General features: G+C 51.9%; 54 protein-coding genes (1 of these 54 running past the window's edge). 22 read left to right on the top strand and 32 right to left on the bottom strand.

Annotated features, from left to right (window positions below):
• The 4 genes in view from BOC67_RS12155 to BOC67_RS12170 are tightly spaced (at most 49 nt apart) and all read right to left on the bottom strand, a layout consistent with a single transcriptional unit that may run on beyond the window.
• Positions 1–86, bottom strand: partial view of a phosphatase PAP2 family protein gene (locus tag BOC67_RS12155; RefSeq protein WP_291910597.1) — the 5' end (the start) only. It extends 574 nt beyond the left edge of the window; 86 of the gene's 660 nt are visible here — the first part of the coding sequence; its start codon is at positions 84–86; its stop codon lies beyond the left edge, outside the window.
• A 6-nt stretch (positions 87–92) separates the two neighbouring features.
• Positions 93–1,082 (bottom strand): MBL fold metallo-hydrolase, encoded by a 990-nt coding sequence (locus BOC67_RS12160; protein ID WP_291910598.1) that lies wholly within the window; start codon positions 1,080–1,082, stop codon positions 93–95.
• A 4-nt stretch (positions 1,083–1,086) separates the two neighbouring features.
• A complete protein-coding gene (locus BOC67_RS12165) occupies positions 1,087–1,530 on the bottom strand; it encodes a DinB family protein (protein WP_291910599.1) in 444 nt (147 codons plus the stop codon).
• A 49-nt stretch (positions 1,531–1,579) separates the two neighbouring features.
• Positions 1,580–1,936: a MarR family transcriptional regulator gene (locus BOC67_RS12170; RefSeq protein WP_291910600.1), complete on the bottom strand. Its 357-nt coding sequence runs from the start codon at positions 1,934–1,936 to the stop codon at positions 1,580–1,582.
• 200 nt (positions 1,937–2,136) lie between these two features.
• On the opposite strand from BOC67_RS12170, the gene BOC67_RS12175 reads away from it, so the two are divergent.
• Both BOC67_RS12175 and pncB read left to right on the top strand, forming a co-directional pair.
• On the top strand, positions 2,137–2,997 hold the full coding sequence (locus BOC67_RS12175; RefSeq protein WP_291910601.1) for an ion transporter: 861 nt from the start codon (positions 2,137–2,139) through the stop codon (positions 2,995–2,997).
• A 21-nt stretch (positions 2,998–3,018) separates the two neighbouring features.
• The gene (pncB, locus tag BOC67_RS12180; RefSeq protein WP_291910602.1) at positions 3,019–4,197 is read left to right on the top strand and encodes a nicotinate phosphoribosyltransferase; all 1,179 of its coding nucleotides are present in this window, start codon (positions 3,019–3,021) and stop codon (positions 4,195–4,197) included.
• On the opposite strand, the gene BOC67_RS12185 is transcribed toward pncB, so the two are convergent.
• Positions 4,194–5,060, bottom strand: coding sequence for a neutral zinc metallopeptidase (locus tag BOC67_RS12185; protein WP_291910603.1), 867 nt, complete (start codon positions 5,058–5,060; stop codon positions 4,194–4,196). The two genes, pncB and BOC67_RS12185, sit on opposite strands and share 4 nt — an antisense overlap.
• Positions 5,061–5,176: 116 nt before the next feature.
• Here BOC67_RS12185 and BOC67_RS12190 point away from each other — a divergent pair, with 116 nt between their 5' ends.
• The 4 genes from BOC67_RS12190 to BOC67_RS12205 are packed head-to-tail and all read left to right on the top strand — an operon-like array spanning position 5,177 to position 9,914.
• Positions 5,177–6,187 (top strand): NADP-dependent oxidoreductase, encoded by a 1,011-nt coding sequence (locus tag BOC67_RS12190; RefSeq protein WP_291910604.1) that lies wholly within the window; start codon positions 5,177–5,179, stop codon positions 6,185–6,187.
• A 34-nt stretch (positions 6,188–6,221) separates the two neighbouring features.
• Positions 6,222–7,046, top strand: a complete 825-nt coding sequence (fdhD, locus tag BOC67_RS12195) for a formate dehydrogenase accessory sulfurtransferase FdhD (RefSeq protein WP_291910605.1) — start codon at positions 6,222–6,224, stop codon at positions 7,044–7,046.
• A gap of 23 nt (positions 7,047–7,069) precedes the next feature.
• The gene (locus BOC67_RS12200) at positions 7,070–9,364 is read left to right on the top strand and encodes an FdhF/YdeP family oxidoreductase (protein ID WP_291910606.1); all 2,295 of its coding nucleotides are present in this window, start codon (positions 7,070–7,072) and stop codon (positions 9,362–9,364) included.
• A 1-nt stretch (position 9,365) separates the two neighbouring features.
• Entirely contained in the window at positions 9,366–9,914 is a 549-nt protein-coding gene (locus tag BOC67_RS12205; protein ID WP_291910607.1) for a putative glycolipid-binding domain-containing protein, read from the top strand.
• Between the two features lie 63 nt (positions 9,915–9,977).
• Here BOC67_RS12205 and BOC67_RS12210 read toward each other — a convergent pair whose 3' ends face one another.
• Both BOC67_RS12210 and BOC67_RS12215 read right to left on the bottom strand, forming a co-directional pair.
• Complete coding sequence (locus BOC67_RS12210) at positions 9,978–11,057, bottom strand: nitronate monooxygenase (RefSeq protein ID WP_291910608.1); 1,080 nt, start codon at positions 11,055–11,057, stop codon at positions 9,978–9,980.
• 28 nt (positions 11,058–11,085) lie between these two features.
• Positions 11,086–13,020: a hypothetical protein gene (locus BOC67_RS12215; protein ID WP_291910609.1), complete on the bottom strand. Its 1,935-nt coding sequence runs from the start codon at positions 13,018–13,020 to the stop codon at positions 11,086–11,088.
• Positions 13,021–13,191: 171 nt separating this feature from the next.
• Here BOC67_RS12215 and BOC67_RS12220 point away from each other — a divergent pair, with 171 nt between their 5' ends.
• Positions 13,192–13,353 carry a DUF1328 domain-containing protein gene (locus tag BOC67_RS12220; protein ID WP_073080264.1) on the top strand — a complete coding sequence of 54 codons (162 nt, stop codon included), beginning with the start codon at positions 13,192–13,194 and terminating at the stop codon, positions 13,351–13,353.
• Between the two features lie 51 nt (positions 13,354–13,404).
• Here BOC67_RS12220 and BOC67_RS12225 read toward each other — a convergent pair whose 3' ends face one another.
• Positions 13,405–14,166 carry a DUF695 domain-containing protein gene (locus tag BOC67_RS12225; protein WP_291910610.1) on the bottom strand — a complete coding sequence of 254 codons (762 nt, stop codon included), beginning with the start codon at positions 14,164–14,166 and terminating at the stop codon, positions 13,405–13,407.
• 416 nt (positions 14,167–14,582) lie between these two features.
• Here BOC67_RS12225 and BOC67_RS12230 point away from each other — a divergent pair, with 416 nt between their 5' ends.
• Both BOC67_RS12230 and BOC67_RS12235 read left to right on the top strand, forming a co-directional pair.
• On the top strand, positions 14,583–17,069 hold the full coding sequence (locus tag BOC67_RS12230) for an outer membrane beta-barrel family protein (protein WP_291910611.1): 2,487 nt from the start codon (positions 14,583–14,585) through the stop codon (positions 17,067–17,069).
• Between the two features lie 30 nt (positions 17,070–17,099).
• Positions 17,100–17,573 carry an acyl-CoA thioesterase gene (locus tag BOC67_RS12235; protein ID WP_291910612.1) on the top strand — a complete coding sequence of 158 codons (474 nt, stop codon included), beginning with the start codon at positions 17,100–17,102 and terminating at the stop codon, positions 17,571–17,573.
• Between the two features lie 63 nt (positions 17,574–17,636).
• Here BOC67_RS12235 and BOC67_RS12240 read toward each other — a convergent pair whose 3' ends face one another.
• Positions 17,637–19,415: an ABC transporter transmembrane domain-containing protein gene (locus tag BOC67_RS12240; RefSeq protein ID WP_291910613.1), complete on the bottom strand. Its 1,779-nt coding sequence runs from the start codon at positions 19,413–19,415 to the stop codon at positions 17,637–17,639.
• A 344-nt stretch (positions 19,416–19,759) separates the two neighbouring features.
• Between BOC67_RS12240 and BOC67_RS12245 the strand changes: the two genes are divergently transcribed.
• From BOC67_RS12245 to nfi, 3 genes are read left to right on the top strand one after another with little or no spacing between them, the layout of a single operon-like run.
• Positions 19,760–20,425: an MgtC/SapB family protein gene (locus BOC67_RS12245; RefSeq protein WP_291910614.1), complete on the top strand. Its 666-nt coding sequence runs from the start codon at positions 19,760–19,762 to the stop codon at positions 20,423–20,425.
• A gap of 1 nt (position 20,426) precedes the next feature.
• On the top strand, positions 20,427–21,626 hold the full coding sequence (locus BOC67_RS12250) for a DUF763 domain-containing protein (protein ID WP_291910615.1): 1,200 nt from the start codon (positions 20,427–20,429) through the stop codon (positions 21,624–21,626).
• Between the two features lie 15 nt (positions 21,627–21,641).
• Positions 21,642–22,340: a deoxyribonuclease V gene (gene nfi / locus BOC67_RS12255; RefSeq protein ID WP_291910616.1), complete on the top strand. Its 699-nt coding sequence runs from the start codon at positions 21,642–21,644 to the stop codon at positions 22,338–22,340.
• Between the two features lie 3 nt (positions 22,341–22,343).
• Here the strand turns inward: nfi and BOC67_RS12260 are convergent, their stop codons facing one another.
• The 6 genes from BOC67_RS12260 to BOC67_RS12285 all read right to left on the bottom strand — a co-directional run bounded on the left by BOC67_RS12260 (position 22,344) and on the right by BOC67_RS12285 (position 32,030).
• Positions 22,344–23,996 carry a hypothetical protein gene (locus BOC67_RS12260; protein ID WP_291910617.1) on the bottom strand — a complete coding sequence of 551 codons (1,653 nt, stop codon included), beginning with the start codon at positions 23,994–23,996 and terminating at the stop codon, positions 22,344–22,346.
• Positions 23,997–24,077: 81 nt separating this feature from the next.
• Complete coding sequence (locus tag BOC67_RS12265; protein WP_291910618.1) at positions 24,078–26,045, bottom strand: heavy metal translocating P-type ATPase; 1,968 nt, start codon at positions 26,043–26,045, stop codon at positions 24,078–24,080.
• A 26-nt stretch (positions 26,046–26,071) separates the two neighbouring features.
• Positions 26,072–27,247 (bottom strand): efflux RND transporter periplasmic adaptor subunit, encoded by a 1,176-nt coding sequence (locus BOC67_RS12270; RefSeq protein WP_291910619.1) that lies wholly within the window; start codon positions 27,245–27,247, stop codon positions 26,072–26,074.
• A gap of 12 nt (positions 27,248–27,259) precedes the next feature.
• Entirely contained in the window at positions 27,260–28,498 is a 1,239-nt protein-coding gene (locus BOC67_RS12275; RefSeq protein WP_291910620.1) for a TolC family protein, read from the bottom strand.
• On the bottom strand, positions 28,482–31,634 hold the full coding sequence (locus BOC67_RS12280) for a CusA/CzcA family heavy metal efflux RND transporter (RefSeq protein WP_291910621.1): 3,153 nt from the start codon (positions 31,632–31,634) through the stop codon (positions 28,482–28,484). The genes BOC67_RS12275 and BOC67_RS12280 overlap by 17 nt, the downstream gene beginning before the upstream one ends.
• Before the next feature lie 75 nt (positions 31,635–31,709).
• A complete protein-coding gene (locus BOC67_RS12285) occupies positions 31,710–32,030 on the bottom strand; it encodes a DUF6660 family protein (RefSeq protein WP_291910622.1) in 321 nt (106 codons plus the stop codon).
• 90 nt (positions 32,031–32,120) lie between these two features.
• Between BOC67_RS12285 and BOC67_RS12290 the strand changes: the two genes are divergently transcribed.
• From BOC67_RS12290 to BOC67_RS12305, 4 genes are all read left to right on the top strand, one after another.
• A complete protein-coding gene (locus BOC67_RS12290; protein WP_291910623.1) occupies positions 32,121–32,816 on the top strand; it encodes a LytTR family DNA-binding domain-containing protein in 696 nt (231 codons plus the stop codon).
• A 147-nt stretch (positions 32,817–32,963) separates the two neighbouring features.
• A complete protein-coding gene (locus tag BOC67_RS12295; protein WP_291910624.1) occupies positions 32,964–33,161 on the top strand; it encodes a hypothetical protein in 198 nt (65 codons plus the stop codon).
• Positions 33,162–33,314: 153 nt separating this feature from the next.
• Entirely contained in the window at positions 33,315–35,513 is a 2,199-nt protein-coding gene (locus BOC67_RS12300) for a hybrid sensor histidine kinase/response regulator (protein ID WP_291910625.1), read from the top strand.
• Positions 35,514–35,672: 159 nt separating this feature from the next.
• Positions 35,673–35,873, top strand: a complete 201-nt coding sequence (locus BOC67_RS12305) for a hypothetical protein (RefSeq protein ID WP_291910626.1) — start codon at positions 35,673–35,675, stop codon at positions 35,871–35,873.
• A gap of 130 nt (positions 35,874–36,003) precedes the next feature.
• Here the strand turns inward: BOC67_RS12305 and BOC67_RS12310 are convergent, their stop codons facing one another.
• Positions 36,004–37,260 carry a hypothetical protein gene (locus tag BOC67_RS12310; RefSeq protein ID WP_291910627.1) on the bottom strand — a complete coding sequence of 419 codons (1,257 nt, stop codon included), beginning with the start codon at positions 37,258–37,260 and terminating at the stop codon, positions 36,004–36,006.
• Between the two features lie 233 nt (positions 37,261–37,493).
• A complete protein-coding gene (gene gyrA, locus BOC67_RS12315; RefSeq protein ID WP_291910628.1) occupies positions 37,494–40,073 on the bottom strand; it encodes a DNA gyrase subunit A in 2,580 nt (859 codons plus the stop codon).
• A gap of 429 nt (positions 40,074–40,502) precedes the next feature.
• On the opposite strand from gyrA, the gene BOC67_RS12320 reads away from it, so the two are divergent.
• The gene (locus BOC67_RS12320) at positions 40,503–41,831 is read left to right on the top strand and encodes a saccharopine dehydrogenase C-terminal domain-containing protein (RefSeq protein ID WP_291910629.1); all 1,329 of its coding nucleotides are present in this window, start codon (positions 40,503–40,505) and stop codon (positions 41,829–41,831) included.
• Positions 41,832–41,956: 125 nt separating this feature from the next.
• On the opposite strand, the gene BOC67_RS12325 is transcribed toward BOC67_RS12320, so the two are convergent.
• The 6 genes from BOC67_RS12325 to pdhA form a co-directional block, all read right to left on the bottom strand.
• Positions 41,957–42,667: an NAD-dependent deacylase gene (locus BOC67_RS12325; protein WP_291910630.1), complete on the bottom strand. Its 711-nt coding sequence runs from the start codon at positions 42,665–42,667 to the stop codon at positions 41,957–41,959.
• A gap of 47 nt (positions 42,668–42,714) precedes the next feature.
• Positions 42,715–43,125 carry an EVE domain-containing protein gene (locus tag BOC67_RS12330; protein WP_291910631.1) on the bottom strand — a complete coding sequence of 137 codons (411 nt, stop codon included), beginning with the start codon at positions 43,123–43,125 and terminating at the stop codon, positions 42,715–42,717.
• Between the two features lie 32 nt (positions 43,126–43,157).
• Positions 43,158–43,877: a (Fe-S)-binding protein gene (locus BOC67_RS12335; protein WP_291910632.1), complete on the bottom strand. Its 720-nt coding sequence runs from the start codon at positions 43,875–43,877 to the stop codon at positions 43,158–43,160.
• 9 nt (positions 43,878–43,886) lie between these two features.
• Positions 43,887–44,387, bottom strand: coding sequence for a 6,7-dimethyl-8-ribityllumazine synthase (ribH, locus tag BOC67_RS12340; protein ID WP_291910633.1), 501 nt, complete (start codon positions 44,385–44,387; stop codon positions 43,887–43,889).
• Positions 44,388–44,476: 89 nt separating this feature from the next.
• Positions 44,477–45,178, bottom strand: coding sequence for a tetratricopeptide repeat protein (locus BOC67_RS12345; RefSeq protein WP_291910634.1), 702 nt, complete (start codon positions 45,176–45,178; stop codon positions 44,477–44,479).
• A 101-nt stretch (positions 45,179–45,279) separates the two neighbouring features.
• Positions 45,280–46,290, bottom strand: a complete 1,011-nt coding sequence (pdhA, locus tag BOC67_RS12350) for a pyruvate dehydrogenase (acetyl-transferring) E1 component subunit alpha (RefSeq protein ID WP_291910635.1) — start codon at positions 46,288–46,290, stop codon at positions 45,280–45,282.
• Positions 46,291–46,500: 210 nt separating this feature from the next.
• Here pdhA and BOC67_RS12355 point away from each other — a divergent pair, with 210 nt between their 5' ends.
• The gene (locus BOC67_RS12355) at positions 46,501–47,580 is read left to right on the top strand and encodes a DNA replication/repair protein RecF (protein WP_291910636.1); all 1,080 of its coding nucleotides are present in this window, start codon (positions 46,501–46,503) and stop codon (positions 47,578–47,580) included.
• 33 nt (positions 47,581–47,613) lie between these two features.
• Complete coding sequence (locus BOC67_RS12360; RefSeq protein WP_073080293.1) at positions 47,614–47,901, top strand: DUF721 domain-containing protein; 288 nt, start codon at positions 47,614–47,616, stop codon at positions 47,899–47,901.
• Here the strand turns inward: BOC67_RS12360 and BOC67_RS12365 are convergent.
• The 7 genes from BOC67_RS12365 to BOC67_RS12395 form a co-directional block, all read right to left on the bottom strand.
• Positions 47,898–48,410, bottom strand: a complete 513-nt coding sequence (locus BOC67_RS12365) for a DUF4252 domain-containing protein (protein WP_291910637.1) — start codon at positions 48,408–48,410, stop codon at positions 47,898–47,900. The two genes, BOC67_RS12360 and BOC67_RS12365, sit on opposite strands and share 4 nt — an antisense overlap.
• Positions 48,411–48,433: 23 nt before the next feature.
• The gene (locus BOC67_RS12370) at positions 48,434–48,958 is read right to left on the bottom strand and encodes a DUF4252 domain-containing protein (RefSeq protein WP_291910638.1); all 525 of its coding nucleotides are present in this window, start codon (positions 48,956–48,958) and stop codon (positions 48,434–48,436) included.
• Positions 48,959–48,988: 30 nt separating this feature from the next.
• Positions 48,989–49,486 (bottom strand): hypothetical protein, encoded by a 498-nt coding sequence (locus BOC67_RS12375; protein ID WP_291910639.1) that lies wholly within the window; start codon positions 49,484–49,486, stop codon positions 48,989–48,991.
• A complete protein-coding gene (locus tag BOC67_RS12380) occupies positions 49,476–49,991 on the bottom strand; it encodes a sigma-70 family RNA polymerase sigma factor (RefSeq protein ID WP_291910640.1) in 516 nt (171 codons plus the stop codon). Before BOC67_RS12380 ends, BOC67_RS12375 begins: the two co-directional genes overlap by 11 nt.
• An 81-nt stretch (positions 49,992–50,072) precedes the next feature.
• On the bottom strand, positions 50,073–51,128 hold the full coding sequence (locus BOC67_RS12385; protein ID WP_291910641.1) for an ABC transporter permease: 1,056 nt from the start codon (positions 51,126–51,128) through the stop codon (positions 50,073–50,075).
• Between the two features lie 18 nt (positions 51,129–51,146).
• The gene (locus BOC67_RS12390; protein WP_291910642.1) at positions 51,147–52,229 is read right to left on the bottom strand and encodes a BT_3928 family protein; all 1,083 of its coding nucleotides are present in this window, start codon (positions 52,227–52,229) and stop codon (positions 51,147–51,149) included.
• Between the two features lie 20 nt (positions 52,230–52,249).
• Entirely contained in the window at positions 52,250–52,795 is a 546-nt protein-coding gene (locus BOC67_RS12395) for a DUF1599 domain-containing protein (RefSeq protein WP_291910643.1), read from the bottom strand.
• 125 nt (positions 52,796–52,920) lie between these two features.
• Between BOC67_RS12395 and folP the strand changes: the two genes are divergently transcribed.
• From folP to BOC67_RS12410, 3 genes are read left to right on the top strand one after another with little or no spacing between them, the layout of a single operon-like run.
• Positions 52,921–53,781, top strand: a complete 861-nt coding sequence (gene folP, locus BOC67_RS12400; RefSeq protein ID WP_291910644.1) for a dihydropteroate synthase — start codon at positions 52,921–52,923, stop codon at positions 53,779–53,781.
• 30 nt (positions 53,782–53,811) lie between these two features.
• The gene (locus tag BOC67_RS12405) at positions 53,812–54,624 is read left to right on the top strand and encodes a diadenylate cyclase (RefSeq protein WP_291910645.1); all 813 of its coding nucleotides are present in this window, start codon (positions 53,812–53,814) and stop codon (positions 54,622–54,624) included.
• Positions 54,625–54,651: 27 nt separating this feature from the next.
• On the top strand, positions 54,652–55,050 hold the full coding sequence (locus BOC67_RS12410) for a thiol-disulfide oxidoreductase DCC family protein (protein WP_291910646.1): 399 nt from the start codon (positions 54,652–54,654) through the stop codon (positions 55,048–55,050).
• A 105-nt stretch (positions 55,051–55,155) separates the two neighbouring features.
• On the opposite strand, the gene BOC67_RS12415 is transcribed toward BOC67_RS12410, so the two are convergent.
• Together BOC67_RS12415 and BOC67_RS12420 are read right to left on the bottom strand one after the other, a co-directional pair.
• The gene (locus tag BOC67_RS12415) at positions 55,156–56,034 is read right to left on the bottom strand and encodes an FKBP-type peptidyl-prolyl cis-trans isomerase (RefSeq protein WP_291910647.1); all 879 of its coding nucleotides are present in this window, start codon (positions 56,032–56,034) and stop codon (positions 55,156–55,158) included.
• Between the two features lie 34 nt (positions 56,035–56,068).
• Positions 56,069–57,073, bottom strand: a complete 1,005-nt coding sequence (locus BOC67_RS12420; RefSeq protein WP_291910648.1) for a bifunctional oligoribonuclease/PAP phosphatase NrnA — start codon at positions 57,071–57,073, stop codon at positions 56,069–56,071.
• Positions 57,074–57,116: the final 43 nt, after the last annotated feature.

Consider the following 57,116-nt stretch of genomic DNA (forward strand, 5'->3'; position numbering starts at 1 on the left):
TTTATCAGCATCAGTCCTGCAAAAAATGGCAGGTAACACCAGAGGTATAATTTAAGGCCGTTGTAGACCTTTGCGATTTTTTCCATGCGTTGTTATTTATACGCCCGCCACCAATAACTAATCCTGCTCTCCTCCGGCAATCCCCCGCGCTCCCCGGGCGCCGGCATCCAAAGCGTAATATGCCGCTCCTCCGCCAGCTGCACGATCTTCTCCCCGGGCTCATTCCAGTCGTGAAACGCCAGGTTGAACGTACCCCAGTGCACCGGCAGCATCACCTTCCCTTTCAAAGCCTGATGCGCCTGCGTCGCCTTCTCCGGCCCCATGTGTATGTCCGGCCAATGCACGTCATAAGCCCCGATTTCCAGGATAGTCAGATCAAACGGACCATAGGTAGTACCGATTTCCGCAAATCCGTCAAAGTAACCGGAATCCCCGCCGATGAAAACCTTCTTATCTCTCCCCTTCAACACATAAGAGGACCAGAGGGTTTCATTGCGGTCAAACCAACGGCCTGAAAAATGCCGTGCAGGCGTTGCCGTTAGTGTCAGCGTATCGCTGATCCGGAACGTCTCCGTCCAGTCCAGCACCGCGATATGCGCCGCAGGAATCCCCCAGCGCAGCAAATGCTTCTCCACCCCTTTCGGACATACGAACTGCTTTACCCTGTGATTGAGGAAACGCATCATATGCCGGTCCAGGTGATCGTAATGATCGTGCGACAATACCACCACATCTATAGACGGCAGCTCCGAAGGCTGCACAGGCGCCGCAAAAAAGCGCCTGGGCCCCAAAAACGGAAATGGCGAAGCCCTGTCCGCAAACACAGGGTCAATGATCAGCCGCTTCCCGTCCAGCTCCAGCAGGTAGCTGGAATGCCCCAGCCAGGTGAGCTGCAGCTCTTCCGATGCCACCGGCTGCAAAGCGGCCGGACTAATATGAAACGGCCCCATCGGGGTAAGCGGACTTCGTTTACCCTTATACGTGAGATACCGCCACATCAGCGTCGCCATGTTCGTAATGGCCGTACTGGTAGGCACCGGGTTCTGGTACCGCTTTCCCTGGATATGTGATTGTAACGCCACGGTATTAACTGCTGATTCGTCTGTGATAATTGATCTGTCCGAGATGGTAACGGAGGTGCCCATAGAGGTACACCACAAATGCGCCGTAGGTCATATCCGTCTTCAACGGGTTGTCCGCATACGGCAGCTCCATTTTTGCAGGGTCCAGCGTTGGCACAACAGCCGCCAGCGTCTTACGGGTGTCCGCAATCGCATCCAGCAACACCTCCCGCTTAAGATCGCGGGCGCTGAATTCGTACGGCCGGTCCCGTTCATACCCCGTATTCCCCAGTAATGCACCTATGAAATGCCGCAGGTTGCCGCAAACGTGCAAACAGAGATTGCCGCCGGAATTGGACGTACCGGGCAGCACTTTCCACAGGTCTTCGTCCGACTTATATAACCTGATCTCTTCTTCCAGTTTGTTGATTTCCGCTTCAAATAAACCGGGCAGGATGTTGCTAATCATGATGATAGTTTATTACCCGCAAAGTACGAATAATAACAACAAGTATCCGCTATCCCCTTCTCAGGTTGCTGACCAGCTGGTCCAGCGTTTCCTTTACACGGAGTATATCTTCCTTATTCACGCCGGCTTCCGCCGTTTCCACCACCTGTAACGCCAGGGGATATACGATTTGCTTCAGGTTTTTCCCATCGTTGGTAAGCCATACCCTTTTGCTGCGGCGGTCCTCCCCGTCCACGGAGCGGCGCACGAGGACGCGCTTCTCCAGGTTGTCGATCAGTTTGGTCAAACTGGCCTTATCTTTGTCAGTCTTGTCCGCCAACTCCTGCTGCCGGCAACCATCCTGCTCCCCCCAGAGGTGACGGAGGATAAAATACATATCGGGGGTCAGGTCAATTCCTTTCTCCATGAAAACAGCCAGTAGTTTTAATCGGTAAGCTGTGTGGGCGCGCGTTATATTGCGGCTGACTGCAGATCGCAGGATATCCGCTATTTCAGGTTCACTCATTGTTTCATCGGGTTTAATCAGGTGTTTCGGTAAACTAAAATACTAAAAGAATAATTGCTAAATCTGTTAACCACATAATTTAAACATATACCAATACCTATTTGTTTGACAAACAGTATTTCATCAGCATGACCAACGAAGCACATACCAGCCGGCCGACGTTGCGGGAAAAATTGTACCGGGTTATCTTTTTATCGGATACGCCGGCAGGAAAATTATTTGACATATGCCTGCTGTTAGTGATCCTCGCCAGCGTGGCCATCGTCATGATGGAAAGCGTTCAATCCCTGCAAGTCCGCTATAGCCGACTGTTTAACTGCCTGGAATGGATTTTCACCATTCTCTTCACACTGGAATACATCCTGCGGATATGGTGCACGCCTAAGCCTAAACGATATATCACCAGCTTTTACGGCATCGTGGACCTGCTCTGCGTCATCCCCAGCTATGTGGAATTCCTGCTGGGCGGCGGCCATTTCCTTATCTCCATCCGCATACTGCGACTGATGCGTATCTTCCGTATCTTTAAGCTCGTGCCTTTCCTCCACGAGGGCAGGCAGCTGATGCTGGCGCTGCAACGCAGCCGGCGCAAAATTGCGGTGTTCTTTTTCTTTATTATGTTGCTTACCGTGGTGCTGGGCTCCATCATGTACGTGATCGAATCCGGCCACAACTCCGGCTTCACCAGCATTCCCGTCAGCATATACTGGGCAGTGGTAACTTTAACCACCGTGGGTTATGGCGATATTGCGCCCGTTACGCCCGTAGGCCAGGCCTTCTCGGCCATCATCATGATCATGGGTTACGCCATCATCGCGGTACCAACCGGGATTGTAACAGCGGAAATGAGCCGCATCCACCGCGCGGCGGATACGCTGAAAGCCAGGGAATGCCCCGGCTGCCATTCGAAAATTGAAGAGGAAGACGCGCTGTTCTGCAAATACTGCGGCACGCATCTCTGATGATAACGTTAAAACCTATTCATGCAAACTGGTATCCTTACGTCTATACTGGACAACGACTTCTACAAATTCACCATGCAACACTGCGTGGTGAAACTCTTCCCAAAGGCAAGAGCCCGATATAAGTTCATCAACCGCGGCCAGCACGCCTTTCCGCCCGGCTTCGACAAAGTGCTGCGGGAGGCCGTCAACGCCATGGAACACCTCAGCCTTACCAAAGAGGAAAAAGGCTACCTTGCCGTGACCTGCCCCTACCTGGACCCCACTTACCTGGACTTCCTGCAGGGCTATCGCTATAATCCGGACGAAGTCCACATCTCCCAGCACGGGGAAGACCTGGAAGTTGTGGTAGACGGTTATTGGTACCGTGCCATCCTCTGGGAAGTACCCCTCATGTCCCTCATCTGTGAACTGTACTACGAACAAACAGGCCAGCAACGCCTGCCCGATGAAGAGGTGATCCGCATCACCCGGGAGAAAATCGAAAACTACAAAAAGCTCCATATCACCATCGCGGAATTCGGCACCCGCCGCAGGCACTCCCTCGCGGTGCATAAACTCGTGGTGCAAACCCTCCGCAAATACGGGGAAGGTACCTTCATCGGCACCAGCAACGTACACCTGGCCATGCGCAACGGCGTCAAACCGGTAGGCACGCATGCGCACGAATGGTTCATGTTCCACGCGGCGAAATACGGCTTCAAAATGGCCAACATGATGGGATTGGAACAATGGGTACAGGTCTACCGGGGCGACCTCGGCATCGCCCTGTCCGACACCTATACCACCGATGTTTTCTTTGAACAGTTCGATAAGAAATTTGCCAAGCTGTTTGACGGTGTGAGGCACGACAGTGGCGATCCGCTCCTGTTTGCGGATAAAACCATTGCGCATTACATCAGTAAAAACGTAGACCCGCTGAGCAAAACCATTATATTCTCCGACGGACTGGATTATGAAAAGGTGGCCGCTATCGCGGATTATTGCAGGGGAAGAATCGGGATGTCGTTCGGCATTGGCACCAACTTCACCAACGATGTAGGCCTCAAGGCCCTCAACATCGTGATCAAAATGTACGAAGCCCATCCCGAAGATGCTCCGAGATGGGCGCCGGTAGTAAAATTATCTGACGTAAATGGTAAATACACCGGGGATGAACAAACCATTGCCCTGGCGAAAACCATCCTGGGTATTGCTTAGTTGCCGGCCCGGCCCAGGCCTATGCCGGTATCGCCCTGGCTAAGGTCCCCGGTTTCGTAACCTTTCTTAAACCAGGCCATGCGTTGCGCGGAAGTGCCGTGTGTGAAAGCATCCGGCACAATGCGCCCGGTGCCTGCTTCCTGCAGCTTGTCGTCCCCCACCGCACTGGCGGCAGATAAGCCGGATTCAATATCCCCGGCTTCCAGTATGCTCTTCATTTTATCGGCATGGTTAGCCCAGAGGCCGGCGAGGAAATCCGCCTGCAGTTCCAGCATCACGGATAATTTGTTGTATTCTTTTTCGCTCAGCTGGCTGCGCATGGATTGTACCTTGCGACTGATGCCGAGCAGGTTCTGCACATGATGCCCTACCTCGTGGGCAATGACATAGGCCTTCGCAAAATCTCCCTGTACGCGGAAACGTTGTTCCAGCTCGTTGAAGAAAGAAACGTCCAGGTACACTTTCTGGTCCGCCGGGCAGTAGAACGGCCCCATGGCTGATTCCGCAGCGCCGCAGCCCGATACAGTCGCATCGGTAAACAGGCGCATTTTAGGCTCTTCATAGGTCATGCCCAACTTTGCAAACTGGTCAGTCCACACCTCTTCAGTACTGTGCAGCACTTTCGCGGAAAACTGTTCAATAGCACTGCTGTTCTCCTTGGTGAGTTGCTCGGTAGCGCCGCCGTCGCCAGGGCCTTGCACCTGTTCTACGGCCTGCATCACCGTTTGCGGGTCCTGCTTGAGGAACAACGCAATTACAAAAATGATGATCGCGCCAACACCGCCGCCAATCACGCCTTTGCGCATACCGCCGCCGGTTTGTTTCTCGACGTTGTCGCTCATTTGTTCATCGTCTAAACGCATAGTTGTAGTAGGGTTTAAGAAGTTTCTGTGTCCCGAAATTACAATTTGTCTGCCGATAAACATGCAAAAAGTAGTAAATTAGAAGTACACCAAAACAGGAATTTAAAACGGATCGCATGAAAGCTCAACAGATCATATTCGCCGCCAGGCCGCAAGGGCTGCCGGACAATAAAACATTCAAGACCGTTACCGTCGATTTACCGGAATTACAGGAGGGCGAAGTACTGATCAAACCCGTCTACTATTCTGTGGATCCCTACATGCGCGGCAGGATGAACGATGCCAAATCCTATATCCCGCCGTTTGAAGTAGGCCAGCCCATCGAAAGCGGCGGCGTGGCCACCGTAGCGGAAAGCCGCGATAGTAATTTCCAACCGGGGGACCTCGTGATGCTCACCTCTTCCCGCCCGCTCCTGCCCTGGGCTACGGCTAGTATTTACCACGCCTCCCACCTCAAGAAAATAGATAACAGCGTACCGCCCAGCTATTACCTGGGCATATTGGGCATGCCGGGCCTCACCGCCTACTTTGGCCTGCTGGATATCGGCAAACCCCAAAAGGGCGAAACCATTGTCGTATCCGGGGCCGCAGGCGCCGTAGGCATTGTGGTTGGCCAGATCGGTAAGATACACGGCTGCCGCGTAGTGGGCATCGCCGGCGGCGCTGAAAAAGTAAAGCTGCTCACAGATGCGTTTAACTTCGATGCCGCCATCGACTATAAAGGCAACCAGGACATCAAAGCCAGCGTTGCAGCCGCCTGCCCCAATGGCGTGGATATCTATTTCGATAATGTGGGCGGGGAGATATCAGATGGCGTAATAGCCAATATGAACACCTTCGGCCGCATTCCGCTCTGCGGGCAGATCGCCTTGTACAATAGTACGGAAGTGCCCGTGGGCCCCAGAGTGCAGCCCATCATGATCACCAGGAGTTTACTTATGCAGGGCTTTACCATCGGCAACTACGCCGCCCGTTTCGGCGAGGGTTTCAAAGCATTGGTGGAATGGGTAAAGCAAGGCAAACTAAAATACACGGAAACCACCATGGAAGGTTTCGATAAATTACCGGAAGCATTCCTGGCCCTGTTTGCAGGCAAAAACCAGGGAAAGCTGATCGTAAAAGTTTAAACCAAAATTGCAGTGGGATTCCCTATTTTTAAGCATGACAAAACCAGTAGTACATACCCGCGTAAAAAAAGTGCTCAACAGCGGCATGCTGGATTCCGATGATGTGCTGGCAACGGAAGAACCGCTGGAAATACGCATTATCTCAGGCCCTACCCATAACCGGCGGCAGCAGCAGGTTTCCGTCACCATGCGCACCCCGGGTAATGATGAAGACCTGGCGGCAGGCTTCCTGTTCTCCGAAGGCATCATCCAATCCTATGACGCCATCGCCCACACCAGGATGGTCACTACCAAAGAAGGCAGTATTATCACCGTTACCCTGCGGGAGAACGTAACGCCCCAGCTGGGCAACGCCCAGCGTAACTTCGCCGCCACCGCCGCCTGCGGCATGTGCGGTAAAGCTGATATTTCCAATATTCATACAGGCGCCGGCGTTAGTCACGCGCAAACCGCCACTTCCGCGGAAGTTATTTTCCGGCTGCCGGAAACCCTGCGCCTCCGGCAATCCCTCTTCGAAAGCACCGGCGGCATCCACGCCGCGGCATTGTTTGACAACAAGGGTACCCTGCTGATATTACAGGAAGATATTGGCCGCCACAATGCAGTCGATAAAGTGATAGGAACCGCCATGCGGGAAGCGCTGTTCCCGCTGGACCAGCACCTGCTCCTGCTCAGCGGCCGCGCCGGATTTGAATTAATCCAGAAGGCAGCCATGGCCGGCATCCCCGTGGTGGCGGCCGTAGGCGCTCCATCCAGCATGGCAGTACGAATGGCGGAACAGTGGAATATCACCCTCATCGGTTTTTTGAGGGATCAACGTTTTAATATTTATTCCGGCGCTTACCGGGTAGAGATATAGTCATTACTTAATTTTTTTCGAGCATGCAGGGAGATCAGAACCCGGTCCGTTTCACCGGGTTAAAACTCAGCAAACCTAAAACAGTAGCCGCCGGCATCCCCGCGGTCCTATCCAGCATGAAGCATATCCTGGAAGAAATGAACGCCTTCAGAGGCATGCAGGCCCTGCTGAAACTTAACCAGAAAAAGGGATTCGATTGCCCGGGCTGCGCCTGGCCCGACCCGGACGACGAACGCTCGCCCATCGCCGAGTACTGTGAAAACGGCGCTAAGGCCATCGCGGAAGAAGCCACCACCAAAAAGCTGACAGCGGATTTCTTTGCAGCCAACAGCATTGCCGACCTGGGCAACCTGACGGACTACGAGATCGGCAAAAAAGGCAGGGTGGCGCAGCCTATGTACCTCGCCCCCGGCGATACGCACTACCGGCCCATCTCCTGGGAAAACGCTTTTGAACGGATAGCAAATAAATTACAGTCGCTCCAATCTCCGGACGAAGCCGTGTTTTACACCAGCGGCCGCACCAGCAACGAAGCAGCCTTCCTCTACCAGCTGCTCGTAAGGGAATACGGCACCAACAACCTCCCCGACTGCTCCAATATGTGCCACGAATCCAGCGGCGTCGCCCTCGGCGAAGCCCTGGGCATCGGCAAAGGCTCCGTAAAGCTGGAAGATTTCTACGAAGCGGAAGTTATCATCATCCTCGGGCAAAACCCCGGCACCAACCACCCGCGCATGCTCTCCGCCCTGCAAAAGGCTAAAGCCAACGGGACTACCATCATCGCAGTGAACCCCTTGCGGGAAACCGGTCTGCTCGGCTTTCTCAACCCGCAAACGTTCAAAGGTATCGTGGATATCCAAACCCGCCTGACTGATATCTACCTGCAGGTAAAAATAAATGGCGACATGGCGCTGCTGAAAGCCATTACGCTCCTTCTTTCGGAAGCAGAAGATAAAAACCCCGGCATCGTGTTTGACCGGGAATTTATCGCCGCAAAAACCGCCGGCGCAGACGCCTACCTGGCGCACCTCCGCCAGCAGGACTTTCACCGCCTGGTGCAGGAATCAGGCGTGGCGGAAGAAAAAATCCGCGAGGCCGCAGCCGCGCTGCTCCATAAAAATAAGATCATCGCCTGCTGGGCCATGGGCCTCACCCAGCACAAAAATGCAGTGGACACCATCCGGGAAGTGGTCAACCTCCTGCTGCTGAAAGGCAGCATAGGCAAGCCCGGCGCAGGTACCTGCCCCGTACGCGGACACAGTAACGTCCAGGGCGACCGCACCATGGGCATCTTCGAAAAGCCCCCGGCCATCCTGCTCAAAAACATCCGGGACGTTTACGGGTTTGACCCGCCCGAAAAACACGGCTACGACGTCGTAAACGCCATCCATGCCATGCACCACGGGGAAGCAAAAGTATTTATCGCCATGGGAGGTAATTTCCTCTCCGCTACACCAGATACGGAATACACCGCCCAAGCGCTCCGCCATTGCGAGCTGACGGTGCACGTATCCACCAAACTAAACAGGAGCCATATCGTACACGGCCGGGAAGCGATTATCCTCCCCACCCTCGGCCGCAGCGATAAAGACATCCTCCACGGCGAGCAGCAGTTTGTCTCCTGCGAAAACTCCATGGGCGTTGTCCAGCAGTCAAAAGGCAACCTGCAACCCGTATCCCGGGACCTGAAAAGCGAACCGGTGATCATCTGCGAACTCGCGCAGGCCCTCTTTAAAGGCAATTCCAGGATACCCTGGGCCAAATACGCGACGCATTACGACCATATCCGCAACGACATCGAAAAGGTCATTCCCGGATTTGAACGGTATAATGAAAGGGTAAGACGCCCGGGAGGTTTCTATTTGCCCAACGGTTCCAGGATCGGCGAGTTCAACACCGCCACCGGCAAGGCGAATTTTAATATAGCCGACACCGTTACCACGCCTCTGCAGCCGGGAGAGTTCATGATGATGACCATCCGCAGCCACGATCAGTTCAACACCACTATCTATGGGCTGGACGACCGCTACCGCGGCATTTACCGGGAACGCCGGGTGATACTCATGAATGAAAAAGATATCGCCTCCATTGGTTTAAAAGCCGGAGATGTTGTAGATTTGTTCAATACTTTTGACGGCATTGAAAGGATAGCGCAAGGATTTATAGTTATTGCTTATGACATACCGGAGTCCTGTACGGCTACGTACTTCCCGGAAACAAATGTGCTGGTTCCTGTGAACAGTGTTGCCGATAAAAGTAATACGCCAACGTCAAAGCTTGTAGTTATAAGAATTAAACCCTCAAAGATTAAACGATAGTATGAAACCTGTTGTGTGGCAGGGCGTCCGCTGGACTTCCACTGAATTTTTCACGCTTGAAAGCAAGGGGCTGTATCAGCTTGCACAAGGCAATATCGCCGGTGTCGTCCGCGATATGCCGTTTTGCATTCATTACGAAATAGAACTGACCAACGACTGGAAAACCGATTCGTTCTACATCCGTTCCTTCGGGCCGGATGCGCGGGAGCTGCGGGTGACCAGTAACCTGCTCGGCCAGTGGTACGATAAGGAAGGCAACCAGATCGCCGCATTCGACGACTGCCTCGATATAGACATCTCCCTGACCCCGTTTACCAACAGCCTGCCGGTAAACAGGCTGCAAATGCTGCCTGGTCAAAGCGTAGAAATCAATGTGATCTACATCCTGCTGCCGGAATTTGAATTGCAGAAGGTGCGTCAGCGTTATACCATGCTGCGGGAAAACTATTGGCTATACGAAAACGTGGATTCGGACTTCAGCGCCAAGCTGTCGTTCGATGAAAACGGGATTATGACAGATTACCCGGGGTTGTTTCAAAAAAGATATTAAAAAAAAGAGGGTGCAAAGCCCTCTTTTTTAATATGCTTAGCTCTTATCATCCTGGCTCGCCACTCACCCTTTCAACGAAGGCAGCAACGCCTCCGCCCCTGCTATCAGCCCTTTCACCACCGCTGCAGCGCTCGTCCCCCCTTTTGCCATCCCCGCCGCCTGCCCTGCCCACATGGCCACAAACGAAGGATTATCCTGCGCTTTGGAAGCCTTCCGCGCCGGCTGCGTGAGCGCATCCTGGTAAGGGTACGGCAATACCTGCAGGTCCGATTCCTCCACGGCGGAAATCAGGGTATTGTACAATCCGCGCGCCCACCGGCCGCTAAAGGCACGGGTGAGCCGGGTGCTGGTATCCGTAGAAGCCGCAATGGCCGCTTTATGGGCTGCCGAAGCCAGGCTTTCATCCGTCAGCAAAAATGCGCTGCCAGGCTGTACGCCGGCAGCTCCCAGCATTAGCGAAGCCGCTACGCCTCTGCCATCCATCACCGCGCCGGCAGCTATAACGGGCACCCCTACACGATCTGCCACCTGCGGGATCAATGCCATGGAACCTATCTGCGGCAACCCGTTGTTCAGGAAAGTGCCGCGGTGGCCGCCAGCCTCCGCGCCCTGCGCCACTATCGCATGCATGCCCTTCTGCTCCAGGTACACCGCCTCCTCCACGGAAGTGGCCGTGCCAATCATCTTCGCGCCGCTCTGCTGCAGCAGCGCCAGCCCCCCATCGTCAGGAATGCCGAAAGTAAAGCTCACAATGCCTGTCTTTTCTTCCGCCAGCACGGGCAAAATATCTTTATAGGAATTTAAATGCAGACTTTGCAATTCCACCACCGGCACGCCCAGCCCGCTACGGCTATACGTCGCCTGCAACAACTGCTGCATGGCGTCAAACGCTGCTGCCTCCGGGGAAATGGGAATATCATAGGCAAACACATTCACGGCAAACGGTTGGGAAGTCAGTGATTTCGTTTTGCGGATCACCGCCCTGGCAGCGTCGGCGTCCATATTGCCAACAGGCAGGCTGCCCAGGCCGCCCGCATTACTCACCGCCGCCACCATTTCCGGCGTGGTGATGCCCAACATGGGCGCTTGTATAATAGGGTATTGAATGCCTAACAGGTCCGTCAGTTTATTTTTCCATTGCATCGGTTACCGTATTTGATCTACCTTAAAATTAACGGAAACTAATGAAAGAAGGCGCTCTTAACGCAGAAATATCAAAGCGGAAATCTACCACCGTCGTCACCTCTATACGCAGGTTATTCATCGGCTGCGGCGCGTTCGGGAAATAGTACGCCGCCAGCTTAAGCGTGTTGAGGGACAGGTTTTCGTTCTTCACCCGCATACCGCCGCCAATGCCCCACAGCAAGGGATTCTTGAACAGGTCGTTGCTCTTGTACGTCAGCATGGAGGTTTGCAGCGACGTGAAGAAATTGAATTTGAAGCCCAGTATTTTCAACGGACTGTAATACACGGTCTCGGAATTAAAGTTCAGTCGCTGATAGCCGTTCAGGGTAGTATTGCGATACCCCCATATCCCGTTCTCCATGTTAATGTTCAGCGGTTTATAGAAGTAAGGATTGGGGTTGTTGAGATAATCCCCGGTCAGGAACTGGCGGAACCTGAATTTGCCGAGGTTCACGAGTCGACTGTAATACTCTACCCGCCCATGGATCACGGCATCTTCCGATGCGCTCCTGGACCAGAAACTGCCTATTTCCGCAGTGGTGTTAAACAGCCCCTGTTTGCGGGTAAGCCAGAACTTTTGCCAGGAAGTACCCGTGTACAGCCGCCGCCTGTCGCGCCAGGTTTCCCAGCCCGCGGATACGTTCACGTTAAAGCCCAGGGGAATATCCTCCGTTCGCCCGAAGCCGAAGAAGTGATGGGCTTTAAAGTAATCCAGCCGGTAGGCCTGCAGTTCGAGCAGGTAATACCGGTGGTTGTTATACACCGGGTCTTCCTTATACGTCAGCTGATCCGGCTTTCGCTGGAAATGCAGGTTGTAATGCCGCGCCAGGATGGCCACATTGGGCTTGCCGTTGCCGCTGCGCCCATTATGGTCGTAGTTATTGATAAAGTTATAACCCAGCCAGCCGTCGATCACCGTGTAGCGGTAATCCCGGTAGAGCGTATCATCCCGGTTCCAGATGTTGATGGAAAAATTATTGGCCAGGGTAAGCCCGCCCACAAATTTGGCGGAGTTCCGGTACAACGGCCGGTCAAACGTGATATAATACGTACCCTCGTACACGTTAGAATCCAGCTGGTTGGTGTTGTTCAGCGTGCTGTAGCCCACTGCCATGTCTATAAAGCTCCCGCCGATGTTGGATTTCGTGTAGCGTACCTCCGAGTTCCACTTGGGCGTATAGTCCTTCCGCCAGCTAAAGCCCACCTGCAGGCCTTGCCCGGCCCCCAGCAGGTTGTTGTTATAGACTTTCGCCGCCACGTTGGTAGCGCTTACCTGCGACACGTCCGCGCCATATTCAAACACGTCTTTGGTCACCACTTCAATATCCACCGAGTCGGACATAGGATCGCCGGGGATCACATAAATACGGGCATCCTGTATAAAAGGCCGGTTACGGAGGTAACGTTCATTATCCGCCAGCTCAAAAGGTTCCAGCCGGTCGTCTTCCCGGAAGAAGAGGTTTTGCCGGATCATCCACTGCTTCGTATCATAATGGAGCCGGTTGGCGATTTTGAGCAGCTTCATGGAAGTGGTAAAAGTGGTATCGTTGATGTTGCTGGGCCCAAATACCTTTACCCTGCGGTAGTGGATATTTCGGATCACTTTGCCTGCAAAGGGTGTAAAATATGCCTCACTTTTCTGGATCACACTGTCGTTTTGCGGAAGGGGCTCCGGCTCATTTTGCCGGGTAATCCGGCGGATAAAAGAGTCCCGGAAGGCTTTATTCCGCATGGAATCCCTGTACTCAAACAATTTCCTGAATATTCCGTTATGATGGCGGGAGGAGGTATCTCCCACGGGAGGGCGCATCAGGCGCGGCACGACCGTATCCCGCAGAACCGGCAACTGGTCAGCCATTGCATGGGTACGGGAAATCGCCGGCTGCAGGTACAGCAGGCAGGTAACAGTTATAACGAACAATATTTTTAATAAAAACCTCAATATATCCCCCTGTAAACAATTATAATTAAAAAAAATGGTTTAGGAACAGTACTTCCTGTTTTACTTTAACGGGAATGATAATTGAAAGTTTCAGACCAGAAGTATAAAAGCAGTTATAAATTTTATTGATCACCTTAAAACTAAAAGTATATGCTACGTTGGGCTGTAATTTTTCTGATTATTGCGATTATCGCGGCGATCTTCGGGTTTGGCGGGATTGCGGCAAGCGCTACTGGCATCGCCAAGATCCTGTTCTTTATATTCCTGATTATGTTTGTAGTGTCGTTGCTGGCGGGAGTATTTAGAAAATAGGGCCTGAAAGCAGATTGCTTCAGTACCTTGCGGCGCTGAAGCAATCTTTTGTTATTTCATGATGCTGGTTTCCCAGCCGTCGTATTCTGCATTTACCTGTTGGGCTACCTCCCAGAGGGTCATCACCACCCGGTCTATCACCGCTTCGGTTGCCTTGTCGGACCGCACGATGCAAAGCCGGTAAGGATATTCGGGGTTCTCGTCTACCTTGATGTCGTGCAGCAGCGTGAAACCGATTTCCTGTATGTGCTGCCAGTAAAGGTTCTTATCCTCCTCTGTTTTGAAATGTATCCAATGCTCAATCGGGCGCTCTTTCTCTGATGCGTCCCCGTGTTTGCGGAGCATCCGCAGGACCTTGCGGTTCTGGATGCGCTGAAATTCATACACGTCCGGGAAAAGATAATCGAAATACAATTCCCAGTTGTTATCTTCCTTTACGCCGTAATCATAACGGTATTCCGGGAAGTTAACCATAGCGTCCGCAATATATTTATCGTGCAGCAGGGTACTGCCTGCATAGAAGTAAAAATCCCTTACCCCGTTGGAAAAGGTACGGCCTACAAAATGTGCGTCCAGTTTGGATTGCAGCACTTCCACCAATCTATCCTCAATTTCGCCCATGATAGCAAATTCATCATTGTGCGGAAATCCGTCTTCACGTGGATGATTCAGATAAACTGTTATATATATGGCATTCGGCTTGTCCTTCAATGGCGCAAATCGTCTCAGATCAAGGTCTAGCCCTATTACTGCTGGACTTTCTTCAATATGGCACGTGTAAATATCCCAGTCCGGTCGGTAATCCTTATGCATATAAAAAAATTAAAATAACGCAACAGCTGGCTGTAAAGATACGGAGCTTGCCGTTACCACAGAAAAGATAAAACCCTTTTCTGCACGCTTTTTTATCCACATAAACCATTTCAGTTTCTTTTTCCTGTACGTACAACGGTAGTGGCAGCACGAAAACCAGGGGATTATATAAATTTTTTTATTTATTTATAGAGAAGCAAATGCTGCCCCGGTGCGGCTTAACATTAATTAACACTTACCATCTCCGCAGTATGCCATAATCAAACCCTCTACTGTAAAGCATTACGGCCTCCGATACCTTTCAGAGCCATGCTTATGGCGGTTTGCACACACCACTCATCCTAAAAAACCGATTTTCTACAGAGTTTCCAATTAATTTAGCCGCCGTTAATTGTTGTACGCTAGTATTTGTTATTATGAGAAAAACTTTATTGCTGGTAACAGGTTGGATCTTACTGTGTCAGAACGTGTTATTTGCCCAGCATGCAGGAGGAAAAGCCGGTGGGGATCAAACCGGAACATTGTATGGAAAATTGATTGACGCACAAACAGGGAAACCAGTAGAATACGCTTCCGTAGCCGTTCTCAAGCCGGATTCCGCTGTGCTCACCGGCATGCTCTCCAAGCCAAACGGTGATTTTAACTTCGAAACTTTGCCGCTGGGAAAATATATTCTCCGCATCAACTTCATCGGTTACGAAACAGTCTACAGAACGGCCGCGCTCACGCCTAAATCATCCTCCGTGGATGTAGGCAATATCAAAATTGCGCCGAATTCAAAAACACTCAACGTCGTGAATGTAGTGGGCGAAAAACCCGCCTTCTCCATGGCCATTGATAAAAGAGTCTTCAACGTCGACAAAAATTTATCCAGTATAGGCGGTACCGCTACCGATGTACTCAAACAGGTGCCTTCCGTGAACGTGGATATAGACGGTAACGTGACCGTGCGCAACGGCTCCCCGACCATCTTCATCGACGGCCGCCCCTCCACGCTCACCCTCGATCAAATCCCCGCGGACGCGATTGAAAAAATCGAAGTAGTCACCAACCCATCCGCCAAATACGACGCGGAAGGAATGAGCGGTATCCTCAACATCGTGCTGAAGAAAAATAAGAAAGCCGGCATTAACGGACAGCTCTCCGCCGGCGGCTCTACACTCGGCAGCACCAACGGCGGACTCGATTTCAACCTCCGCCAGGAGAAATTCAACTTCTTCGTGAACTATAATTTCCGGAACAGGGTGTCGCCGTTTAACAGTCGCCTCTTCCGCAAAAATATAGGCCAGGATACGACCACGTTTACGGAACAGCTCCAGGAGGGCGACTTCTATCGCCGATTCCAGAACGGACGCATCGGGTTCGACTGGTTTATCGACAACCGCAATACCCTCAGCATTTCCGAAAACATTACCACGGGTAATTTCAATAACTATAACGACCAAACCGTGAACGAACTCGATGCCAGCCGGCAACGGGTACGCTACGGCACAGGTATCAACAATACGAAAAACGGTTTCAAAAGCTATAATACCCAACTCGGTTATAAACACACCTTCGCGAAGGAAGGCCACGAACTCACCGCGGACGTGACTTACAGCACTAACAGCGGGGATAACTCTTCCGACTTCTCCCTCCAGTACTTCGACCTGAAAGGGGAAAATATTTTCGATCCCATCCCGCAAAAGCGCTATGGTAACGGTGGCGGCAAAACGACCTACATCACCGGCCAGGTGGATTACGTCAACCCGCTGTCCGAGAAATCGAAGATTGAAGCCGGTATCCGTACCAACACCCGCCAGTTCACGAACTACAATACCGTGATGGGACTCGATTATCCAAACACTGGTTACAAGGTGGATTCCTCCCTTAGCAGCGATTACAAATATTCCGAACAGATCAACGCAGCCTATGCCACCTACACCGGCGGTTTCGATAACTTCGGCTACCAGGTGGGCCTGCGCGCTGAACAGTCCTTCTACAAAGGGGAATCCTTCTTCGGGGAATATAAATCCTACAATGTGGACTACCCTATCAGCCTGTTCCCAAGCCTGTTCCTCTCCCAGAAACTGAAAGGCGATCACGAGCTGCAACTCAACTACAGCCGCCGTATCCGCCGCCCCTGGTTCCGGGACCTGCTGCCCACTATCGACTATAACGGCCAAAGCGCCAGCACCGGTAACCCGGGCCTGAGTCCGGAGTTCACCAACTCTTTCGAGCTGTCCTACCTCAAGGATTTTGATCGTAAAGTGAACGTGCTGGTATCCGTGTACTACCGTAACACGCAAAAGGCCATCACCGATTTCTATAAGGACACCGTGCTGACGCTGAACGGACAGGACATGCGGGTACTGCTCTCCTACCCGATCAACGCCAGCTCCCGCAATTCCTACGGCGCTGAATTCACCGTGCGCACACAGGTGACCAAAGCGTGGGACATCACGGCCAACGCCAACCTGGCGCAAACGAAGATCAACGCCAGCCAGGACAATGCCACCTTATCCAACCAGGGCTTTACGTGGTTCGGTAAAATCAACAGTAACACCAAACTCCCGTGGAACCTGACTTTCCAGGTCAACGGCGAGTACGAATCCAAACAGATACTCCCGCAGGGCGAACGTATGCCTAACTGGTCCGTCGACGCCGCGGTGAAAAAAGACCTGTTGAAAAATAAAGCGCTCTCCATTTCCCTTGGTATCAACGATATCTTCAATACCAACAGGAACCTGAGCTACACCACCACTTCCTTCTCCGAGCAGGAAAACTACCGCAAGCGCATGGCACGTGAGCTGCGCCTCAACGCCACCTGGCGCTTCGGAAAAATGGACGCCCGCCTGTTCAAACGCAAAAACAACAAGCAGGAAAACAACGGCGGAGAAATGGGTGGAGGAGATAACTTTTAATTCGTAATTTGGAAGCCATAATTAAGCATTATGGATTCCATTTATCACACTATTACCCTTAGATTCTTGGCAGAGCCCTCAGATGTAAATTTCGGCGGAAAGGTACACGGGGGCTCTGTTATGAAATGGATAGACCAGGCAGGATACACCTGCGCCGCTAACTGGAGCGGGCAATATGCCGTCACCGTGTACGTGGGCGGCATTCGTTTTTTTAAGCCCATCGCCATCGGCGACCTGGTGGAAATCACGGCCAATATCATCTATACCGGCAACACCAGCATGCATATCTCTATCGACGTTTTTGCCGGCAATCCCCGCCAGCAAACAAAAGCCAAAACCACCCACTGCGTAATGGTATTCGCAGCTGTAGACGATGCGGGTAAAACCGTAAAGGTGCCGAAATGGATCCCGCGCACTCCTGCGGAAATCAATATGGAGAACTACGCTAAAAAACTAATGGACCTCCGGAAAGATATTGATGCGGAAATGAAACCGTATTTGTAATCATAAAAAAAGCGGGTGTATCAACACGTTGATACACCCGCTGCTTATCCTGAATAGCCTTATTTAGCTGCTGAATTGCATATCGCTGAGGGATTTGTACAAGCCCCCTTCCATCTCTATCAGTTCCCAGTGGGTACCTGCTTCCACGATACGGCCTTTATCCAGTACGATGATTTTATCTGACTCACGTACCGTTGCCAGCCTGTGTGCAATCACGATGGAGGTACGGCCTTCCATCAGTTTGTCCAGCGCGTCCTGTACGAGTTTTTCGGATTCGGAATCCAGCGCGGAAGTAGCCTCGTCCAGGATGAGGATGCGCGGATTTTTCAATACCGCCCTCGCGATGGCAATCCGCTGGCGCTGCCCGCCGGAAAGTTGTATGCCCCGCTCGCCCACCACGGTATCCATACCCTGTGGAAAGCGTTGAATGAATTCCCAGGCGTTGGCCTTACGGGCCGCTTCTTCCAACTCCGCATCCGTTGCGCCGGGGCGGCCATAGGCAATGTTTTCCCGGATAGTGCCGCCAAAGAGGAAAACGTCCTGCGGCACCACGGCCATTTGCGAACGCAGCTCCGATAAAGGAATGCTTTTGCCGGGGCGGCCGTCAAAATCAATGTCCCCACTCACGGGATCGTATAAACGCAGCAGCAGGGATACGATAGTACTCTTACCCGCGCCGCTGGGCCCTACCAGGGCTACCTTCTGATCCGGCGACACATCAAAACTCACATCGTCCATAATTTTCAGATCCGGCCGGGATGGATAATGGAAAGACACGTTGCGGAAGCTGATAGCGCCGTCCAGCTGGTTTTCCGGGGCAATGGCTCCTACCGGCGTCAGTTCTTCCGTCGGCTCATCGAGTATCTCCAGTAAATGTTCAGTAGCGCCGATACTTTTCTGGAGGTTGGTATATACTTCTGCCAGACCGGCAACAGAACCTCCTATAAATACTGAATAGAGGACGAAGGTCAGCAGTTCCGCAGGAGGCATCCCGAGGGAAACCCCGCGCCAGATCACCGCTACCAGTGCGCCAAAGATGCCGAGGATGATAAAGGAGGAAAAAGCGCCCCTGTATTTACCGCCTTTGATACCAATGCGCGCCGCCTCGTTGGTGCGGGTTTTATAACGGTTGATCTCAAAAAATTCGTTTGCAAAAGCTTTTACGTTGAGGATACCGGCCAGCGTTTCCTCCACGACCGTGTTGGACGCCGCCACCTGCTCCTGCACCTGCTTGGAGAACTTACGGATGAACTTCCCGAAGAATACGGCCAGCAGCATCATCAGCGGCAAGATGGCCAGCATGAAGACAGTCAGCTTCGGGGCCGTTACCACCAGGATAATGATACCGCCCACGATGATGATCACCTGCCGGATGAACTCCGCCAGCGTGGTGGTAAAAGTTTCCTGCAGGGAAGAAATATCCGCCGATATCCTGCTGCTGAGTTCACCAACCCTGCGCTCCAGGAAAAATTTCATGGGGAGTTTGATGAGGTGACTGTAGACAGTTTGCCTCAGTGTGGCGAGAGTTTTCTCCGTTACGTTCACGAAAAGGACTATACGGAAAAAAGAAAACACCGCCTGGCCCACCAGCACTGCCACCAAAACGACGGCCGCCTTGTTAAAGCCATGGAACAACGTGTCTTTACTATCGGGCGATACCAGCTGGCCCAGGAGCTTCGGAAAAGCCAGCCCCGCAAGGCTGGAAATAAGGAGGAAAATCAGACCCAGTCCAAACTGTGGCCAATACGGCTTTACATAACGGAACAGGCGTAAAGATTTCTTGAGGGATGCCATTTTCAGCGCTGGCTTAGCTTGCGCCGGGGTATTCGTGTCATTTTGCATGTATCAGTGCTATTGTTTCGTTCTAATTTGTAGACGATTGCCTAACAAAGATATTGCATTCGGGTCGACAAAAGCATGGTATCCGGGGCTTAATTTCCGATGGTGCAGCTATAGGCGATCAGGCTGAAAATTGCAGCCAGGCTTGCCGCCATGAATAATTTATACAGGAATAATTTCATATTATGGGTTTTATGGATAGTTATATATTCAAATAGTATTCCATAAATAACGTTGTCTGCCATAAAATGTTTAATAAAAACATAATTTTCGCTTAACGGCCGGTTCACCCCTTCCTCCATATCATTTGCGTGACATTTAGCCTTAAATTTGTAAACATGCTCACGATGGAAGAAATAATAGCTACAATTAAGGAAGATTATATATTGAAAGTGGCCTTGTCGCTGCTGATGGGCGCCGTCATCGGGCTGGAAAGGGAGTATAAGCGAAAAGCAGCGGGCATGCGCACCATGACCCTCATTTGCGTGAGCAGCGCCGTATTCACCATCCTGTCCGTAGAGCTGGGTTACCCGAACAGTCCGGACCGCGTGGCCTCCAACATCCTCACCGGCGTAGGTTTCATTGGCGCCGGGGTAATTTTCAAGGGAGAATTTGCGATCGACGGCATCACCACGGCAGCCAGCATCTGGATTGCCGCGGCCATCGGCATGGCCATCGGGATGAACGAATACTGGCTTGCCTTGTTTACCCTGGCAGGCGCAATTGCCGTACTGATCGCCCTGGAATACACCGAGCGCTACATTGCCCGCATCAACGATAAAAGGGTGTACTGCATTCAGCTCATCGAGCCGGAGATGTCGTACCTGGAACTGGAAAAAAATTTTGACTCCCAGAAATTGAAATACAAACGCATGATGATAGTGAGAAAAGAGAACCGGACAGAAGTGAATTATGCCATTCATGGCCGGCGTGAACAGATGGAGGCGTTGAATATGTACCTGCATCAGAGCCGGGAAATACACGAGTACCAAATACAAACCAACCCATTCTGATATGCCTTCCTACGCAGATTTACCGCTTCATTACGGGCATGTGCCACCCTGGCTTGCGCAACGTATGAGCCTGCTGGGCGGAGCAATTACAGAGGCAATTGTGATGGATTACGGCCGGGCGGAATTCCTGCGCCGTATGAGCGACCCGTGCTGGTTCCAGGCGCTGGGCTGTGTGTTGGGTATGGACTGGCATTCCTCCGGCATCACCACCAGCGTGATGGGCGCGCTCAAAAAAGCGCTTAATCCCCGCGCGGCAGAACTGGGCATCTATATCTGCGGCGGTAAAGGCAAGCATAGCAAGCAAACCCCGAGGGAGCTGGCGCTGATCGCAGATAAAACGGGCCTCCCCGGCGATCAGCTGATCTACAGCAGCAAGCTCACCGCAAAAGTGGATAATACCGCCATACAGGACGGCTTTCAGCTGTACCTGCACTCCTTCATCCTGTCGGCAGACGGCGACTGGGCCGTGGTGCAGCAGGGCATGAACGACGATTCCGGTATGGCCCGCCGTTATCACTGGCATTCCAGCGCTTTTGAGTCATTCACGGAAGCGCCGCATACCTACATCTACGGCCATAACCAGGGCCTGATCCTGAACCTCACCGATGTCAATGCCGGCCATACCAAAGCCGGGATTTTGGAACTGGTGAAGGAAAAACCCGCCCACCTGCTGCCGGAAATCCGTAACCTCGTTATGCCGTCGCACCACGAGCTGCGCGCGGAAAACGTGAACCTGAAGCGGCTGGGAAGCGTGCTGGCATTGGCTTACGACACCAGGCCGGCGGACTTCGAATCCCTGCTGATGCTTGAAGGCGTAGGCCCGAGAACGTTACAGTCGCTCACCCTCGTCAGTGAAGTAATACACGGCACGCCTTCCCGCTTTGAGGACCCCGCCAGGTTTTCCTTTGCGCATGGCGGCAAGGACGGGCATCCGTTTCCCGTGCCGCTGAAAATCTACGATGAAACCATTTCAACGCTAAAGGACGCCCTGTACAAAGCAAAGATTGGCGCCTCCGAAAAAAAGGACGCCATCAATAAGCTGTCGCAGATGGCAGCCAATATCGAAAAAGACTTTATTCCAAACACCAACTTTGACAAGCTGATTGAAGAAGAACGCAACAACTCCTGGCGCTACAAGGGCCGCACCGTATTCGGTAAGGCGCAACCGCCGAAGCAGGGGGATCAGCTGTCATTGTTTTAACCGTATCCTGATATTTTGAATACTACGATCGATTACAACACGCTCAGCGTGCCGCAGGCTACCCTGCTGCAAAAAGAGATGAAGGAAAAAATCGTCCTCTCTCCTTTTACCGGGAAAATCAATTATGTGGCCGGCACGGATATTTCCTTTGATAAATTCAGCACGCATGTATTTGCCGGCATTACCATCCTCAGCTTTCCTGACCTGAAGCCAGTAGCGTATAGCCTTATCCGTAAGGAAGTGAACTTCCCCTACGTGCCGGGCTATCTCGCATTCCGCGAAGTGCCGGCATTGCTGGACGCCTGGGAGCAGCTGGAAATCAAACCGGACGTAGTAGTGCTGGATGGACATGGCATTGCGCATCCCCGCAAAATGGGCATCGCTTCCCACTTTGGCGTATTGATCAACCGGCCTACGCTGGGTTGCGCCAAGAAGAAGCTCTTCGGAAAATACGAGGAGCCTGCCGAAGAAGCAGGCGCATGGAGCGTTTTATACGATAAGCAGGAGCAGCCTATCGGCAGCGTGCTGCGTACGAAGAAAAATGTAAAACCCGTATTCGTCTCTCCCGGCCACCTGACGGACATTGCGGATAGCCGGCAGATAGTGGAGCAATGCATCACCAAATACCGGCTGCCGGAGCCTACGAGGCTGACCCATAATTTCGTGAACCAGTTCCGCCTGGGCGCCCTGGAACCGGGCTTTCACCGGCTCTAACCCTTAGAATCCGATCCATGCAATGGCGGCCTTTTTCACCGTTCCCTCCCGCTTCAGGAGAATGGTAGCGTAGGTACGGGTGGCGGCGTTATAGTCGCTCGCGCCCAGCATACAGGCATAGCGCTTATTCACTTCCGGCATGCCGAAGAGGTACATGCGTTCAATCTTTTTGTTGTAGTAGCGGTAACATACAAAGCTGGCGTCGTCCGCGAACTTCAGGGGTTTCTTTACCCGGTCGCTGCCGCCTGTATCCAGGTATTGCAGGTAGTCGTTGAAGAGCATGAAGGTTACGTCCGGGAAGTTCAGGAAGTCGTACGACACGTATGGGTTCAGGTTCAGCGCGGCAATTTTATTGCGGAAGCTCCACTCGCTTTTACTGCGCCGGTGCTGGAAGAAAGGCTGACAGGTACCGGTGATCACCTGGTATTTGGATAAGGACCAGGTAGCGTCCTCCTTGCCCAGCGTATCTAATTCCGCTACGCCGGCATCGCCCATATTGGAATGCATGTTCGCCAGCTGGTTATTTCCCTGACGGAAGTAGCTGAGGTTTTCCAGCATGATGGTGCTGCTGCCGTCGTTGTTCATGATCCAGTTTTGCGGGATGCCTTCGTATTTGTCTTTATAGTTCAGGTTCGTTTCCACGTTGCGGCTCAGCTCCGGGTAGCTTAGCACCGGGTGTTTGCGCAGTTTTCCCTCCTCTGTGAAAATATTCATCAGCGTACCGCTGTTCCCCCCTTTTCGCTCGGAAGGCACGAATAACAGCAACCTTACTTCTTTAAATGCCGGAACGGTTTTTACCAATCCGCTCACGTTGTCATAATTGTGCGTATAGGCGATCACGTTATGGGAAAAGGTGGTGGAATCAGGCGTTAACCGGCTCAACACCACTTTAGACCAGGAGGAGTTATTCCGTTTTTTCGTATTGAATCCCGTAGTGGCGAGGTACACGTCCCTGCTGTCCTGCACGGCCATGTGGATGTAGCTGAAGTAGGCGAAGGCGGAGTCCTGCATGTAAAAGTAGCCGGTATTGATCAGCTCATGCTGCGGGGAATAATGCCGGACGATGATGCGGTGTTTCACATTCTCTCCCGGGAGTATCTCGTGGCCGGAGAAGAATGCAACGGCATAGTAATCGGACCGCTGGTCCTTTTCCACGAAGCAGTCATGCGAGGCGACATTGTTTTGCGCAAAGGCCGTTTTGAGCCTTACAGAGGGCAGCTCGCCCAGGAGCTGCTCCTGCTGCAGCTTCCCGGTGTTTTCGTTTAGCACCAGGCGGAATATCCGCGGCGTATCGTTGACCAGTTGTTGCAGGAACAGGACTGGTTGGCCATTGATTTGGAAGATAGCGTCAATTTCAGTGTTTTCGAGGTCGCGGCTGTTCCAGAGATTGGTTTGCAGGGTATCGCTGCTGAGTTGTTCTCTTTTGTTGTTGTACATGCGTACTTCCAGGCCGGCGGTTCTGGAAAAGTGGAGGTAGCAGGTGTTGCCGTTTTTGAGTTGGAGGAGTTTGTCCCAACCGTCGCCGGGTACTTCAAATTCGGTGCTGAGGTTTACCACAGGGTTTTGCGCCCGGGTGAGGAAGGCGTAGCAGAGGATAGGGAGTAAAAGCAGCCACTTGCGGGTATAGTTCATTAGATTATTGATTAATAATTTCAAATATATGAAAATTATTAATTTTTAACAGGAGTTGGTTCGGGGCCTTCACCTCCCCCGAACCACCTTCCCTCAAATCTCCCATCAGTCAAACCGCTGCCGCTGTATCCGCACCGCATTCAATATCGCCAGCAACGCCACGCCCACATCGGCAAACACCGCCTCCCACATCGTAGCCAGCCCGCCAGCGCCCAGCAGCAACACAATCCCTTTCACCACAAACGCAAGGGTAATATTCTGCCAAACGATCTTCTTCGTAGCGCGCCCGATCCTAACGGCCATGGGTACACGCGAAGGCTCGTCATTCTGTATCACGATATCCGCCGTTTCTATCGCGGCATCGCTGCCAAGGCCGCCCATGGCAATACCGGCATCGCTGAGCGCAATCACCGGCGCGTCGTTCACGCCATCGCCCACGAAGGCAACGCTGCCCTTTTGCCCGCGGATCTCTTTAACGCGGGCCACCTTGTCCTCCGGCAGCAGGTCGCCATAGGCCTGTGCAACGCCTGCCTTTTCCGCTACGTAATTCACTACGGCTGCCTTATCGCCGGATAGCATTACCGTATGAATGCCCAGCGCTTTCAGCGCCGCCACGGCGCCCGGCGCATCCGGCTTAATTTCGTCCGCAATGGTGATCATACCGGCATACACGCCATCCACCGCTACCGCCACCACCGTCAGCGGAATATTTTCCGCAGCGGTATCATAGGCAATATTGAACTTCCGCAGCAACCTGAAATTCCCCACTAACAATCGTTTACCCTTCACCGTGCCCGAAAGTCCGTGCCCCGCGATCTCTTCCATCTCCCCCACCTCCAAAGCCAAGGCTTTATCTCCAAGGTACTCGCGGATAGCCGTAGCCACGGGATGCGTGGATTTGCTTTCCAGGGCGTTCACCATCGGCAGCAGTTCCGCCGCGTCAAAGCCCGGCTGCAACGCTACTTCCTGCACGGCGAACACCCCTTTGGTCAGCGTGCCGGTTTTGTCCATCACCACGCTTTGTATGGTGGCCATTACATCCAGGTAGTTGCTGCCTTTGAACAGGATGCCGTTGCGGCTGGCGGCGCCTATACCGCCAAAGTAACCCAGCGGTATGGAGATCACCAGCGCGCACGGGCAGGAGATTACCAAGAATATCAACGCCCGGTACAACCAGTCGTTAAACACATAATGCTGTACAAAAAAGTACGGCAGCAGGCAAATCCCAATCGCCAGAAACACTACTGCCGGCGTATAAATCCGGGCAAACTTCCGGATGAATAATTCCGTCGGCGCTTTCTGCGAGGTAGCATTCTGAACCAGTTCCAGGATGCGGGACAGCTTACTGTCCGCATACGGCGAAGTCACCTTCACGTCCGCTACGGTATTGAGGTTGATCATACCCGCCAGCACCTGCTGCCCTTTCGTTTTTGTATCAGGCTTGCTTTCGCCCGTTAACGCAGCAGTATTGAAAGAGGCGTTTTCGGAAACCAGTTCCCCGTCCAGCGCCAATTTTTCCCCTGGCCTAAGCTGAACGATAGTCCCGACCGGAACCGAGGCGGCTTGCTGACGCTGCGCTAGACCTTCTCTCAAAACAGTAACTTCATCAGGGCGCTGATCCAGCAGCCCTTTGATATTGGACTTAGCCCTGCTCACAGCGGCATCCTGGAACACCTCGCCCACTGCGTAAAAGAGCATCACCGCCACTCCTTCCGGATACTGACCGATGTAAAAAGCGCCCACCGTGGCAATGGTCATCAGCAGGAATTCACTGAACACATCGCCCCTGATGAGCGTACGCCAGGCGTTTACGATCACCGGCAAGGCCACCGGCACATAGGCCAGCAGGTAAAAGCCGAGTCGCGCGTAGCCGTGGAAGCCCGCCCGGGTGTTGTCCAGCACAATGCCCGTCAGCAACAACACCAGGCTTACCACGCAAGCAATAAACTCAGCGGATTTCCACCACTGCGCGCCGCCGCTTTCATGGTCATGCCCATGATCGTGCCCGGCATGCGCATCCTGCGGTGGTATTCGTTTTTTCCCTTCGTTGGTTGAACAGCATTCTTGTCCCATATCTTTGATTTTAACGGATGTTGAAATTAATGTCCTTCGTGTTCACCGCTGTTTTTCATTTTCGCCAGCAGGTCATACGCGCCTTTTATCACCAGCGCATTTTCAGGCGTGTCCGCCGGCAGCGTAATGGCGGTGTAGCCCAGCTCTGTATCGCCCTTCTCCACCGGCACCAGCTTAAAGAGTTGCAGGCTGTCCTTCCCTTCCACGCCGGTTTGCACAAAAACATAATCCTTATTGTCAAAGTTCACTATCGCCGATTCAGGTACCGCCTTCACCTTTCCCGCGCCGGTTTCTATCAGCGCCTGCAGGTAAGTGCCCGGCAGCAGCTCCGTATCCTCCTGGTCCAGGTGGCAATGCACGCGGATCGTCCTGTCCTCGCTGATTTCACGGCCTATCAGGTGAACGGTGGCCTTGCGGGTACGCGATTCATTAGCGAGGGTAAACAGCACATGCTGCCCGATCTTCAGCTTCGGAATATCTTTTTCAAACACGGTCAGCTCCGCATGCAAATGCTCGGTGTCGACTATACGAAACAGCACATCCGCCGGCGTTACATGCTGCCCCAGGTTCACGTTTACCTGTGTTACATACCCGCTGATAGGCGCGTAAATATTGATAGTGGATTTGATGTTCCCCTGGTTAAGCCCGGCGGTATTGATGTTGAGCATGCGCAACTTCTCTTTCAGGCCACTGGCTTTGACGGACAGTGTTTGCCAGCTGGCTTTCGTCTGCTGCAGGGTCTTCAGCGCATTCACGTTCTCTTTGGCCAGCTCCTGCTGCCGTTCATATTCCACTTTCGCATACTCGAGCTGACTCAGGGTTTCCAGGTAATCCTGCTGCAATTGAATATACTCAAGATTTTCCAGAACGGCGATCACCTGGCCCTTCTTCACCGGCATGCCCTGCAACAGCGAAGTTTGCTTCACGAATCCGCCCATAGGCACGGCAATGCTCACCTGCTGCTGGGGCGGCACATCCAGCAAGCCCGCCACTTTAATCGTGCTGCTGATTTCCCTCATTTCCGGCGCTCCCAAAGTAATGCCAACGGTGCGCGCCTGCTCACCGGTAAGCTCCACCTGATCCTCATGCTCTTCATGGGCCTCTTCGCCGGCTTCGGCCACCGGCTTGGTTTTGCAGGAAATGAGCAGCCCCAGTGCGAGCGCGCTGCTTAGAAAATATTTATAGGATGCATGCATCTTCATAGTATTCAGTTATTATTGATTACCGGCCAGGTAGTTGAGGTAGCAGGCCGCGATTTTATTGTCCAGTAAGGATTTCAGGTAACCCTGGCGAATATTGAGCGCCTGTTCCAGGTTCAGAAAATGTTCGGCATAACCGATTTCGCCGGCGCTGTACGCGAGTTGCGACTGCTTTACAATCAATCCGGCATTCGGCAGGGCGGACTGCGTGTAATAACGCAGGTTCTCCATTTGCTTGACGTACTGCTGAACCGCTTGCGTGTATTGACTTTGCAGCTGTATGCTGTTTTGTTCGAACGTAAGCGTGGCCGCCTGCTCCTGCTGCGCCTCCGCTTTCACGCGGGCCCGCATCGGCCTCGCCCAGACGGGCAGCGCCAGCCCCACCTGGAATCCCTGGAAACGGTTGCCCCCAGTGGCCAGCGGGGCGCCGGAAGCGTTTACCGGCGTGCCTATGAGCGACTGGTTAAAATACCCCAGCGTAATATCCGGGAGTATCGCATTGGCATATACTTTCTGCTGCTTGTCCGCCGTAACGGCCTGCTGCTGCAGGTATTGCAGTAAAGGATGTTGGGAGATGCGGGTGCTGTCAAACACCGGCGTCAGCGTTACATCCGCCAGGCTTCCTTCCGCCGGCAGCGGTAAAACATCCGCTTCGCTCATGCCGGTGAAAGCTTTCAGCCGGGTGGTCGCGATTTTCATATCCGCTTCGTTCTGCCGCAACAGGTTCTCTACTTCCTGTTTTCGTGTATCCGAAGCCGTTTTCTCCAGCATCTTGCCCTCCCCGGTGCGGTACCGGAGCTCCGCCTTTTTTGCAAAGGCATTGAAGAGGCTGTCCTGCTGCAATAGGAGCGCCCGCTGTTCCTGCAAATACAACAATTGCAGGTAAGCTTCCTTCACCTGGTAGGCCAGTTCGTTGCTGGTATTGGCTTTCAGGAAGCCGGCCTCTTTCAACTGCGATTCGCCCAGTTGCTTCCGCGCACCAAAGTTGGTGGGGAAAGGTATGGCCTGGGTGATGCTGAAATTATTATCGTTTTTCACGTAGCTGTTGTATTGCCCGTATTGCAGGGCTACTTCCGTTTTGCCGATGTCCCCGGCGGTGGGCAACAGCTGCCGGAAGTACTGCACGCGGGCATCCGCCGCCTGCAGGCTTTTATTATGTTGCAAAGCGTATTGCACCGCCCCTTCCATATTCCAGGAAGGCCGCTGGCTGAAAGCCGCCAGTGGCAGGAGCAAGAGGCTAATTAATTTTTTCATGATTCGCTTTTTTATGTTTTCCGGAGAAGCCGTTTTCAAACAGCAGGTACAGGCAAGGCAGCACCAGCAACGTCAGTAATGTGGAGGTTACCAGGCCGCCTATCACCACCGTTGCCAAAGGCCGCTGCACTTCCGCGCCGGCGCTGGTAGCGAGCGCCATCGGCAAAAAGCCCAGGGAGGCCACGCTGGCCGTCATTAATACGGGCCGTAATCGTATAGCCGTTCCCTTTAGTACCCGGTCATAGGCATCCGTAATACCGTCTTTCTTCAAATAATTGAACTCCCCTATCAGCACAATGCCGTTGAGCACCGCCACGCCAAAGAGCGCAATGAAACCCACGCCGGCGGATATACTGAAAGGCATGCCCCGCAGCAGCAGCGCAAACACCCCGCCGATGGCTGCCATTGGGATGGCCGTGAATATCAGCAGCGACTGGCTTACAGAATGGAAAGTGAAATACAGCAAACCGAAGATCAGCAGCAATGCCACGGGCACGGCAACGGATAAACGCTGATTAGCTTCCCGCAGGTTTTCGAACTGCCCGCCGTAACGGATAAAGTAGCCCGGCGGCATTTTCACGGCGGCGTTGATCTTCCCTTCTATTTCCTGCACCACGCTGGCGATATCCCGCCCGCGGACGTTGAAGCCTACGATGATGCGGCGTTTGGCGTCTTCCCGCTGGATCTGGTTTGGCCCCGTCTGCATTTCCACGGTGGCCAGCTGCGCCAGCGGTATCTGCTGCCCGTTGGGCGCTGTTACATACAGTTGGCTAACGTCCGTGAGGCTGGTGCGGGACGCATGGTCCAGCCGCAACACGAGGTCGAACCGCTTTTCGCCTTCATACACCAGCCCGGCGGACTGCCCGGCGAAGGCGGTGTTCACCGTTTGGTTAATGGTTTCAATGTCCAGCCCGTACTGCGCTACGCGGGCACGGTCTATTTTGACAACGATCTGCGGCAAGCCATCCAGCTGCTCCAGGTAGATGTCCTTTGCGCCGGCAGTTTTGCTGACGATTTTGTTGACCTGCGCGGCCAGGGAGCTAAGGGTATTCAGGTCCTCCCCGAATATCTTGATACCTACATCCTGGCGTACGCCCGAAATCAGTTCATTAAAGCGCAGCTGTATCGGTTGGGAAAAGCCGAAGCTCACGCCGGGTATAGCTTCCAGCGCTTCCTGCATTTTGTTGGCCAGCTCCTCCCTGGATTTGGCGCTGGTCCATTCCTTTTGGGGTTTGAGGAGGATGGTGAGGTCGCACGACTCCATAGGCATAGGGTCCGTAGGGATCTCCGCCGCGCCGATCTTGCCGATCACCTCTTTTACTTCGGGGAACTGCCTGCGCAGGATGCCGGCGGCCAGGGTGATCTTGTCCACCGTCTCCGTTAAGGAGCTGCCGGTGAGCAGGCGGGTTTCTACGGCGAAGTCGCCCTCCTCCAGGGTAGGAATGAACTCCCCTCCCATACGCGTAAATAACGCCAACGCCACTACGAAAAGCGCCACCGCGATACCCACCACCCAGTATTTAAAACGTAAAGCCGCTTTGATAGCAGGGTCGTACAGCTTGTGGAAGAAGGCCATCAGCCGGTCGGAGATATTCGGTTTGCTGCTGATCCGCTTGTTCAGGAACAGGGCGGACATCATGGGCACGTAGGTGAGCGACAGGATGAACGCGCCTGCAATGGCAAAGGAAACGGTTTGCGCCATGGGCTTGAACATCTTTCCTTCAATCCCCACCAGCGCTAAAATGGGCAGGTACACGATGAGGATGATGATTTCCCCGAAAGAGGCCGCAGTCCTGATTTTGCTGGCACTGTCGTACACTTCGGCATCCATCTCCGCCTGTGTGAGTTGCAGCGTGGGCCGGCCGTTGAGCCGCGTTACGAGGTGATGTAAAGTTGCCTCCACGATGATCACCGCGCCGTCCACAATCAGCCCGAAGTCAATAGCGCCAAGGCTCATCAGGTTACCGGACACGCCGAATAACTTCATCATCGATACGGCAAAGAGCATGGAAAGGGGGATTACAGAGGCTACGATCAGCCCTGCGCGCAGGTTGCCGAGGAAGATGACGAGCACGAATATCACAATCAGCGCTCCTTCCACGAGGTTCTTTTTGACGGTGCCTACTGCGCGGCCTACAAAATCGCTCCGGTCCAGGAAGGGCTCTATCACCACGCCTTCCGGCAATGTTTTCTGAATGGCCGCCACCCGCTCTTTCACGGCTTTCACCACCTCGTTGGAGTTCTTGCCTTTCAGCATCATGACGATGCCCCCTACGGCTTCCCCGGTTTCGTTGCGGGTGAGCGCGCCGTAGCGGATAGCGTCCCCCAGTTGCACGGTGGCTACATCCCGTACCAGCACGGGCGTGCCGTTGTTCGTATTTTTAACGACTATATTTTCAATATCTGCCAGGGAGCCGATCATGCCTTCGCTGCGGATAAAATAGGCGTTGGGCTTTTTATCGATATAGGCCCCGCCGGTGTTTTGGTTATTGCGCTGCGTGGCGGTAAACACATCGGCAATGCTGATGTTGTAACTCCGCAACCGGTCCGGGTTGATGGCGACTACATATTGCTTCAGCTTTCCGCCGAAGCTGTTGACTTCCGCTACGCCGGGCGTGCCCAGCAGCTGCCGGCGTACGTACCAGTCCTGTATGGTGCGTAGTTCCCGGGCGTCGTATTTGGATTCATAGCCTTTCTGCGGATGCACGACGTATTGGTATATTTCCCCGAGGCCGCTGGAAATGGGCGACATCTCCGGGTTGCCAATGCCGGCAGGGATAAGGCTTTTGGCTTCCGACAACTTTTCGTTTACCTGTTGACGTGCCCAGTAAATATCTACGTCGTCATGAAATACCACCGTTACTACGGACAGCCCAAAACGGCTGATAGAGCGGATTTCAGCCAGCTCCGGGATAACGGCCATGGTTTGCTCCACCGGGAAGGTGATGAGCCGCTCCACCTCCTGCGCAGCCAGGGAAGGCGATAAGGTAATCACCTGCACCTGGTTATTGGTAATATCCGGCACCGCATCCACCGGCAGCCGGGTAAGGGACCATACGCCCCATAACACCAGGGCGACGGTAAAAATGGCAATAGCAAGTTTGTTCCTGACGGAAAACAGAATAATCTTGTCCATTAAAGAAAATGGGTTATAGGTGATCGCACGGCAGTATGGCTGCCGCAAATCCATGAATAATCAGTAAAGGGAAAATTAAGCGATGACCGGCCTCGGAGGCTGCCAGATGGCCCTGCTGCCCGCTGTGGGAATAGCGACCGTATAGTGGGGATAGAGATATTGTTGTTGGGGATGAATAACTGCGTACTGCCAGTGGCTCACCGTCATCAGCTGCACATTGCAGCAGCTGCAAACGCATAAAGGGGAACAGAAGTCCACATGGTCCGAATGCTGCTCCGCAGGAGCGCTGCTAACCGCCGTCAGCGGCATACCCGGCACGGCAGCCAGCGCGTCATTGCAGGGGATGCAGGACAACGCGAGTAAATAAAGGCTGAATATGTACACGAGTATTTTCATCCTTACAAAAATACATAAAAGAGATTAAAATCACCTTATAAAAAACTGCATCCCTGTTGCGCAATTAGGTTTTGTTCCTAAATTAGCCCCATGAACTGTTTAATAGTAGACGATAACAAACTTGCCCGCACCGCCATGAAACAACTGGCGAGCCACGTATCCCAACTGAAGGTAGTGGGCGAATGCAACAGCGCTATAGAGGCGTATAACCTGCTACAACAGGAAAAAATCGACATCCTGCTGCTGGACATTGAAATGCCCGGCATGAGCGGGATAGAACTTACCCGTAACCTCGGTAAAAAAGGGCCGGTGATCATCTTCACCACGGCCAAAAAAGAATATGCCGTGGAAGCATTTGAATTGCATGTGGCGGATTATCTTATCAAGCCGGTGAGTCCGGCCAGGTTTATCCAGGCTATTGACCGGGCAAAGGAGATTTTGGACAGCGCAAACCGGGACGTGCAGGTATCCGAACAGGAATTCGTGTTCATACGGGACAACGGCATACTCAAACGCATCCGTATTGACGACATCCTCTACCTCGAAGCTATGGGCGATTATGTAAAGCTCTATACCCCCCAGAAGTTCCATGCCATCCATACCACCCTTAAAGCCCTGGAGGAAAAGCTGCCGGCGGCCAAATTCATGCGGGTACACCGCTCCTATATAGTGGCGCTGGATAAAATCAACTCCATTGAGGATGGCAGTATTATTATAGAAAAGAGCGCCGTGCCCGTGGCAGACGCTTACAGGGCCGCGCTCAACAGCAGGTTGCGCCTCCTGTAAGAGCCCCTTCCAAATCCCCACCGACAGTTTTTCCCTTTTTACCGACACCCCGGGCCTGTTGAACCAAATACCGCGAAGCGCAGCTGCATGTCGATGTACCTTTAGGTCGTAATCAAAAACAATACATCACATCAAAACTTTATAACCATGAAAAAGTTAGGAATCATGCTCGCAGTTGCTGCAATGGTATTTGTAGGTACAGCTACTTACGCTCAATCTACGGCTCCTGCCCAGAAAGCTAAAACTGAAAAAACAGCTACTGAAAAGAAAGCGCACAAGGGAACTCACAAACACCATCATCACGCAGGTAAAAAAGCACAAAAACCGGCTGAATCCAATAAATAAGTTCGCCCCTTTTTATAGCTCAAATATTTAGCCTGCTGCTGTTAGCATGCCGGTTAAATATTTGAGCTATTTTTATTTTACCTGTCTGCGATTTACTTTTATCCTGTATTTTGAACCGGCTTTCCCTTTGCAACGTTATTTTACGAAACAGACATGCAGCCAAAGAACATTAAATATTATCTGCTCGGACTCTTCCTCATAGGCATGGCGCTGTTTATTGTGTTGCATGTAAACTCTGCCAAAAACATCCGCCAGCTCATTACCGGTAATGAGCAACTCCTGCAGGAACTCAATGTCAAAAACGAAATACAAAAGCTGCAAACCAGCATGGCCCGTACGGACAGTAAAGTACGGGGCACCGTCATCGCGCAGGACAGTCTGCATATCACCGGCATCGAGTCTGACATCGCCCTCATCAAAGCCGACCTGAAAGAGATCAATAAAATTGTCCGCAACGACAGTACGGAAAAACTCCTCACCCAGCTGAACTACCTGGTCGATGAAAAGAATAATTTCAACGTACAGGTGCTCGATACTTTTTACACGCAGGGCAAATGGGCGGCGGAAAAGCTGATCAATAACCAGAAAGGCAAGCGCCTGGGGGAAGCCATTACCGGCATCCTTCATCAGCTGGACAGTACCCGGCAGTCGGAAGTGAACCGCACCACGCACCTTATCGATACCAGCGGCCAAAAGGCGCTCTCCTGGGGTACCATCCTGGTGGTATGCGCCTGCCTGACCAGCCTCCTGGCCTTCCTCTATATTACCAGCCGCATTCACCGGCAGGAACAACTGATTGACCAACTGGACGAGGCCCGGGAACAGGAACGGAAGCTCACCGTCGTAAAAGATCAATTTCTGGCCAATATGAGCCACGAAATACGGACACCCATGAACTCCGTCCTCGGGTTCACCCATCTGCTGAAAAACCAGCCTTTAAACGGCAAAGCGAGGGAGTATGTAAATGCGATCGATACCGCAGGGCAAAACCTGCTGGAAATCATCAATGATATCCTCGATATTTCCAAGATAGAATCCGGCATGATGCGGATCGAGCCCAGCTCTTTCAGCCTGCAGGGCGTACTGCACGCCGTGTACATGCTTTTTCAGCCCAAGGCGGAGGAAAAGCACCTCTCCCTCCAGGTGCAGACGGAGGAGCAGGTACCGGACATCCTGTACGGGGATGTGACACGGCTGACCCAGGTATTGGTCAACCTGACCAGTAACGCGATTAAGTTTACAGACAAAGGCGCCGTCAGTATTCATGTAACCCGGAGCTGGCAGGACGGCAATGCCGTGCGGCTGCTGTTTACCGTCAAAGATACCGGCATCGGGATAGACCCGGCCAAGCAATCCAGCATATTCGACCGCTTTCACCAGGCGGAGGCTTCCACCACCCGCAAATACGGCGGCACGGGCCTGGGGCTGACCATCGTAAAACAGCTGGTAGAACTGCAAAACGGCTTCATTGCCGTGGAGAGCAAGCCCGGCGAAGGCAGTACCTTCAAAGTAGAACTCCCCTACACCCTGGGCGAGCCGCCTGCCGATACCGGCACGGACGAGGAGCAACCCCCGCTGATCCCCGGCATGCAACAGGATATACGCATCCTTGTGGCGGAAGATAACAGGATGAACCAGAACCTGCTGCGCCACCTGCTGAGTAACCGGCAGCTGACCTACCGCATTGTTACCAACGGTGAGGAAGCATTGCAGGCCCTGCAAAAAAGCAATTACGACCTGCTGCTGCTCGATATCCAGATGCCTAACGTGGACGGCTATACGGTTATTCAGCGCCTGCGCCAGGAGCAGCATTCCAACATCCCTGTCATCGCCATGACGGCCCATGCCATGGCAGGGGAAAAAGAAAAATGCCTGCAGCTGGGTATGAACGAATACATTTCCAAACCTATCCGAGCGGAAGAGCTGTACCGCCTCATCCAGGTGTACACGGGCAAAAGCCTGGGACCCGACATCTCCGGCAACCACCATTTCAATGCCTTATCGGAAAACGGCCAGCTGATCAACATGCAGTACCTGCAGGAGCTTTCCAATGGCAACAGCGGGTTTGAGCAAACCATGCTGCAGCAGTTCATTGCCCAGATCCCGGAGGACCTGGGGCAGCTCAAACAGGCCATTCACGACAGTGATTTACCCGGCATCCGGGCGGCGGCGCATCATTTGAAGACCACCGTATCCTTCATCGGCCTGGAAGCCCATTTATACCCCTTCCTGGAGCCGCTGGAACATGTAAGCGGGGAGGATTTTGTACAGGCCGATGCGGCGGAATCATTTGCTTCATTGCGTCAGCTGGCTACGCAGGCCGTCCAGGAAGCAATGACTTTATTGCTGTAACGGCAAAGGTTACACGCACGCTCACCGACAGCCATCCCCCTTTCAACGACAATCCTGCCGCATTCACCGAAACCGCCCGCACAGCGCCATTTCCCACCGTAATTTAGTATCACAAACACGGACACAATTATTTATAAAGCATTTAAAAAGACAAACATCATGAAAAAATTCCTGATCGCTGCTGTAGCAGTAATGACCATTTCTGCCGGCGCATTCGCACAAGCACCAGCTGCTAAACCAGCTAAAAAAGAAAAAGCTAAAACCGAAGCTAAAGCTGAAGCAAAACCTGCTGCTGATTCTACCAAGAAAGCAGCTCACACTGCTAAGAAAGCTGCTAAAGCTGAAGCTAAGAAAGGTTAATACCGTTTATACAGCGTTTGAGTTCACTGATCCCGTTTCGCCCGAAACGGGATTTTCTTTACAGTCGTAAGCCAAATAAAAAAGGGTCTGCTTTTGCAGACCCTTTTCAGTTATATCGCGTACCGGCGGCTTATTTCAGCGCGTCCAGTTTCTTTTTCACTTCTTCCATTTTAGCTGTCTGGTTTTTGATCGCATAGATTTTCTGTAATGCATACAGGCAGCTTTCGTAAGATTGTTTGTCGCTGGCATCCAGGCTCGCGCCTTTAGCAGTGAAGGACTCGTCCGCTTTTTCGAAATATGGTAAAGACTGGTTCATCAGGTTTTCCATATTTGACTGCAGTTCTTTTGCTTTAGCGGAAGTCTGCTGTTTGCTGTCCAGTTCATTCAGTTGTTTGTTGTACACAACGGCGCGGTTGAAGTACAGTGCGCCCAGCTGGAAGTTGGCGATAGCGTCGGATGGGTTGGCAGCCAGTACTTTTTTGTAAGCCTCCTCTGCTTTACCGATCAGCTCATTGTAGTTGGCTGGTTTAGGCGCATCGTTACCGTTGTTGTCGCGCGGGTTGGCGAGGTTGTCCAGGCGGATGGCGTAATCCAGTTGCAGTTGCACATCGCTCGGATTTTCAGCGATTTTCTTTTCCAGCATACCGAGGAGTTCAGCTGTTTTACCGGTTTTGGTGTAGTACAGCATCTCCATATCGTTAAAGCGTTTGTCTTTAGGGAAAACGGCTTTACCTTGTTCGATGGCTTTCAGCCAGTTGGCGTTATCGCCTTTCTCTTCGTACAGCTGACCGAGGATCACGTACAGGGCTGGTTCGCCTTTGAATTGCAGGTCAGCGGCTTTTTGCAGGTAAGTCAGGGCGGCGTCGCTCTGTTTGGCCTGGCTGGCAGCGTAACCGGTATAGAAGATCAGCGCCGTGTCAGTAGGCAGCGGCGTAGTGATGTTTTTCTGTTTGTTGTAGAAGGATACTACTTCTTCCGCTTTGGAGAAGTTGTTCAGCGCTGGCTCCCACTTCTGCTCGTTCAGGGCAGCGTAGCCGGCGTTAGCCACCACGGCGTAGATGTTGTACATGGACTGGTTCAGGGTCAGTACGCCGTCTTTCATGTCAGGATTGATTTCGTATGCTTTTTTGTAAGCATCGTATGCCTGTAATGCCAGTGCCGGGTCTTTCGCTTTGGTACCCATTGCTTCCAGGATACGGCCGTCTACGAACCAGGTTTTAGCGTCGTTTTTAGTTTTGTCGTGCTGTAATGCTGCGTCGATATCTGCTTTAGCTTTCTCTAAGTCTTGTTTAGTCAGATTTTCCTCCGCGCTGCTCACTTTGGCTTTTTGAGCCATCACGCTCACTGTTACGGAACAGAGGAGAACAGAAACCAATAATTTTTTCATGTCTTGTTTTTTTTAGTTGCTGATTATCTTGTAAGAGTATGGTGCTTAATTATATATACAATCAGAGCTACAGATACCACTACAGCTTGCTTAAAAATTTTCAGCTGCCCGAAAATTTCCGCCCGCAGGGCTTTACAGCCACCCGGTTAGCACAGGCGCCCCGCTACCGGCGCTAGCCGGGCATTTGCCCGCGGGTAACGGGCAAATGCCGGAGCTTTCTATAATATTACTGATTATTCTTCAGTTGACGGCGCTGCCGCTTCATCACCATTTTCCTCAGGAGCCTCGTTTTCGCTGATTGCTCCTGCTTCGGCTGCTTCATCTGTTGGCAGTAGATCGGTTTCTTCCTCCTGCTCGTCCAGGCGTGCTACAGCTGCGATTTCGTCGCTGTCGTCCAGGCGGATCAGGCGAACGCCCTGGGTGGCACGGCCGGCCTCGCGGATATCTGCGACAGCCATACGGATCGTGATACCTGACTTACAGGTGATCATCAGGTCATGCTTCTCCGTTACATCCAGGATCGCAATCAGGTTACCGGTTTTTTCCGTAATGTTGATGGTCTTCACACCTTTACCACCCCTGTTGGTGATACGGTACTCTTCAATGTTGGTACGTTTGCCGTATCCTTTTTCGGATACAACGAGTACGGTTCTTGATTCGTCCTCTTTATCAACACAAATCATACCAACCACCTCATCGTTCTCATTGTCTACCTCGATACCTCTTACCCCGATGGCGCCGCGGCCTGTGTCGCGCACGGTATTTTCAGGGAAGCGGATGGCACGGCCGCTCTTAATGGCCATCATGATCTGGCTTTGACCGTTGGTCAGCTTCGCTTCCAGCAGCTGGTCGCCCTCATTGATGGTAATGGCGTTTACACCGTTCTGACGCGGACGGCTGAATTCTTCCAGCAGCGTCTTCTTGATGATACCGTTCTTGGTACAGAGTACAATATAATTGTTATTGATGAATTCTTTATCTCCCAGGTCCTTGATATCAATGATCGCGCGGATCTTATCGTCCTGCGGCAGTTGTATAAGGTTCTGGATAGCGCGGCCTTTACCGTTTTTCTCCCCTTCCGGAATTTCGTACACCTTCAGCCAGTAGCAGCGTCCTTTTTCGGTAAAGAACAGCATGGTGTGGTGGGTGGAGGCCACGAAGAGGTGTTCGATAAAGTCCTCGTCGCGGGTACGGCCGCCGATGGCGCCACGGCCGCCGCGTTTCTGCTGGCGGTAGTCGTAGGCAGAAGTACGTTTGATATAACCCAGGTGGGAAATGGTGATCACCACATCCTCTTCCGCGATGATATCTTCAATACGCATTTCGCTGGCCAGGTACTGGATTTCAGTCTTACGCTCGTCGCCGAAGCGCTTCTTCACGTCTTCCAGTTCTTCCTTGATGATCTTCATACGCAGGCTCTCGTCGTTGAGTACATCGTTCAGGTAAGCAATGAGCTTCATGATCTCTTCGTACTCTTCCTTGATCTTCTCGCGCTCCATGCCGGTGAGGCGTTGCAGGCGCAGTTCCAGGATGGCTTTGGCCTGTATCTCGGAGAGATTGAATTCGCTCATCAAACCTTCCTTCGCAATTTCCGGCGTAGCGGCTGCACGGATCAGGGCGATCACGGCATCCAGGTGATCCAGCGCAATCAGGTAACCCTGGAGGATGTGCGCCTTCTCTTCCGCCTTACGGAGGTCGAAGCGGGTCCTTCTCACCACCACTTCGTGGCGGAAGTCGATGAACTCAGCCAGGATCTCCTTCAGGTTCAGGATACGCGGACGGCCTTTTACCAGCGCCACGTTGTTGATACCGTAAGAAGTCTGCAGTTCGGAATATTTATATAACTGGTTAATGATCACGTTCGGAATAGCCTCGCGTTTGAGATCAATCACCAGGCGCATCCCTTCCCGGTCGCTCTCATCGCGCACGTCGGAAATGCCTTCAATGATTTTATCGTTTACCAGGGCGGCAATTTTCTGGTGCAGCACCGCCTTGTTGATCTGGTACGGCAGTTCGTAAATCACCAGCCGCTCGCGGCCTGATTTGGATGTTTCAGCCATGATCTTACCACGTACCACCACGCGGCCGCGGCCTGTTTCAAAGCCCTGTTTCACCCCGTCGAACCCATAGATGATACCGCCGGTCGGGAAGTCAGGCGCTTTAACGTGCTTGATCAGTTCGTCGATGGTAATGTCGCGGTTGTCCACATAAGCAATCAAACCATCCACCACCTCGGAAAGGTTATGGGGCATGATGTTCGTAGCCATACCTACGGCAATACCGGAAGCTCCGTTGATCAGGAGGTTGGGAATGCGTGTAGGCAACACCGTTGGTTCTTCGAGCGTGTCGTCGAAGTTGAGGGTGAAATCCACCGTTTCTTTTTCAATGTCTTCGAGCATGGCCTCTGCCAGTTTCTGGAGACGCACCTCGGTGTAACGCATGGCCGCCGGCATGTCGCCATCCACGGAACCAAAGTTACCCTGACCATCTACCAGCATGTAGCGAAGGCTCCATGGCTGCGCCATACGAACAATGGTGTCGTAAATAGACGAGTCGCCATGCGGGTGATACTTACCCATTACATCCCCTACAATACGCGCAGACTTTTTGTATGGCTTGTTGCTGTGGTTACCGGCCTCGTTCATCCCGTAGAGAACGCGGCGGTGTACAGGTTTCAGACCATCCCTTACATCGGGCAAAGCGCGGCCCACAATCACTGACATAGAGTAGTCAATGTAGGCAGTCTTCATTTGTTCCTCGATATTAATCTGGACAATTTTCCCTTCCTGCTGATTTTCCGTATGCTCTGTCATTTAGTATTGATTTACAGATTTTTCTGCTGAAAAATAATAGAGGCAAATATAACCATTTCAGGCCGAAATCCGGCCGAAAAAAAGGAAAATGTGAATAAAATTAGCCATAGGGATAAAACCTGATATTTGAACTTCATTATATGGTTTAAATGCCACATGCCAGCCAATCAATATCCCCCGTTTTTCGTTATAATGGTAAATTATGTAATTTTACTTTATCTTTTATATGTCCCAAATCCCTGATATGTAAGAAATAACATATTTAGTACCCTTTTGTTCCTAACCCATTGAAACCCAATTGATTCTTCAGAGGAATACAATTTATTTTATATAGCTGAATCCGAAAATCACTTTCATTTCGAACATATATTATAAACTTTCTGTTATTCCCCTGATTCTTAATCACTTTTTCCAATAGAAAAGCGTACTATGAAGAATATTTTGTTGTTTGGCGCAGGAAAATCTGCAACAAGCCTGATCGACTTCCTTATCACCAATGCCCCGCGACTCAAATGGCATGTGACGGTAGCCGATCAAGACCTGATGCTGATCAAGTCCAAGACGGGCAAATCCTATTATGCAACCCCTGTAGAATTGGATATTAAAAACCAGACGGCCAGACATCAGCTTATCCAGGAAACAGACCTGGTCATTTCCCTGCTCCCCCCTTCCCTGCACATCCTCGTAGCAAAGGACTGCCTGCAGTACCGCAAAAACCTGCTCACCGCTTCCTATATCGACGAGGAAGTCCGCAAACTGGAAAAGGAGATCGAAGCAGCCGGCCTGCTGTTTATGTATGAAATGGGCCTGGACCCGGGGATCGATCATATGTCCGCCATGAAACTGATCCACTCCATCGAAAAGAAAGGCGGCCAGATATTCTCCTTCAAATCCTACTGCGGCGGGTTAATATCCCCGGAAAGCATCGATAACCCCTGGCAGTACAAGGTTTCCTGGAACGCGCGCAACATCGTGCTATCCGGCAGTACCGGCGCCACCTACAAGGAAAAAGGAAAGATCCGCGAACTCAGTTACGAACAACTCTTCGATCATAATAAAACCATTCATGTACCGGGCCTCGGTAAAATGGCGTACTACCCTAACCGTGATTCCCTCGCGTACATGAACATCTATAAACTGCAGGAAATCGCCACCTTCATGCGCGCCACCCTGCGCTTCCCGGATTTCTGCGAAGGCTGGAATGCCCTGATAAAACTGGGCCTGACAGACGATGCGCATAAAAAACAAACGGACCATCTCTCCTATTTCGACTGGGCTACCCAGAACCTCAAAGGCAATAAAAACAGCGAACCGCATGACGAATTTGTAGCGCAGCACCTGGGCGTTTCCAGCAAGTCGAAAGTCATCCGCCAGCTGAAATACCTCGGCCTGCTCAACGGGGACCAGATCAACCTCGGCGAGCAAACCAATGCCGCCGTGCTGGAACACGTCGTCCAGGATAAACTGAAAATGGAACCGCAGGATAAGGACATGATCGTCATGCTCCACGAGATTGAGTTTGAACGCCGCAGCATGGCTACCCGCATGCACTCCTACATGATCGTGCAGGGGGAAGATAATGTGCGCACCGCCATGGCCAAAACGGTGGGGCTGCCCCTGGGCATCCTCGCGAAGCTGATCCTGCAGGATAAAATTTCACTGACAGGGCTGCACATCCCGGTGATGCCGGAGGTGTACAACCCCGTGCTCAAGGAGCTGGAAGACTATGACATCCGTTTTGAAGAGAGCTTTGAATAACCGCCTGATATAATAAAAAAGCCCCGGTGCTGTTGCGCCGGGGTTTTTATTTTTTAGGGGGAAGATTCAGCGCTGCCGCGCGTTACCGCCACGTTAATACTACCGGTAGCGCCAGGCGGCATGCCTTATTCCACACCTGCGTATTTTTCCAGCAGTACGCTGGTCAGTTCTTCCACACCGGTGGTCGCGGGACCTTCAATCGTGTGGAGGTTTTTATAGTAGCCGTCTACCGGTGGTATCTTCTTGTCGATAATATACTTGTGGATATGCACCGGCGCGTAGTTGAGCAAACCCGCCGCAGGATAGACGTTCAGGGAGGTGCCCACCACTACGAATATATCCGCCTGGCGTACTTCCATTTGCGCAGGCCCGATCATGGATACTTCCTCTCCAAACCAAACGATGTGCGGGCGCAGCTGCCCGCCGTCCGGGCCCAGGTCCCCGAGGCGGATATCGTCCCGGATCTCCAGGATGTGCTGCTCATCGTGGTCGTTCACGCTGCGCATTTTGAATATCTCTCCGTGCAGGTGCAGTACGTTGGTGGAGCCTGCCCTTTCGTGCAGGTCGTCGATGTTTTGCGTGATGATGCGCACATCGAAATGTTCTTCCAGTTTTGCAAGGCCGATATGGGCAGCATTGGGCTGCGCGGCGCCTACATCTTTGCGGCGCATGTTGTAGAAGTCCAGCACCAGCGCCGGATCTTTACGCCAACCATCGGGCGAGGCCACCGCATAGACGTCGTGCCCCTCCCACAGTCCGTCCGAATCACGGAATGTTTTAAGGCCGCTCTCTGCGCTGATACCTGCTCCGGTTAGCACTACCAGTCTCTTTTTCATGAGAAAAAATATTTGGGATTAAGGTTTTGCCGTGATGTGCAAGGCCCTTACTTCATTCCTCCCATTTCCATAATCACCTTGAATTCGTCCGGTGTAACGTTACACACCGAAAGGCGTCCCTGGCGGATGAGCGACAGGTTGGCCAGGCTTTTTTCGGCCTTCATAGCGGCCAGGGTAACAGGTTTTTTGAAAGGCTTCAGGGGCTTCAGGTCCACTACTACCCAGTTAGGATCAGGCGTGGTGGGGTCCTGGTAAAATTCTTTGGCTACCGTGGCCAGTCCTACAATTTCCAATCCTTCATTGCTATGATAAAAGAGGACCTGGTCTCCCTTTTTCATGGCTTTGAGATTATTCCGCGCCTGATAATTACGTACGCCGTCCCAGAAGGTCACTTTGTCTTTTACAAACTGGTCCCAGGAGTATTTAAATGGCTCAGACTTCACCAGCCAGTAGTTCATTGTTGCAGTGTTTTGATGATGATGCAGGGGGATTACCAGCCGCTGGCCAGTACATCCGCGATGTGCATGATTTTAATATTGGTTCCGTGTTTGCGAATATAGCCGTCGAGGTGCATGAGGCAGGACAGGTCAGTGGAGATGAGGTAGTCCGCTCCGCTGGCCACTGCGTTGTGTACTTTCTGTTCGCCCATACCCATGGATATCGGTTCGAACTTGACGGAGAAGGTACCGCCAAAGCCGCAGCAGGTTTCGCAGTCATTCATTTCCCTCAGTTCCAGTCCTTTCACTTTTTCCAGCAGTTTCCGGGGCCCTTGTTTGATGCCGCATTCCCGCAGCGCGCCGCAGGCGTCGTGGTAGGTGCCTACCCCGTTGAGGGTGGCGCCCAGGTCCGTTACATGCAACACATCCACGAGGAATTCGGTAAACTCGAAGAGGTTTTTCTTCAGCAGTTTTACTTCATTGTGCGCCGCGGAGTTGTCAAACAGCTTACCGTAGTAGTTGCGTACAAAGCCGGTACAGGAGCCGCTCGGCGCTACAATATAGTCAAATGTATGAAAGTCTTTTAGGAATTTGTTGGCCACCGAGCGGCACTCGTCGTGATAGCCGGCGTTGAATGCGGGCTGGCCGCAGCAGGTTTGCTCGGGATTATAGGCCACGTTGCATCCCAGTTTTTCGAGGACTTTCACCATATTGAAAGCCGTTTCCGGGAACATTTGGTCTACAAAGCATGGTATGAATAACTGTACGTTCATCTTGATGTTTTAGCTCTTTGCCAATGACCTTTGCAGTGCTATCATCTTCAGTGCGGTGATAGCCGCTTCTTCTCCTTTATGACCGTGCGCGCCGCCCAGGCGGTCGAGGGCCTGTTGCTCATTGTCGACCGTAAGAATGCCAAATATAACGGGAACGGGTAACTGAAGGTTCAGTTGCAGGATGCCTTCCGTAACGGCTTTACATACGTAGTCGAAATGCGGCGTTTCGCCGCGGATCACGCAACCAAAAGCAATAATAGCGCCAGGTTGGTTGCCGGTGCCCTGGGTCGCTTCCCAGTACTGCTTGCAGGCGTAAGGTAATTCAAACGCGCCCGGTACCACGATTTTGTTGGTCCTGGCTACTTTGTAATGTGCGAGCGATTTTTCGCAACCCGATACCAGTTCATTGATGATATGGTCGTTCCATTCGGTATATACCATAACAACACTGGCATCCTCCAGGTTGAGAATGCCAGCATCGTTTAATAAGCTCTTGTTATTATCAGACATATTCTGTTGCTTTCATTTGCTGATGTGGAGCAGCTTTTAGCATCCGAATATCATTTTCCGGCTGCTAAAAGCCAGCCACCGCAGCGATATTAGTTTCTTACATCACCGAGTACAGCGAGATATTTGTCGATCTCCCTGCCTTCAGCGCTCATTGGATATTTTTCTTTGATTTCTTTGAAGATGGCAACTGCATCCTGGTCTTTACCGGCTTTGCGCAGGGCCATACCGGCGCGGAACAGGTACACCGGGGCGGTCAGTTCATTATCGTTATAATGACCGGCCTTTTTGTAGTACTCGATACCGTCGTTCACCTGGTTCAGTTCCATGTAGGCGTCGCCAATCAGGCCATATGCGGCAGGTTGCAGCATCAGGTCGTTGGAGGAAAAGCCTTTCAGCATATCGATCGCTTTCTGGTATTCGCCGAGGCGGATGTAGCATACGCCGGCGCTGTATTTCGCGATATTGCCCGCTTTGGTGTTACCGTATTTATCGATCACCTGCAGGAAACCGTAGTTGTTACCATTACCATTCAGGGCAACTTTGAAAGAATCTACCGCAAAGCTGTTCTGGGCCTGGAAAATCATTTCCTGGGCTTTGGTTTCATTAGGTTGTTTAACGAAACGGTTATAGGCAAAGAACCCTCCGACAACTACTACTACTGCGAGGAGGCCTATATTGATAATATTTTTATTCCTGGTATAGAAATCCTCTGCACGGTGCATCGTTGCCTGCAGGTCGAAATCCTGTTGTTCAGTTTGCGGTTGAGTGGCTTTATTTTTAGTTTCTGCCATTTGATGTGTAATTGTAGTTGCTTGGTTTATGAATAGCTGCAAGTGAATAACAGTCCCTCCGGAGCTGATCCGAAGGGACTGTTATTGCAAGTTAATGACTTTTAGTCAACGATAAACGGATAATCCTGCTGCATATATACGTCCTTCAGCAGTTCATCGTCAGAAGGCCATGGAGATTCTTCCGCGAAGGTTACGCAATCTTCCACTTCTTTCTTCACTTTTTCATTTATCGCTTCGATCTCCGCTTCAGTAGCCCATTTGTTTTTCTGGATTACTTTCAGTACCTGGTTGATCGGATCTTTGTCTTTATACTCCTCTACCTCTTCTTTGGTGCGGTATTTCGCAGGGTCGCTCATGGAGTGACCACGGTAGCGGTAAGTTTTGATTTCCAGCAGGGTTGGGCCCTCGCCGGCACGGGCGCGTTTCACGGCTCTTTCAAAACCTTCGTGCACCGCTTCGCAGCTCATACCGTCGATGGTATCGGAAGGCATATCATAAGCGTTGGAAAGCTTATAAATATCCAGTACGTTGGAGGTACGTTCTACAGAAGTACCCATCGCGTACATGTTGTTTTCACAAACAAATATTACCGGGAGTTTCCAGAGCATGGCCATGTTGAAGGTTTCATGCAGGATACCCTGGCGTGCAGCACCGTCCCCGAAGAAGCATACCGCCACATTATCGGTTCCTTTGTACTGCTCTGCGAAAGCAAGACCGGCGCCGGTTCCTATCTGCGCGCCCACAATACCGTGACCGCCGTAGAAATTATGCTCCACAGAGAAAAAGTGCATACTTCCTCCCTTACCTTTGGAACAACCTGTCGCCTTACCATACAACTCCGCCATACAAGCATTGGCAGAAATTCCTTTCGCTATAGCCAATCCGTGATCACGATACGCGGTGATGAATTTATCTTCCGGCTTAGTAGCTGTCATTGCACCAGCAGCAATTGCTTCCTGTCCTATGTACAAATGGCAAAAACCACGGATCTTCTGCATACCATACAATTGGCCCGCCTTTTCTTCAAAACGGCGCAGCAAAAGCATCAATTCATACCAGTACAGATACGTCTCTTTGGTGAATTTCGTCTTCACGTCTGTTTTAGTTTGCACTCTTTCTAAATTTGTTCGCAAATATAACAGGAAAATCGTAAAATATAAATATCAATTCCAATTCCTGATAAATTATGCAATTTCATCAAATTCAGTGAGTTTTGCAGTCAGGAACTGAAAATCAGGCGCAGACCTCCACCCGGTACGGCTTTTTATCAGTTACAAATCAGCGTAAATTTGCATATTAATCGGATCGAATATTTTTTTTCTTTGCTGCATATCAGAAACATATCAATCGTACAGTTTAAAAACTACACGGGGCGCAACTTCCGGTTCCACCAGCGGATCGTAGGCATTACCGGCCGCAACGGCTCCGGGAAGACCAACCTCCTCGACGCCATCTACTACCTCTGCTTCACCAGGAGTTACTTTACGGCCAGCGAAAGCCAGAATACCCAGTACCAGACCAACGGGTTCCGGCTGGAAGGCCTGCTGGACCGCAACGGCAGCACGGAAAAGGTGGTTTGCACCCTCAAGGAAGGCAAAAAGGAAATCTCCCTCAACGACGATAAGTACGAGAAATTCAGCCGCCATATCGGCCAGTTTCCCGCCGTAATGATCGCCCCGGACGATGCGGAGATTATCACCGGCGGCAGCGAGGAACGCCGCAAATGGCTGGACACCCTGCTCTCGCAGCTCAATCCCGACTACCTGGAACACCTGATCACCTACCAGAAAGTACTGCTGCAACGCAACACCCTGCTCAAAAATATGGAGCAGGCCGGCCACGGCGCCAACCAACTGCTGGATGTATTCGACCTCCAACTGGTACAGCATGGCACGCCTGTATATCTCGCCAGAAAAAAATTTTTAGAAGACTTCATTCCGCAGGTACAGCGGTTGTACGATTACATTGCCGGCACGCACGAGGTAGTCAGCATCCGCTACCAATGCTCCCTGCTGGAAGAGGATTTCGAAAAGCAACTGGGCGCCGCCCGGTATAAGGACATGCAGCTGCAACGCACCAGCACCGGCATCCACCGGGACGATCTCGTGTTCCTCCTCAACGGCCACCCCATGAAATCCAGCGCCTCCCAGGGCCAGCGCAAGAGCTTCCTCTTTGCCCTCAAACTCGCCCAATACGAAGTACTCAAGCAACACAAGCGCTTCCCTCCCCTCCTGCTGCTGGACGATGTTTTTGAAAAGCTGGACCAGGAAAGGGTGATGCGGCTCATTGCCCTCGTAGCCAGCCCGGAATACGGCCAGGTATTTATTACCGACACCCATGCAGCCCGCCTGGAACAAGCCTTTGAGCCAACGGGCCAGGAAATCCAGGTGATAAACATTTAAATAAGGAACGTTAAAATTTCATACTTTCGCACTATGCGTCACGGAACCACCAGTATAGGAGATGCCCTCCGGGAATTTATGAATAAGAGCAGGATGAAACCCCGCCTGACGGAAGTCCGTATCCAGGAAAACTGGGAACAGATCATGGGGAAAACAATTGCCAGATATACATCCGGGATTCAGTTAATCGACGGGAAATTGATTATAACTACCAGTGTGGCGCCACTTAAACAGGAGTTATCTTATTCTAAAGACAAGATTATAAAACTGGTCAACGAAATGCTGGGAGAAAACGCGGTCAAAGAAGTAATGATCCGCTAGTTATTGCTGGCAAACTGTTTCACCAGGCCGTTCACATCCGCTATCGTCAGCGTGGTATGCAGGTTGATCACGGTTAAATCGCGGTCCCCCTGGATCAGCATCACGAGGTCCCCCAATTCATCGTTTCTGCCTTTGTTCAGGATATGCACCAGGTTGTTCTGCTCCCGCACTTCCATGAGTAATTCATAATGATCCTTCACTTCCAGGTTGCGTTTCAGCCGGTACACATCATTGTCGGCAATGGCCGTACTGTCCAGGTTTTCAAAGGAATAAATCCGCACGTTCTTCACCTTGCTGATCAGCTTTTTAGCCGCTTCCGCTTCCGGATCATCCTCCTTATCCATCTTTATGACCAAACCTGCCAGCTTCATGGCAAAAGAGCCCAGATGCACCGTCGTCAGGTCCGCCTTGCCTTTAAAGCTGTTTTTGAATTCGCGGATACTTTTTTCCTGGGCAGAAACAGTACCTGCCAGTAACAACATGCCGCAGCCGATTAAGAAAGTTTTCATACTGGTTAATTTAATGGGTGACGTTATTTTTTACGTACGTTCTTGAGGTTATCCATTCCCTGGATGTCAATGTTGGCCGCGATTTTGGAAATCTCGTTGAGGTCGATGTCCCCCACCAGGCTCATGGCCAGGAATTGGGAAGAGCCGCCTACCAGCATAACCAGTTCGTTGATATTGCCTTTGGCATTTTCCTTCACGAGGAACTTCAGGTCGCTGTCCTTGTCGCGGATGGTCATCAGCTCTTCGAAGTCGTTGCCGAGGAAGGCTGCCGCTTCGCGGTACAGGCGCGGCCCGTCTTTGGTGGTTTCTTTGCTGAGAATGCGCAGGCCTTTGAGCTTTTGCACCACCCGCATGAATGTTTTGGCGTCGGGATCGTTGGCATCAAACTTTCCGAACATGCTGAACATTTTGGGAGTGATGGTCACCACGGTGAAACTGCGGTCATTCTCGTATCGCTGGAAGAAGCGCTCTATCTGGCTACTTCCCTGTTGCGCAAACAGCTGGCAACTGAGCAATACAGTCATGATTAAGAATAGTGATCGTTTCATCTCTCTGAAATTTAAATAGTCAATGGTTGGTTAATTGCTTCCTGATACTTTTTCAACGGCAGTATTGAAGTAGGATAACTGCTGCATTTTTTCGGTCCCTTTATTGAAGTTGCGGCTCAGCAGGGCCAGCGCTTTCTTCGCTTCCATGTAGGCTTTGCGTTCTTCCGCTTCCTGGCGGGCCGCAATGAGCTTGTTTTCCTGGTGCTGGCGGAAGGCGTAGGCAATACCTGCCAGCATGAGCACAACGGCTGCATACTTCATCCAGTTGCGGAATGGCTGCATACGCACCACCCTCGCAGGGGCCTGCTGAGGCGGCGTTTCCTGCAGGAAGGACATATCCCATTCCGGTTCGGCGGGAAAGTGCTGATCATCGTCCAGGTACTGAAACAGGGGCGCTGCTTCCTGTAAGTCCTCCGGCAGGTCATCGTGCGGCTCATTAAAAAATGCCTTCAGTTCGGCCTCTTCTGCCAGGGAAGTTGCTCCTTCCCAATATTTTTCAAGCAGGGCGCTGATTGTTTTATAATCCATATACCTGTTGATTTTGTAGTTTTTCCCGTACGCTCTTCCTGGCACGGTGCAAATTCACTTTTACTTCATTCACATCTATGTCCAATGCTTCGGCAATTTCCTGGTACGAAAGCCCGTCCATATCACGCAGCTGCATGATGTTGCGATACTTTTCCGGTAAGGCGTTGATCGCTGCATGCACCTTATTCATCACTTCATTCCGTTCAGTGGCCGCATGTGGATTTCTCTGATGAAGGGCCGGCAGCTCGCTGGCTTTGTCGAGGGTATCGGCGACCCGGTATTTGCGGGATTTAATCTTATCCAGGGCCAGGTTGCGGGTGATCCGCATACACCAGGCTTCCAGGTTTTGCAATTCCATCATCTTGCCCTGCATGGCCCAGACCTTCATCAGTGCATCCTGAGTAATGTCCTTTGCATCTTCCTCATCGCCCAGCAGCCGGTATGCAAAGCGGAAAAGCTTTGTCCTGACTGGTACGACCTGGGAAAGAAATAGTTCTAATGACATGTAGAATACCACTGTTTGAAAAGAAGACGACTGGTAAATGGAGATGTTACAAAAATTTCTAAAAATTTTTTCGGGGAGAGGTTAATCGAGTCTGATCCGCGGGTCTATCGCGCCATAGAGCAGGTCCGCGAGGATATTTACCAGCACAAAAATGCCGGCGGTAAACAATATGGCTCCCATTACCACCGGGAAATCATACTTGTCCAGCGCTTCCACGGTGATCTTGCCGATGCCTTTCCAGCCGAAAATATACTCCACGAAGAAGGCGCCGGCCAGCAGTTCAGCGAACCAGCCGGTAACGGCGGTGAGTACGGGATTCAGGGCATTGGGCAGGGCGTGGCGGAACAGGATGGCCGGTTGGGCAAGGCCTTTGGCCCGGGCGGTGCGGATATAGTCCTGGTGCAGCACATCCAGCATGGCGCTGCGGGTCAGCTGCACAATAATGGCCAGGGGCCTGATGCCCAGGGTCAGCGCTGGTAGTATGAGGTTGCGGAAGTTCAGCATCCTCCCCCGGAAGGGATCAATATCATAGAGGCTGCCCGTCATATGCAGCCCGGTGTAATCACTTAATAAAAAGCCAAAGAGGTAAGCCAGCACAATGCCGGCAAAAAACGAGGGCGCGCTGATCCCCAGCACGCTGGCGAATACGGAGCCGGTATCCAGCCAGGTGTTTTGCTTCACGGCTGCCAGCATGCCCAGGCCTATGCCCACAATGGTGGCAAATATCATGGCCGCCGCTGCCAGCAGCAGCGTGCCCGGCAGGGCTTCCAGCAGCATGTCCCACACGGGCTTTTTGCCCTGGTAGGACCTGCGCAGGTACGGCGCTTTCAGCAAAAGGACTTTGCCGGCGTTCAGTTGCAGGATGGGGAGATAGGAAAAGTTCGCACGGGCCTCCGCGGTGTCGTGCAGGCCCAGGGGCGACAAGTCATTCAGGTATAATAAAAACTGCATCCCCACCGGCTGGTCGAGATGCAGTTCTTTTCTTACATTTTCCAGGGACGATACATCGGCGCGCTGCCCCAGCGTCAGCCGGGCGGGGTCGCCAGGCAGTACGTTGAAGAGGAAAAACACCAGGGTTACTACTCCCAGTAACACCAGCAGCCCATAACCGGTTTTTCGCAGCAGGAAGCGCAGCATATGTGTGTCCGTATTACATTAAGGAATATCGTGGTAAGCCCATTTGCCTTTGATGGTGCCTTTTTCCAGCAGGATCAGGCCCGGGTTGCTCCTTACCGCCGTTTTGATGGCTACTCCGTCCATTTGGAGGAACTGGAAGGTCAATCCTTTGGCTTGCTGAAAAGCGGCAATTTCCTCTTTCGTGGAGGCGGTCACCCCGAAGATTTCTATCTCTCCCTGCTGTTGCTTAGCCTGCAGGGCTTTGATTTTCTCTTCCCATCCGGTACCGGCGGTATTGGTATTAAGCACCATGAACAAATATACCGGTTTGGGTTCTTCCAGCACGCTCTGGGTCTGGTTGCCGCCGTCCAGGTCCATCAGGATAAAATCCTTGATAGCCGGTTCGGCATTGCCTTTTTTAATCAGCTTGTCTTTCCGTTCCACGAACACCCACGTTGAATCAGACCAGGGGTAATTCTCCTCGGTAAATTCCTTTTTCACGCCGTCCTTTTCATAGATGAAAGTCATCTGGTACACGTCCGGCGTAGCGCCCGGCGGCAATTTCATCTTCTCCGGAATATTATTACCTACTTTATACGCCAGGCAGTCGATAAACGGCAGGTGCCGCAGGGTGTACCACTGGATACCGAAGGACAATACGGCGGAAATCAGCACCGTTAAGCCCGCGCCTTTATAGAGCGGCGTAATCTCCTTGCGTTTCGCGAAGATGAGCAGGATCATTACAAATAGAATAACATCCTTCCAGAAGGTTTGGGAGGCGGTGAGTTTGATGCAATCGCCAAAACAGCCGCACTCCCGGATGGCGCCGCTAAACAGGGCATAGCCGGTGAGGAAGGTGAAAAACGCGATCAGCAACAGCAGCAGTACAGAAAAAGTACGCATCCGGTACCCAACCAGCACGGCCACGCCGGCGATGATCTCGAAGGCGTTCATGATCACGGAGAAGGCCAGTGAATACGGAGAGAGGAATGTCAGGTGCAGGACCTCGAAAAACTCGTCCATCTTATAACTAAGCCCCAGCGGATCATTTGCTTTGATCAGCCCGGAAAAAATAAACAACACCCCAACGAGGATGCGAAACAGGTTTAGGATAATTTTCATAAGTTATTTAATGGTTTAGTTTAGGATTGTTCGGCTTCGCCGATCTTGATGAGGGCGAATAAAGCGTAGTTAATGATGTCCGTATAATTGGCGTCGATCCCTTCTGAGATCAGCGTCTTACCCTGGTTACGGATGATCTGTTTGATACGCAGCAGTTTGGTCAGGATGAGGTCCGCAAAGGACTCCTGGCTCATATCCCTCCAGGCTTCGCCGTAGTCGTGGTTTTTGGCGAGCATCACCTCCTCCACTTCCGCTGCGTATTTATTATACAGGGCTTCTACCTCTTCCACCGGTAAGTCCGTATAGGGATTACCGTTCTGCTGCAACTGTATCAGCCCGATGATGCCGTAATTCACAATTGCCCTGAATTCGCCTTCGATATTATCCGCTACTTTTTGTACGCCGGTTTCCTGGATGGTACGGATACGCTGGGCTTTGATGAAAATCTGGTCTGTCACCGAAATCGGCCGCAGCACTCTCCAGGAGGTACCATAGTCCTTCGTCTTCTTGATAAAAATATCCTTACAACCATTAAATGCGGCGTGATATTGTGCTAATGTATCCATAAATTCAGAGGCTAAAATCATAAATTGCAGGCAGGTGAATGGATTAATTCCAGCTCACCTTGCTTACATTACGTAAATTGCAGGGCAAAATAAAGAATTTCAGATAAACAGGCGGAACTATTACCATGAAAACTAACCATATCCATACACCTTCATCACTTTCGATCAATTGCAGGGGCAGGCTGTTGTCGCTGGCAAAGCCGGTAGTGATGGGTATCATCAACGTAACTGACGATTCCTTTTATGAAGGCAGCCGGATGCGGGAATTGCACCACGTGACGGAGAAGGCGGGCAGGCACCTGGCGGAAGGCGCGGCGATACTGGACCTGGGCGCGCAGAGCACCAGGCCGGGTGCGGAGGTAATCGGTCCTGAAGAAGAGCTCAGCAGGTTGTTGCCTGCGATACATGCGATCATGCATCATTACCCGGAGGCGATCATTTCCATTGATACCTGGTATGCGTCCGTAGCGGAAAAATGCATTCATGCCGGGGCGGCTATTATAAATGATATTAGTGCGGGCGACCTGGACCCTGCGATGATACCGCTTGCCAGTAAGTTGCAGGTTCCCTACATCGCGATGCACATGCAGGGCAAGCCGGCGACGATGCAGGCCAACCCTGTTTATGAAAATGTAACCAGGGAGGTACTGGACTACCTGATCCGCAAGCTGGCTGAATGCCGTGCGGCGGGCGTGCGCGACTTCATTGCCGACCCCGGATTCGGGTTTGGCAAGACGCTGGAACATAATTATGAGCTGATGAGCCAGTTGCACCTGTTGGCGGAAATCCTGCAAACACCGGTGCTGACGGGCATCAGCCGGAAGTCCATGATCTATAAATTACTGGGCGTGACTCCTGCGGAGGCGCTCAACGGCACCACGGTACTCCACACCGTGGCCTTGCAACAGGGTACCCATATACTACGGGTACATGATGTGAAAGAAGCGGTAGAAACCATCAGGATATTAGACAAGCTGCACGGGTAGCATTATTTTAACAGACGATATAAAATTGACATGAGGGAAGTATTTAAATTTTACGGTTATGAGTTTCGCTGGCTGGAAGTGTTAGACCTGCTGATCGTCGTCTTTCTCGTAATACAGCTGTACCGGTTGCTGAAAGGCAGCCTGGCATTCAATATTTTCGTGGGCCTGCTGATGATTTATGCGGGCTTCTTCCTGGTGAGGGCGCTGCGCATGCCCATCCTCACCAACATCCTGCAGAACTTCATCAATGTAGGGCTGATCGCGATCATTATCATCTTCCAGCCGGAGATCCGGAAGTTCCTCCTGGTATTGGGAAAGAAAACGCCTTTGAGCAAGGACAGCTTTCTGACCAAGCTCTTTCTGCCGGATAAGTTTAAAAGTTATAAGGACGAGGAGAATATCATCAATGAGATCATCACGGCTGTGGGGCGTATGATGGGCACCCATACCGGGGCGCTGATCGTGGTAGCCACCACTTACCGTCTGAAATTTGATACGGCATCCAGTATTCCTATAGACGCCAACGTTAGCGCCAAGCTGATTGAAAGTATTTTCAACAAGCATAGCCCCCTGCACGACGGGGCGCTCATTATCGTAGGCAATAAAATGCTGGCCGCCAAGGTGATACTGCCGGTATCGGAGAATCCGGACCTGCCTACCCGGGTGGGTTTAAGGCACCGTTCTGCGGTGGGCATTACCGAACACAGTGATAACCTGGCGATTATCGTTTCCGAGGAGCGCGGCACCGTGTCCTTTGCACAGGACGGCAACCTGACGCAGGATGTATCCCTGGAGGATCTGAAGGTGAAATTATACGAAGTATTGATCGACGGTTATGCCTGAGCGGTCAAATAACTTACCTTTGCAATAATGGAACACGGTATCATATTATTTGACGGTGTTTGCAATTTTTGCAATGCGAGCGTGAACTACGTGATCCGGCATGATGGCCGGGGGTATTTCCGCTTCGCGTCCCTTCAATCGGAGATGGCAGCTTCCCTGGCACAAACGTATCAGTTTAGTACGGAAGGAATGGCATCATTTGTGTTGCTGGAAAACGGGAAAGTATATACGAAAAGTACGGCGGCCTTACGGGTGGCCCGGCAATTGGGATTTCCGGCGAAGTTGCTGTATGCCTTTATCATAGTGCCATCGTTTATCCGGGATGGCGTATATAATATGATAGCGCGTAACCGTTACCGTTGGTTTGGCAGGCAGGATGCCTGTATGGTGCCTACGCCGGAGCTGAGAGGCAGGTTTATGAATTAGGGCCCAATGGTGTAATAACTGCGGACTGTATTAGTAGAAATAAAAAACGCCCTCCTTTGCAATTGCAGGGAGGGCGTTCTCTTTTATCCTGAGATAAGTGTATGATTATTTGGCAGGAGCCGGCGCAGGCGCGGCAGCAGCCTCAGGTGCGCCCGGTTTGATATCAACCAGTTGCACATCGAATACCAGGATAGAGTTACCTGGGATTGCGGGAGGTGAACCTTGCAGGCCGTAAGCCAGTGTGGAAGGAATTACCAGGGTAGCTTTAGAACCTTTTTTCAGGCCAGCCAGACCAGCATCCCAGCCTTTGATCACGAAACCGCGACCCAGCGGGAATTTAATTGGTTCCAGCGGCATGCCCGGACGCAGGGTAGAATCCTGAGAGGAGTCAAATACTTTACCGCTGGTCAGCTTACCGGTGTAGTGTACATAAACGGTATCGCCGGCATTTGGCGTAGCGCCGGTACCTTCTTCTTTCACAGCCACGTACACGCCTTCAGCGTTTTTGGTAGCGTTGATTTTGTTTTTCTCCAGGTATTCCTTGATCAGCTTTTCATCTTTTTCTTTCTGGGCAGCTGCAGAGAATTTGCTTTCTACCGCGAAAGTGATTTTCAGCTTGTCACCTTTTTTACCGAAGGTTGGGCGTTGCATAGGAGGCAAAGAATCCCAGGGGATGAAGAACGTAGCGCTATCGCCTTCGTGGAGGAGCGCGATACCTTCCATCAGGTCGAACTTATCCATTGGTTTGGACACCAGCACGGGGATTGGCGCACCAACGATCTGGCGGGAAGAACCCAGCAGGGAGTCGTTGATTTTCTGCGTAACGTTCATCAGGACGGTATCGCCGATTTTCAGCTGAGCGCCGCTTCCGGATTTATGCACGATATATTCAATACCGCTTGGTGTTTTCTTTACACCACCGCCACAGCTGGCCAGAAACAGGCCGAGTGCTGCTGCAGCTAATAAATAATTGTGTTTTTTCATTTGACTGTATTAGTAGGTTCTAGTACTTAGCAAGTTATTGTAATTGTTCCTCATTTTCTTCGATCGCCTTTAAAAATCTCTCGACGGTTTTTTCAAGGGAGTCGGAACTTCTGCCGCCGGAGGCGTTGAAGTGGCCGCCACCGTCGAAATACTTACGTGCGAAGGTATTTACGTCGAAGTCGCCTTTGGAGCGGAAAGAGAGTTTTACTTCCACATTCCGGTCGATGATCAGCGCCGCTAATTTAATACCCTGGATTGAAAGCAGGAAATTTACCAGTCCTTCGGTATCCCCTGTCATGAGGTCGAACCGTTTGAGGTCCGCATAAGGGATAGCGAGCATGGCGGTATTATATTCATAGAAGACTTCCATCCTGTTGAGCAGGCTATGGCCGAGGAAGCGGAGCCTGTTTTCCAGGAAGTTATCATAAATATTCTGGTGAATGATTTCGTGTTTAAGGCCGCGGTCCATCAGGTCGGCCACCATACGGTGTACTCTTGCGCTGGTGGAGGCGAACCGGAAGGAGCCGGTATCGGTAACGGTGCCGGCGTAGATGCAGGCGGCGATATCGAGGTTGATCAGCTTTTCGTCCCCCAGTTTATAGATGGTTTCATAAACCAGTTGGGCGGTGGAGCTGGCGGAGGTATCGCTCACGCCGTAGTCGAAGCTGGGCTGCGGTTCCAGGTGGTGGTCGATGAGGATTTTGATACAATCCAGTTTTTCCAGGAAGGGCGCCATGTTCTTGGTGCGGTACAGGGCGTTGAAATCCAGGCAAAAGAGGAGGTCGATCCCTTCCAGTGCGGCCATGGCCTTATCGTTGGAGGATTCGAAGTCCAGCACCAGGTCGGCGGCAGGCATCCATTTCAGGAAGTCCGGGAAATTGGTAGGAGAAATTACAGTAACCTCATGGCCTTTTTGCCGCAGGTAGTGGTACATTGCCAGAGAGCTTCCCATCGCGTCAGCATCTGGTTTCTGATGCATGGTGATCACCACTTTTTTCGGGCTTTCCAGCAAAGGCTTAATTTCCTCGATCGACTTCATTCAAACTGTAATATTATTAATTTATAAGGTCCTGTTGTTAACA

It is taken from the genome of Chitinophaga sp. CB10 (assembly GCA_001870995.2).
GTDB lineage: Bacteria > Bacteroidota > Bacteroidia > Chitinophagales > Chitinophagaceae > Chitinophaga.

What these genes read in the sequence shown, in the direction of transcription:
- BOC67_RS12285 (WP_291910622.1), bottom strand. Translation starts at nt 32,030, where the DNA reads ATGAAAATACTCGTGTACATATTCAGCCTTTATTTACTCGCGTTGTCC.
- BOC67_RS12225 (WP_291910610.1), bottom strand. Translation starts at nt 14,166, where the DNA reads ATGCATAAGGATTACCGACCGGACTGGGATATTTACACGTGCCATATT.
- BOC67_RS12395 (WP_291910643.1), bottom strand. Translation starts at nt 52,795, where the DNA reads ATGGATACATTAGCACAATATCACGCCGCATTTAATGGTTGTAAGGAT.
- BOC67_RS12300 (WP_291910625.1), top strand. Translation starts at nt 33,315, where the DNA reads ATGCAGCCAAAGAACATTAAATATTATCTGCTCGGACTCTTCCTCATA.
- BOC67_RS12295 (WP_291910624.1), top strand. Translation starts at nt 32,964, where the DNA reads ATGAAAAAGTTAGGAATCATGCTCGCAGTTGCTGCAATGGTATTTGTA.
- BOC67_RS12365 (WP_291910637.1), bottom strand. Translation starts at nt 48,410, where the DNA reads ATGAAAACTTTCTTAATCGGCTGCGGCATGTTGTTACTGGCAGGTACT.
- BOC67_RS12330 (WP_291910631.1), bottom strand. Translation starts at nt 43,125, where the DNA reads ATGAACTACTGGCTGGTGAAGTCTGAGCCATTTAAATACTCCTGGGAC.
- BOC67_RS12385 (WP_291910641.1), bottom strand. Translation starts at nt 51,128, where the DNA reads ATGCTGCGCTTCCTGCTGCGAAAAACCGGTTATGGGCTGCTGGTGTTA.
- BOC67_RS12420 (WP_291910648.1), bottom strand. Translation starts at nt 57,073, where the DNA reads ATGAAGTCGATCGAGGAAATTAAGCCTTTGCTGGAAAGCCCGAAAAAA.
- BOC67_RS12390 (WP_291910642.1), bottom strand. Translation starts at nt 52,229, where the DNA reads ATGAAAATTATCCTAAACCTGTTTCGCATCCTCGTTGGGGTGTTGTTT.
- gyrA (WP_291910628.1), bottom strand. Translation starts at nt 40,073, where the DNA reads ATGACAGAGCATACGGAAAATCAGCAGGAAGGGAAAATTGTCCAGATT.
- BOC67_RS12270 (WP_291910619.1), bottom strand. Translation starts at nt 27,247, where the DNA reads ATGAAGATGCATGCATCCTATAAATATTTTCTAAGCAGCGCGCTCGCA.
- BOC67_RS12165 (WP_291910599.1), bottom strand. Translation starts at nt 1,530, where the DNA reads ATGATTAGCAACATCCTGCCCGGTTTATTTGAAGCGGAAATCAACAAA.
- BOC67_RS12250 (WP_291910615.1), top strand. Translation starts at nt 20,427, where the DNA reads ATGCCTTCCTACGCAGATTTACCGCTTCATTACGGGCATGTGCCACCC.
- BOC67_RS12200 (WP_291910606.1), top strand. Translation starts at nt 7,070, where the DNA reads ATGCAGGGAGATCAGAACCCGGTCCGTTTCACCGGGTTAAAACTCAGC.
- fdhD (WP_291910605.1), top strand. Translation starts at nt 6,222, where the DNA reads ATGACAAAACCAGTAGTACATACCCGCGTAAAAAAAGTGCTCAACAGC.
- BOC67_RS12245 (WP_291910614.1), top strand. Translation starts at nt 19,760, where the DNA reads ATGGAAGAAATAATAGCTACAATTAAGGAAGATTATATATTGAAAGTG.
- BOC67_RS12305 (WP_291910626.1), top strand. Translation starts at nt 35,673, where the DNA reads ATGAAAAAATTCCTGATCGCTGCTGTAGCAGTAATGACCATTTCTGCC.
- ribH (WP_291910633.1), bottom strand. Translation starts at nt 44,387, where the DNA reads ATGTCTGATAATAACAAGAGCTTATTAAACGATGCTGGCATTCTCAAC.
- BOC67_RS12325 (WP_291910630.1), bottom strand. Translation starts at nt 42,667, where the DNA reads ATGAAAAAGAGACTGGTAGTGCTAACCGGAGCAGGTATCAGCGCAGAG.
- BOC67_RS12375 (WP_291910639.1), bottom strand. Translation starts at nt 49,486, where the DNA reads ATGGATTATAAAACAATCAGCGCCCTGCTTGAAAAATATTGGGAAGGA.
- BOC67_RS12415 (WP_291910647.1), bottom strand. Translation starts at nt 56,034, where the DNA reads ATGAAAAAACACAATTATTTATTAGCTGCAGCAGCACTCGGCCTGTTT.
- BOC67_RS12370 (WP_291910638.1), bottom strand. Translation starts at nt 48,958, where the DNA reads ATGAAACGATCACTATTCTTAATCATGACTGTATTGCTCAGTTGCCAG.
- BOC67_RS12240 (WP_291910613.1), bottom strand. Translation starts at nt 19,415, where the DNA reads ATGCAAAATGACACGAATACCCCGGCGCAAGCTAAGCCAGCGCTGAAA.
- BOC67_RS12345 (WP_291910634.1), bottom strand. Translation starts at nt 45,178, where the DNA reads ATGGCAGAAACTAAAAATAAAGCCACTCAACCGCAAACTGAACAACAG.
- BOC67_RS12360 (WP_073080293.1), top strand. Translation starts at nt 47,614, where the DNA reads ATGCGTCACGGAACCACCAGTATAGGAGATGCCCTCCGGGAATTTATG.
- BOC67_RS12235 (WP_291910612.1), top strand. Translation starts at nt 17,100, where the DNA reads ATGGATTCCATTTATCACACTATTACCCTTAGATTCTTGGCAGAGCCC.
- BOC67_RS12205 (WP_291910607.1), top strand. Translation starts at nt 9,366, where the DNA reads ATGAAACCTGTTGTGTGGCAGGGCGTCCGCTGGACTTCCACTGAATTT.
- BOC67_RS12220 (WP_073080264.1), top strand. Translation starts at nt 13,192, where the DNA reads ATGCTACGTTGGGCTGTAATTTTTCTGATTATTGCGATTATCGCGGCG.
- BOC67_RS12185 (WP_291910603.1), bottom strand. Translation starts at nt 5,060, where the DNA reads ATGCGTTTAGACGATGAACAAATGAGCGACAACGTCGAGAAACAAACC.
- BOC67_RS12290 (WP_291910623.1), top strand. Translation starts at nt 32,121, where the DNA reads ATGAACTGTTTAATAGTAGACGATAACAAACTTGCCCGCACCGCCATG.
- BOC67_RS12190 (WP_291910604.1), top strand. Translation starts at nt 5,177, where the DNA reads ATGAAAGCTCAACAGATCATATTCGCCGCCAGGCCGCAAGGGCTGCCG.
- BOC67_RS12310 (WP_291910627.1), bottom strand. Translation starts at nt 37,260, where the DNA reads ATGAAAAAATTATTGGTTTCTGTTCTCCTCTGTTCCGTAACAGTGAGC.
- BOC67_RS12410 (WP_291910646.1), top strand. Translation starts at nt 54,652, where the DNA reads ATGGAACACGGTATCATATTATTTGACGGTGTTTGCAATTTTTGCAAT.
- folP (WP_291910644.1), top strand. Translation starts at nt 52,921, where the DNA reads ATGAAAACTAACCATATCCATACACCTTCATCACTTTCGATCAATTGC.
- BOC67_RS12280 (WP_291910621.1), bottom strand. Translation starts at nt 31,634, where the DNA reads ATGGACAAGATTATTCTGTTTTCCGTCAGGAACAAACTTGCTATTGCC.
- BOC67_RS12275 (WP_291910620.1), bottom strand. Translation starts at nt 28,498, where the DNA reads ATGAAAAAATTAATTAGCCTCTTGCTCCTGCCACTGGCGGCTTTCAGC.
- pncB (WP_291910602.1), top strand. Translation starts at nt 3,019, where the DNA reads ATGCAAACTGGTATCCTTACGTCTATACTGGACAACGACTTCTACAAA.
- BOC67_RS12405 (WP_291910645.1), top strand. Translation starts at nt 53,812, where the DNA reads ATGAGGGAAGTATTTAAATTTTACGGTTATGAGTTTCGCTGGCTGGAA.
- BOC67_RS12230 (WP_291910611.1), top strand. Translation starts at nt 14,583, where the DNA reads ATGAGAAAAACTTTATTGCTGGTAACAGGTTGGATCTTACTGTGTCAG.
- BOC67_RS12335 (WP_291910632.1), bottom strand. Translation starts at nt 43,877, where the DNA reads ATGAACGTACAGTTATTCATACCATGCTTTGTAGACCAAATGTTCCCG.
- BOC67_RS12210 (WP_291910608.1), bottom strand. Translation starts at nt 11,057, where the DNA reads ATGCAATGGAAAAATAAACTGACGGACCTGTTAGGCATTCAATACCCT.
- BOC67_RS12320 (WP_291910629.1), top strand. Translation starts at nt 40,503, where the DNA reads ATGAAGAATATTTTGTTGTTTGGCGCAGGAAAATCTGCAACAAGCCTG.
- BOC67_RS12170 (WP_291910600.1), bottom strand. Translation starts at nt 1,936, where the DNA reads ATGGAGAAAGGAATTGACCTGACCCCCGATATGTATTTTATCCTCCGT.
- BOC67_RS12380 (WP_291910640.1), bottom strand. Translation starts at nt 49,991, where the DNA reads ATGTCATTAGAACTATTTCTTTCCCAGGTCGTACCAGTCAGGACAAAG.
- BOC67_RS12265 (WP_291910618.1), bottom strand. Translation starts at nt 26,045, where the DNA reads ATGGGACAAGAATGCTGTTCAACCAACGAAGGGAAAAAACGAATACCA.